Genomic DNA, 57,671 nt, shown 5'->3' with positions numbered 1-57,671 from the left:
CTGTTGCTGTGTATAACCACTATAAGCGTATCAATTCAAACAGCAAAATTGATGATGTTGAATTGTCTAAGAGTAATATTTGTATGATTGGGCCAACTGGAAGTGGTAAAACATTACTCGCTCAAACCTTGGCGCGTATTTTAAATGTGCCATTTGCCATTGCTGATGCAACCTCATTAACTGAGGCTGGATATGTTGGAGAAGATGTAGAAAACATTCTTTTAAAGCTAATCCAAGCAGCTGATTATGATGTAGAGAAAGCAGAAAAAGGCATCATTTATATCGATGAAATTGATAAAGTAGCACGTAAATCGGAAAACCCTTCTATCACAAGAGATGTTTCTGGTGAAGGTGTGCAGCAAGCTCTTTTAAAAATTCTTGAAGGAACTGTTGCAAGTGTGCCTCCACAAGGTGGAAGAAAGCATCCACATCAAGAGTTTATTCAAATTGATACGACAAACGTCTTATTTATTTGTGGTGGAGCGTTTGATGGAATTGAACAAATCATTAAGCGTCGTCTTGGTAAAAAGGTAATTGGATTTGGTTCAAATGTGGTTGAAGAAGAATTAGACCAAAAATCTTTACTTTCAAAATCATTACCAGAAGATTTATTAAAATTTGGATTAATTCCTGAATTTATTGGACGTCTTCCAGTTATCGCAAGCCTCGAGCCTCTTGATGAGGATGCGCTAGTTGAAATTTTAACAAAGCCTAAAAATGCCCTAGTGAAGCAGTATCAAAAAATGCTTGAGTTAGATGAAGTTGAGTTAGATTTCGAAGAGGATGCCCTTATAGAAATTGCGAAAAAAGCAATTGAGCGTAAAACAGGAGCACGTGGATTACGCTCCATTATCGAAGCAATCATGCTTGATGTAATGTTCGATCTTCCATCAAGAGACGATATTAAAAAATGTATCATTACAGCGGAAACAGTTTCCAAAAATACATCGCCAAAACTTCTTTTGGACGATGGAACAATTGTTGAGAATACAGAAATCTCCGCATAACACGAAAATCCCGAGGTCAGATGACCTCGGGATTTTTTATGTTTACTAACGTCGATTGAGAAGGAATAACGCCGTTAGAATCGATTTATCGTCGATAGAACTGGATTATCGACGATAGAATCAAAATAACGCCGATAGAACCAAATTATCGCCGATATACCCTATCAAGACCCAATCTGGGCCCTACAATCACCCAAATTATTCAATTCGTCCATTCAAAAATCCATCGAAAATGGTTTATTCCACCTATACTCAGGAGATAATAACTGATAGTAGTCTATCTTTGCGAGCAGGAGGAATAATATGAGTTGGACAGGTATAGTTTTATTCGTACAGCTATTCTTTGGAGTAATCATCGGGCTTTATTTTTGGAATCTCCTTAAAAACCAGCGAACTCAAAAGGTATCTATAGATAAAGAGTCTAGAAAAGAAATGGAGCAACTTCGGAAAATGAGATCCATTTCCTTAACAGAACCTCTAGCTGAGCGAGTACGACCAACTAGTTTTTCAGATATCGTTGGCCAAGAAGATGGCATTAAGTCATTAAAGGCCGCACTATGTGGACCAAATCCCCAACATGTCATCATTTATGGACCACCTGGAGTAGGGAAAACAGCAGCGGCTCGACTAGTGATGGAGGAAGCAAAACGAAATGCAAAGTCACCATTTAAGCAGTCAGCTGTTTTTGTAGAACTAGATGCAACAACTGCAAGATTTGATGAGCGTGGAATTGCCGACCCTTTAATTGGCTCTGTTCATGATCCAATTTATCAGGGTGCAGGTGCAATGGGGCAAGCAGGTATTCCGCAGCCAAAGCCTGGTGCGGTAACACATGCACATGGCGGGGTACTGTTCATTGATGAAATAGGTGAGCTTCATCCGATTCAAATGAATAAAATGCTTAAAGTGTTAGAGGATCGCAAGGTGTTTCTAGAAAGTGCTTATTACAGTGAGGAAAATACGCAAATTCCTACACATATACATGATATTTTTAAAAATGGATTACCAGCTGATTTTCGGATGATTGGTGCAACAACGAGAACACCAAATGAACTACCGCCTGCCATTCGTTCACGTTGTCTTGAGGTGTTTTTCCGTGAATTGGATCAGGATGAATTAGCAATTGTAACTAGAAAGGCGCTTGATAAAGTAGGTATGCAAGCAACGGAGAAAGGAATATCGACACTTGCATCCTATGCACGCAATGGACGTGAAGTCGTCAACATGGTTCAAATCGCAGCGGGTATCGCAATTTCAGAGGATCGTGATTTTATTAAGGATGAAGATATTGAATGGGTGCTTCATTCCAGCCAGTTAACACCACGCTATGATAAAAAGATTTATCCAAGTGCAAGAGTCGGACTTGTAAACGGCTTAGCGGTTTATGGACCGAATACCGGGGCGCTGTTAGAAATTGAGGTAACTGTCATTCCTGCCAAAGATAAAGGAACGATTAACATAACGGGTATTGTGGAAGAAGAAAGTATTGGAGACCGTGGAAAATCAGTTCGAAGAAAAAGTATGGCAAAGGGCTCGATTGAAAATGTGATTACAGTACTTCGTTCAATGGGTGTGCCAGCACATGATTATGATATTCATGTAAACTTCCCAGGCGGAATTCCAATTGATGGACCATCTGCTGGGATTGCGATGGCCACAGGTATTTATTCAGCTATTCATAAGTTCCCTGTTGATCATAAGGTTGCAATGACAGGGGAAATCAGCATTCATGGGAATGTAAAACCGATCGGTGGAGTGGTACCGAAAATAAAGGCAGCTAAACTAGCCGGAGCAGAAAAGGTCATCATTCCAGAAGAGAATATGCAATCCATCTTAATGGAAATTGAAGGGATAGAAATTATTCCAGTTACAAACCTTGAAGAGGTATTTGAAATCGCAATCGAAACACCTGAACGCCAAAAGAAGTCCAAGCAATCCATTATTCCGGCCTCAACAAACTATTCAAAAACTGAGTCAGTTTAACTTTATTCAGCCGAGTCTCTGCTGAATAAAGTTAAAGCTTCCGGCTGAGACATGCGATTTTCAAAGGAAACTTTTCGGGCTTACCCGAAAAAAATCTGGACGCAAATACGCAAATACACCAAGGCGCATTTGATAATTTAGAAAGACTTCGACATACTAATAAAGAGCGTCGAAGTCTTTTTTTGTTTCTGTTTTCTAAAAGAAAAATTCGCTAAAATAGACACTAGCTTTCAAATAAGATAAAATTTACATTTAAGAACTATATACGATTTTGAGGTGTTTTGACAATGACAAGAAAAAAAGAAATCATTGTTCCTCTTTTACCACTTCGCGGATTGCTTGTGTATCCAACAATGGTTTTGCATCTAGATGTTGGCCGTGACAAATCTGTGCAAGCATTGGAAAAAGCAATGGTAGAAGACCATATCATTTTTTTAACTACCCAAAAAGATGTGGCAATTGACGATCCGACAAAGGATGATATTTATAACATAGGAACATTAACCCAAGTAAAACAAATGCTTAAGCTTCCAAATGGCACAATACGAGTACTAGTTGAAGGACTTTACCGTGCGGAAATAAAAGAAGTCTATGACAATGACAGCTTTTATTCAGTGAAAGTAAAAACATTTGAAGAAGACGAGACAAAGGATGTCGAAGCAGAAGCACTCATGCGGATGATGCTTGAGTATTTCGAACAATACATAAAGCTTTCTAAGAAAATCTCAACCGAAACATACACTTCTGTAACGGATATTGAAGAACCAGGAAGAATGGCAGATATCATTGCCTCTCATATTCCTCTTAAACTTCAAGAAAAGCAGGAAATTCTTGAAACGATTGATGTTCGTGAGAGAATGAATAAAGTGATTACCATCATTAATAATGAAAAAGAAGTCTTAAGTCTCGAAAAGAAAATTGGCCAACGTGTTAAGCGTTCAATGGAAAGAACTCAAAAAGAATACTATCTTCGAGAACAAATGAAGGCAATCCAAAAGGAATTAGGGGATAAAGAAGGTAAAACAGGCGAAGTATCCTCACTCAAAGAAAAAATTGAAGCAGCAGGAATGCCCGAGCATATAAAGGAAGTCGCATTAAAGGAACTAGACCGTTATGAAAAAATTCCGCAAACATCTGCAGAAAGTGCAGTAATACGGAATTATATTGAATGGCTTTTAGCATTGCCATGGACAAATGCAACGGAAGATCGTCTAGATATTCATCGTGCGGAAGAAATACTAGAGAAAGACCATTTTGGACTTGATAAGGTCAAAGAAAGAGTCCTTGAATACTTAGCAGTTCAACAGCTGACAAATTCCTTGAAGGGACCTATTCTCTGTTTAGCAGGACCTCCTGGGGTCGGTAAAACATCTTTAGCTAAATCAGTAGCAAAATCACTTGGACGAAATTTCGTGCGAATTTCGCTTGGCGGAGTTCGTGATGAATCTGAAATTAGAGGACATCGTAGAACTTATGTCGGGGCAATGCCTGGTCGAATTATCCAAGGGATGAAAAAAGCAGGCACAATCAATCCGGTCTTTTTATTAGATGAAATTGATAAAATGTCAAATGACTTCAGAGGAGATCCTTCATCAGCTATGCTTGAAGTATTGGATCCTGAGCAAAACTTTAATTTCAGTGACCATTTTATTGAAGAGCCTTATGATTTATCAAAGGTTATGTTTATTGCGACAGCGAATAATTTGGCTACTATTCCTGGTCCACTTCGAGATCGCATGGAAATTATTACAATCGCAGGTTACACTGAGCTTGAAAAGGTTCATATTGCTAAGGATCATTTATTACCAAAACAGCTTGAAGAGCATGGATTAACAAAAGGAAAATTACAAATTCGTGAGGATGCCCTGCTAAACATAATTCGCTATTACACGAGGGAAGCAGGGGTTCGTGGACTTGAACGTCAAATTGCGAAAATCTGTCGTAAGGTTGCTAAAATTATTGTGTCCGGTGAAAGAAAACGCATTGTCATAACGGATAAGAATGTTGTTGAATTTTTAGGCAAGCAGGTATTTCGCTATGGTCAAGCAGAAATCGAAGATCAAGTGGGTGTAGCTACTGGGCTAGCCTATACAGTATTCGGTGGAGATACACTTTCAATCGAGGTTTCCTTAGCACCAGGGAAAGGAAAGCTTGTTCTTACTGGAAAGCTTGGGGATGTTATGAAGGAATCTGCTCAAGCAGCATTTAGTTTTATTCGATCTAAAGCAGAAGAGTTAAAGATTGATCCAGATTTTAATGAGAAAAATGATATCCATATTCACGTTCCAGAAGGTGCTGTTCCTAAGGATGGACCTTCGGCGGGTATTACAATCGCAACTGCACTTATTTCGGCTTTAACCGGAAGAGCTGTTCGCAAGGAAGTAGGAATGACTGGTGAGATTACATTAAGAGGACGTGTTCTACCAATTGGTGGATTGAAGGAAAAATCACTAAGTGCACATCGTGCTGGGTTAACGAAAATCCTATTTCCAAAGGAAAACGAAAAGGATCTAGAGGATATACCTGAAAGTGTGAGGGAAGATGTGGAATTTGTTCCGGTTTCCCATTTAGATGAAGTCCTAAAACATGCGTTAATCGAGGAGAAAAAATGAAAGTAACAAGTTCAGAAATCGTTATAAGTGCCGTTAGACCAGAACAATATCCTGAAGGAGATTTACCTGAATTTGCGATGGCAGGGCGTTCGAATGTTGGAAAATCATCGTTTATCAATAAAATGCTCAATCGTAAAGCATTAGCTCGTACATCGTCAAAGCCAGGTAAAACACAAACCTTAAACTTTTTCCTAATAAATGAATTACTGTATTTTGTGGATGTTCCAGGCTATGGATATGCTAAGGTGTCTAAAAAAGAAAGAGAAGCATGGGGGAAAATGATTGAGACGTATTTAACAACGCGTGAACCACTAAAAGCGGTTGTTCTCATCGTTGATTTACGTCACTCACCAACTAGTGATGATGTTCTCATGTATGATTTTGCAAAGCATTACGAAATACCAGTTGTTGTGATTGCGACAAAGGCAGATAAAATTCCAAAAGGAAAATGGGATAAACATCTGAAGGTGGTTCGTGAAACATTGGACCTTGACCCAAATGACCATCTCATCAAATTTTCATCAGAAACGGGTTTAGGGAAAGATGAAGCCTGGGCCGTTTTACAATCGTATATGAAATAAAAAAACAGCTAAAGCGCCTGCTTTAGCTGTTTTTTTAATGAACTACTTTGCGAATCTTTAGAGAATATGGTGAAGCAGGGTGATTTAAGGGTAATTTTACCGATTAGGTTATAAGTAAGGGTTTGGACTAATAAAGTATATAAGGAATGATAGGGTATTCTCTACTAGAAGAATTTCGTCACAATTTTTAATAGGAATAAAAAAAGGGGGGAACAGCGGTGAAAAAGGGATATGTATCTTTATTCATTTTACTTTTGGTTTTCGGTGTTTTGAGTGCTTGTGGAAGTGAAAAGTCATCTTCAGGTGGCATGGAATTAGTAGAGGACGGGAAGTTTACGTTTGCTTCATCGGGTGAGTACAATCCATTTAGCGTTACAGATGGAAGCGGGGTTATGACTGGCTTTGATATTGATGTGGCGGAGGCAATTGCGAAGGAGCTAGGACTAGAGACTAATCAAAAGAGGTTTAAATTTAACAGTATTGTAGAAGGTGTGAAGACAGGCAGGTTTGATGCTGCGGTTGCTAGCCATACGATTACAGATGAACGTGCTGAGCATGTTAATTTCTCAACACCATATTATTATTCAGGGCCGCAAATATTTGTTAGGCCTGATAGTGATGTCGGGAGCCTAGAAGATCTGAAGGATTTGGAAATTGCCGTTTCAAAAGGCTCTACATATGCAAAAATGGCACAAGAGGTAACAGGGAATGTGATTCAATATGACAGTGATGTAACTGCATTAGAGGCTTTGGCGATTGGGAAACATGATGCTGTTATTACTGACTTCTTAACAGGTAAAGAAGCGATCGGGAACGGAGTAGAAATTGAAGGCAAAGATATTCTTGGATTGAGTGAGCAAGCAATTGCAGTAGCAAAGGATAATGAAGAATTATTGAAAAAAATCAATGAAGCACTAGAAAAGCTTAGAGAAGATGGAACGTTGAAAGAAATAAGCGAAAAATACTTCAAAGAAGATATAACAACAAACCCAGAAGAATAAAAAAACATCATCGAAACGAATGTGTTTTTCCTACGCATTCGTTTCTTTTTCTAAAGGAGTTGAGTGAAAATTGCCTAAATTAAGTCATGTCCTCGAGCAGTTGATTGAATCATACCCAGTGTTTCTAAAAGGAATGCTTATCACAGTACAGGTAACGATTGTTGCTGTATTAATCGCAGTTATAATCGGATTGCTTTTCTCATTCTTCAAAATCTCGGGGAAAACCATCTTAGTGCGGATTGCAGATTTATATATATATTTAGTAAGAGGGACCCCATTAATTGTACAAATTTTCGTCTTTTATTTTGGTTTATCAGCTTTAGATATATCTATGTTTTGGTCTGTAACCTTAGGGTTGGCATTCCATAATGGGGCATATATTGCTGAAATTTTTCGTGGAGCTATTCAATCGATTGATAGTGGTCAAATGGAAGCAGGTCAATCCTTAGGGATGAGTAGGATTTTAACAATGCGAAGAATCATCCTTCCCCAAGCTTTTCGTAGAGCAATACCACCCCTTGGAAATCAATTTATTATTGCATTGAAGGACTCCTCACTTGCGGCATTTATTGGCTTAAATGAGCTCTTTAATGTATCGACAACATTAGGCTCAAATGATTTTGATTATATGACCTATTTGCTTATCGTTGCTATTTATTATTTAATCCTCGTCCTGATCTTTACTATTTTAGTTGGAATGCTCGAGAAAAAATTGGCTGCTAGCGATAAATAAGGAAGGTGAAAGATATGGCCAAGAAGGAAATGATTAAGATTGTTGAGTTAAATAAATCGTTCGGTGACTTACATGTATTAAAAAATATAAACATGACCGTAAAGGAAAGTGAAGTCGTTTGTTTGATTGGAGCTAGTGGATCTGGTAAAAGTACATTGCTTCGATGTTTGAACTTTTTAGAAATCAAGGAAAGTGGAGAAATTATCATTAAAGAGGAAAAAATAGAGTCTGATAGTCATAATTTAAATGAAATTCGTCAACGGGTAGGAATGGTATTTCAGCATTTTAATCTCTTTCCCCATATGACAGTTCTAGATAATGTCATAGAGGCTCCAACACATGTAAAAAAGATGCCAAAACAAGAAGCTACCCGACAGGCCAAGGAGCTACTTGAAAAAGTAGGATTGGCTGATAAAGTGAATGTGTATCCTTCTAAATTGTCAGGTGGGCAAAAGCAACGTGTTGCAATTGCTAGAGCATTGGCAATGAAACCTGAAATCATGTTATTCGATGAACCAACATCTGCACTCGACCCGGAATTGGTTGGGGAGGTACTCAATACTATGAAGCAATTAGCGAACGAAGGAATGACGATGGTCGTTGTTACTCATGAAATGGGGTTTGCGAAAGAGGTGGCAGACCGCGTCCTATATATGCATGATGGAAAGATAGTCGAGGAAGGACATCCAAAGGATATTTTTGAAAATCCAAAAGAACAACGAACAAAGGATTTTCTGAACTCAATACTATAAGGAAAGCAGGTATCTCAAAGGAACTGACTTTGGGATACTTTTTTGTAAATAAATACCCACGAAATTTGCTTTTCGTGGGTATTTGCGGTTTTGGTATAATTTACTTTTTCTTAATGAATAATAAATAAAAGCCTATTCCGACAAGGAGAAGGGGCCAATAGTCCAAAATGAATGAAAATCCGCCTTCTAAGAATCCCAACCAGCTTATAAATCGACCATAATTGAGAAACAATAGCGAAACAATTAACAGAACGACGCTATGGAATAGTCCATTTTTCGTCTTAAAATATGTAAACAGCATTCCTAGGCTAACTATGAACAATAAAGTACCTGGCTGTTTCGGCCAAAAGCTAAGTTGATTGATACTATGAAAATGAAATCCAAAGCCAACTAGAATGACACCAGGCAAGATACTGCTTGGATTGTTTTCAACATACGCTTGTAGAAGAAAAGCAATCCCGACAATGATAACGAGTGTTTGCCACGAATAGAAGTTAGTAAATACTGGTATGCCCAATTGTTGAAGCAGGAGATAGCAACCAATCCCGACAAGGATGATACCAGAAAAGAGATTATTTTTTTTCATATAGTCCCCCGTGCTAGTTACTTGATTTGCCAATGTTTTTTTGTTAATGTAACGGTTGAAGTCATTATTACTTATCTTTATGTATAAATCATTTATTATTTCATTTTATTATAAATTTATCTTAGCACAGGTTACCTGAAAACTGTTCACACTTTTTTCGAAAATCACTAACATCGTACATGGTATAATAGTAATAGTTTTTGTCGAATTGATATCTAGTTGATTATTTAAAAGGTTGGGGTGAGGAAATTTGCATACAATAATGGTCGGTCTTAATTATAAAACAGCCCCTGTTGAAATACGTGAGAAATTAACTTTTGATTCGGATGGCATTGTACAAGCTATGTCAGAATTGAAAGGAAAGAAAAGTATACTAGAAAATATTATTGTCTCAACATGTAATCGAACAGAAATATATGCTGTTGTCGACCAGCTCCATACAGGACGCTACTATATTAAAGATTTCCTTTCACAATGGTTTGGTATCGACAAAGAGGAAATCACACCATATTTAAGTATCGTTGAAGATGAAGGTGCTGTAGAACACCTATTTCGTGTTACAAGTGGTTTGAATTCAATGGTTGTTGGTGAAACTCAGATCCTTGGACAAGTCCGCTCAAGCTTTTTATCAGCACAGGAAGAAGGGACAACAGGAACTGTTTTTAATCACCTATTTAAACAGTCCATAACATTAGCTAAACGAGCCCATTCCGAAACTGAAATTGGTTCAAATGCCGTTTCAGTAAGTTATGCAGCTGTTGAACTTGCTAAGAAAATATTTGGTAACCTTGCTGGTAAAAATGTTCTCATTTTGGGTGCAGGTAAAATGGGCGAATTAGCTGTACAAAACCTACACGGTTCAGGCGTTGGCAAAGTGACAGTTATGAATCGTACATTCGAAAAAGCACAAATCCTAGCAGAAAAGTTTCAAGGTGAAGCAAAGGCATTTGAAGAATTACAATGTGCATTAGTAGACGCTGACATTATGATTAGTTCAACAGGTGCAAAGGGCTATGTGATTACAAAAGACATGATGCAGGATGTTGAACGGATGAGAAAAGGCCGTCCTTTATTTATGGTCGATATTGCTGTGCCAAGGGACTTAGATCCAGCACTTGCCGACCTCGAAAGTGTCTTTTTATATGATATCGATGATTTAGAGGGAATTGTGGAAGCCAATCTTCAAGAACGCAAAGTAGCAGCTGAAGAAATTGAACTCATGATTGAAGCTGAGATTGTTGAATTTAAGAATTGGCTGAATACTTTAGGAGTAGTTCCAGTCATTTCAGCTCTACGCAATAAGGCATTAGCCATCCAGGCCGAAACAATGGAAAGCATTGAACGAAAAATGCCAAATCTTACTGAGCGTGAAAGAAAAGTATTGAACAAACATACGAAGAGCATCATTAACCAACTATTAAAAGATCCTATTTTACAAGCAAAGGAACTTGCTGCACAGCCGAATGCAGATGAATCTCTAGCATTTTTTATGAAGATTTTTGATATAGAGGAAGCAGTTGTTTCTGAGTATGGGATGCAAAAGGAAAAGAGTAATGTGAACAAGGTAGTAGCCAATAGACAGCAGCCTTCTCTACAGTCATAATGAGAGGAAAATCGATATGGTAGAGATGAATGTAACGAGATTACATGAGTTTACTGTAATTCTCTATGCCTTAAGTGTCCTCCTTTATTTTATAGACTTTCTTCATAATAACCGGAAGGTAAACAAGTTTGCCTTCTGGTTACTTGCATTTGTATGGGTAATTCAGTCGATTTTTCTACTCACAAGAATGCTTCATACAGGTAGATTGCCGATATTGTCGATGTTTGAAGGGCTCTATTTTTATGCATGGGTTTTGATTACGCTCTCTTTAATTTTAAACAAGTTTTTGAGGGTGGATTTCATCGTTTTTTTTACAAATTTATTAGGGTTTTTCATTATGGCCTTACATACATTTGCTCCAGGTCAGCATGGTTCTAGTGCGGTGGAAAGTCAACTTATATCAGAGTTGCTCATGATCCACATCTCAATGGCGATTCTTTCTTATGGGGCTTTTTCAATTTCTTTTGTTTTTTCAATCCTTTATTTAATTCAATACAATTTGTTGAAAAAGAAAAAATGGGGAAAACGACTTCTTCGACTTGATGATTTATCGAAGCTTGACCATATGTCTTATGTATTGAATCTAATTGGGGTGCCCATGCTTTTATTAGCCCTTATATTAGGCGTGCTATGGGCCTATATTAAAGTTGAGAATTTTTATTTCTACGATGCAAAGGTGTTAGGTTCCTTTTTTGTATTAGTTATCTATGCTTGGTACCTTTATAAACGGGTTGTTCAGAAGCTCCAAGGAAAAACAATTGCCTACTGGAATATAGGAGCATTTTTACTTTTACTTGTTAATTTCTTTTTATTCGGAAGCTTATCGAGTTTTCATTTTTGGCATACATAGACAGGAGGAGCATATATGAGAAAAATTATTGTTGGTTCTCGAAGAAGTAAATTAGCGATTACACAAACAAACTGGGTGATTCAGCAGCTTAAGAATCTTGGTGTTCCCTATGAATTTGAGGTAAAAGAAATCGTCACAAAAGGTGATAAAATCCTTGATGTTACTTTATCAAAGGTTGGAGGTAAAGGCCTTTTCGTAAAGGAAATTGAACAAGCCTTGTTTGATAAGGAAATTGATATGGCTGTCCACAGTATGAAGGATATGCCTGCTGTGTTACCTGAAGGACTTGTTATCGGATGTGTTCCAAAGCGTGAAGACCACCGTGATGTAATCATTTCGAAGGGAGAGGTATCCTTTGAAAAGCTTCCTAGTGGGGCTATTGTAGGAACAAGCAGCTTACGAAGAAGTGCACAGCTCCTAGCAAAAAGAGATGATATCGAGATTAAATGGATTCGTGGAAACATCGATACAAGACTTGCAAAGCTAGAAAATGAAGACTACGATGCAATCGTATTGGCTGCAGCAGGCTTAAAACGATTGGGTTGGTCTGACGATGTAGTCTCGGAATTTGTGGAACCAGAGGTTTGTTTACCAGCAGTTGGGCAAGGTGCTCTTGCCATTGAATGCCGCGAAGACGATACCGAAATTTTGCTTGCATTGTCAAAATTAAATGATGAATATACGCAAAACACGGTTTCTGCCGAGCGTTCTTTCCTTCATAAAATGGAGGGTGGTTGCCAAGTACCAATTGCGGCTTATGCAACGATGTCAGATGATAAAGAAATAGCATTAACAGCGTTGGTTGGCTCACCTGATGGTAAAATCATATACAAGGAACAAGTTTATGGAAAAAATCCAATTGAAGTGGGACTTGAAGCAGCTAAAAAACTAACAGACCTTGGTGCAAAAGAGTTAATTGATCAAGTGAAAGAGGAGCTTAACAAGTAATGGAAGGCGAACAACCTCTTCTAGGGAAAACGATCTTAAATACAAGAGGTAAAGGTGCGGCTGCTGAATTTTCTAAGAAAATTTTGGCAGCCGGTGGAACTCCAATTGAAATTCCATTGCTAACGTTCCAAAAACCAAATGATATAAGTTTTATTGAAGAAACAATAGAGAATTTAGACACATATGAGTGGTTGATATTTACGAGTAAAAATGGCGTTGATTTCTTTTTTGATTTTTATGATCAAGTAATGGAAAAAGTAAGTAAAAAACTTAGTATGCCTAAAATAGCTGTTGTAGGTACAAAAACTGAAAAGGCCTTGATAGCTAAAGGCTATCATCCTGAGTTGGTTCCGGATGAATTTATCGCCGAAGGTTTGTATGAAAGTTTAAGGCCGTATGTGAAGAAAGACGTCCACTTTTTGTTAGCTCGCGGGAATTTAGGACGTTCTTATTTAGTCGATGAACTAACAAAACGCGGTGCTTTAGCTACTGATTTAATTGTCTATGAGACAGCAGGAGATTCTTGTGAAAAGGAACGTTTAATTGAGCTTTTAAAAGAAAAACAAATTGATATTATAACCTTTACAAGTCCATCTACAGTGAGGCAATTCTATAAAATGGTGGAACAAACTGAGTGGAAGGATTGGACAAAGCATGTACTATTCGCTTGCATCGGACCGGAAACAAGCAAAGCGGCAGAGCAATTACATATCCCGATTCATATTCGTCCTATAAATTACACAATTGACCATTTACTAACGGAAATCATTGATTTTTTACAAGCTCAAGGAGGAGAATAAAAGATGGAGAAATTGCAATTTGCTAGACATCGAAGATTACGCCAATCCGCAAACATGAGAGCATTAGTTCGTGAAACACATCTACATACCGATGATTTAATTTACCCATTATTCATTGTGGAAGGGGAAAATAAAAAAACAGAAGTTACCTCAATGCCAGGTGTCTACAATATTTCATTAGATTTACTACAACAAGAATTAGATGAGATTGTCGAATTAGGAATTAAGTCAGTGATTTTATTTGGTGTACCTAATGAAAAAGACGAAGTCGGTACAGGGGCTTATCATAATCATGGTATTGTTCAAGAAGCGACTCGGTTAATAAAAGAAAAACATCCAGAGCTAATCGTGATTGCAGATACTTGCCTTTGTGAATATACATCACACGGTCATTGTGGAGTGATCGAGAACGGACAAGTACTAAATGATCCTTCACTTGAATTATTAGCTAAAACAGCTGTAAGTCAGGCAAAAGCAGGTGCAGATATCATTGCACCATCTAACATGATGGATGGATTTGTGACAGCCATTCGCCACGGCCTCGACGAAGCGGGCTTTGAGAATGTGCCAATTATGTCCTATGCGGTTAAGTATTCATCTGCATTTTATGGTCCATTCCGTGATGCAGCCGGGAGTACTCCTTCGTTTGGGGATCGTAAAACCTATCAAATGGATTATGCAAACCGTTTAGAAGCATTACGTGAAGCTGAATCTGATATTGAAGAAGGAGCAGATTTCTTAATCGTCAAGCCAGCATTATCATATTTAGATATCGTACGCGATGTTAAAAATCATTTTAATGCACCAGTTGTTGCTTATAATGTTAGTGGTGAATATTCGATGATCAAAGCAGCAGCCCAAAACGGTTGGATAAATGAAAAAGAAATCGTCATGGAAATGCTAACTGGAATGAAACGAGCAGGAGCAGATCTAATTATTACATATCATTCAAAAGATGTTGCACGTTGGTTAAAGGAAAACTAATAACTTTCTTCAGCGGAAGCTGAAGGAAGTTATTAGCCTCGGCGGACACATGCGATTTTTAAAGGAAACTTTTCGAGCAAGGCTCGAAAAAAATCTGGACGCAAATACGCCTTGGCGTATTTGAATTAAGTGCCTATCCCTCATTAACGCATAGGTGTCAGGCCCGATTTAAAGAAAGGGGTTACGAAGATGAGAAGTTATGAAAAGTCAAAAGCGGCATTTTCAGAAAGCATTCACCTTATGCCAGGTGGCGTAAATAGCCCAGTTCGTGCTTTCAAATCTGTTAATATGGATCCAATCTTCATGGAGCGTGGAAAAGGATCTAAAATATATGATATCGATGGAAATGAATACATAGATTACGTACTATCATGGGGACCTCTTATTCACGGTCATGCAAATGATCAAGTGGTTGAAGCCCTTAAAAAAGCAACAGAGATGGGAACAAGCTTTGGCGCTCCATCATTATCTGAAAATAAGCTTGCTAAACTAGTAATTGAAAGAGTCCCATCAATCGAAATCGTTCGTATGGTAAACTCCGGAACAGAAGCCACTATGAGTGCATTACGTTTAGCCCGAGGTTATACAGGCCGTAATAAGATCTTGAAATTTGAAGGCTGTTATCATGGACATGGGGATTCATTATTAATTAAAGCAGGCTCTGGTGTTGCTACACTTGGCCTACCTGATAGTCCAGGAGTACCTGAGGGCATTGCCAAAAACACAATCACTGTTCCTTATAATGATTTTGAAGCAGTAAAATACGCATTTGAACAGTTTGGAGAAGATATTGCTGGAGTGATTGTTGAGCCAGTAGCAGGTAATATGGGTGTTGTTCCTCCGCAGCCCGGATTCCTTGAAGGTCTTCGTGAGATTACAACACAGTACGGAACATTGCTAATTTTTGATGAGGTTATGACAGGATTCCGTGTCGATTATAATTGTGCACAAGGCTATTTTGGTGTCACCCCTGATATCACTTGTCTTGGCAAAGTAATCGGAGGTGGTCTACCTGTAGGTGCATATGGCGGCCGTGCAGACATCATGGAACAAATCGCACCAGCTGGACCAATCTATCAAGCAGGGACACTTTCAGGTAATCCATTAGCAATGGCTGCAGGCTATGAGACTTTATCACAGCTAAAACCTGAAGACTACACAGAATTTATCAAGAAAGCTGATCGACTGGAAGAAGGATTTACTAAAGCAGCTGAAAAGTATGACATTCCACATTGTATCAACCGTGCTGGATCAATGATTGGCTTCTTCTTTACTAATGAAAAGGTAATTAACTATGATGTTGCTAAAACATCTAATTTAGAGTATTTTGCAACGTATTATCGTGAAATGGCAAATGAAGGAGTATTCCTTCCACCGTCTCAATTTGAAGGGCTTTTCCTTTCAACAGCTCATTCTGATGAAGATATCGAAAAAACAATTCAAGCAGCTGAAAAAGCATTTTCAAAACTAAAAGGTTAACTTTATCGAGACGGGTTCGAACCCAGCTCAATAAGGTTAAAGCTTCCGGCGGAGACATGCGATTTTCAATGGAAGTTTTCGAGCGTGCTCGAAAAATCTGGACGCAAATACGGTAAGCATATTTGAATATGGACAAAAGGCAGACTCAGGTAAAATCATCTGAGTCTGCCTTTTTATTTGCAGAACTTCTTTAAGAATTATCATAATTCCCTTAAAACTATCATAAAAATTGTAATGTCATAATAAATCTGTTTTGAAGGAGACTGAAAGGAGGAGTAGCTGATGTCATCTGAAAACTTACGATTTTCAGTAGAGGAATCAGTCTGGTTTCAAAAGGGACAGGAAGTCTCTGAGCTCATCTCAATATCACTTGACCCGGATATTGTCATTCAAGAGCATGACCAATATGTGTCCATTCGCGGTGCATTACAGCTAGCAGGTGAATATCGAATAGATGATAACGATGCAGAAGATGAAGAACGTAACTTTGCCTCGGTTCGACTTGTAAATGAGGTTATCACGCGTGAGGATGGGATTAGTGAACTAAACCATCGCTTCCCTGTCGATATTACAATTCCACAAGATCGTGTTCGAAGCTTAGATGATGTGTATGTATTGATTGAAACATTTGACTATGAAATCCCAAAGCGTGGCTGTCTACAAATCGTTGCTGATTTAGCCATTAGTGGTATCCAAGGCGTTACTCAAGCACCTAAAGAGGAAGTTGCCCAAGAGGATATCAAACAAGAAGAACAGACCCCTATTTTGAGTGAACAACTTGCTGAAGAAGAGCTAGAGCTTGTAAGGAGCAGTTCGTTCGTTGAGGTAGAAGATGATGATGTTCAAGTGGTTGCAGAAGCAAGAGTCATTGAGCAAGAAGAGGTAGTACTGCCAAACCAAAAGGAAGTAGTGCTACATAAAGAGGTAGAAGAACAGGAAGTAATTGCTGTAAGTGAACAGCAGGATGAAGAAGCGGATGCAGAACTTTTTGTTCCATTTGAAGTGGAAGCTAGAAAAGAGGTCTATCAGGAACAAGAGGAAGTTGAGGTTGTCGAAGCGATTAAAGAAGAAGAGGTTCAAGCCGTTTTAACACCTTCAATCGAAGTAAAAGCAAGACATGATAATGAATTAACCTTTGGTTCAGATCAACAAAATAAGAAAAGCTCTACTGCCTTACAGGAAAAAGAAGTGGATAAAGAGCAAAGGGAAGAACAATCAGAGAAGTCAGCAAAACGAAATGAAAATGATTTATTATTAACCAAAATTTTTGGCAGGGATGAAGTGGATGACCATGCGCCGATGAAAATCTGTATTGTTCAACATGGAGATTCATTGGAAAAGATTGCACAGCGTTATGAAATAAGCGTGCAACATTTAATACGTGTTAATTCACTAAATACCGATTCCGTCTCTGAAGGACAGCTATTATATATCCCTGTCCAAGCGAATACGTAAGATCATTTGATAGGGTGGGGAGGAAAACCTCGCCCTGTTTTCTTTATAAAAATTGTCAGGAAAGTGAGTGATTGGCCCAATGAATAAAAACGATGTTAGTAGTATCGGGCCCATCTTAAAAAAATATAACTTACAGAACTCATCGTTTGAACAGCTCGGCAAAATCACAAAAGTCGTCACGAACAGAGGTATTTATGCTCTAAAATCCATTTCACACAAAATCAATCCGTCCTTCCCCACTTTCCTTCAACAATTATTTCAACAGGGTTACACAAGAGCAGTACCCATTTACCCAACCGTCGAAGGGAAATACCTTGTCTATCATAATCAAAAGTATTATTATCTGATGCCATGGTTAAAAAGCGGCACCCTCGAGCACCGTGGAGATCATTACGATGCTGTATTTAAAGAAATCGCAAGGGTTCATCTTACAACGGTAAGAAAACAACAAATTAACGATAAAAATGAAATCACAGGACATTATGAAACAATCATCCAAAAATGGGAAGAACGAAACCAGTTTTTAGAAAGATTTGTTGAAGAAGCAGAGACAAAATGGTATATGTCTCCCTTTGAACTTCAGTTCTGTACGTATTTTTACGAAATCAGTCTAGCCTCATCATTTGCAAGGACTCAGCTTGATAAATGGCATGAATTAATGGTAGAGAGGAAGTCTCTCCGTACCGCCTTAACACTTAATAATTTATCAGATACTCATTTTTTATATGATGAAAGTGGAAAAGGATATCTTTCGAATTTTGAGAGGGCTGGCTATGCTAGTCCTACAAATGATTTAGTAAGTCTCTATTTTCGGATATTAAAAACCTATCCGACCCTATGTACGGATTGTCTAGAATGGTTTGAATCCTATCAAAGCCGTTTTCCGTTAAGGGAAGAAGAATTTTATCTTTTATTAAGTCATTTAACCTTTCCAGAGCCCATTTATAAGTGTGTGCGCAGTTATACTGAACATAAACAAAGGAAATCTGAGCGGGAGCATGTCCAAGTTTTACAACGTGCTTATTGGCTGACGAAAAACATTGAATTTGTTTCCGTTAAACTTCTTGAGGCGGAACGAAAAAGAAAAGAGCAGGAAGAAGAAGAATCCCATACGGAGTGAAGTATGGGATTTTTTATCAAATACGCCTTGGCGCATTTGCTCCCAGATTTTATCGAGCTTGCTCGATAAATTTCCTTTGAAAATCGCATGTCTATGCCGGAGGTTATAACTTTATTCACCTTGGTTTACCTCCTTAAAAATGTATAAATTATGACATTTATTCTACTGCTAATTAAGTAGGTGACTCTAATGAATAAAGTTATATCATATCAAGGTGAAACGCAACGGCAAGTAATATTAAGATGGCTAAAAAAAGCACATCAAACGATGTTGGCAGAAAAATGGTTCGAACAGCTTGAACAATAGTGATGGGGATGATAAATTGGTGACATACATCTCGACATTGTCGCAGCCAATGAGGATAAGAGTATTTTCTAAAACGTCGTCCTCTCATGCTGATCTCTCCCTTCAAGGAATCCTATAAGTGTTTGTTCAAAAAGGTGGAAAAACTTCCTATAACTAAAATATGCTTGGAAAAGAAGAATAGTTCCTTTCAATTTTGTTATAAAAATTTTGTAACTAAATGCATGAAAGAGAATAAAGTATAAAAAACTTGGCTACCCTTATTGACAATACCTATTGAAATTTATAAACATTAGTAGTAGAATTCTAAAGTAAATATATAAATGCTTACATACGATGAGAGGGAAGAGTACATCGAATACCCCTTCAGAGAGAGAAATCATTAGCTGTGAGATTTCTTAGGAACGTTACGATGGAAGGTCGCCCTTAAGTAGCTTTTATGAAAAATGAGTAGTAAAAGCCGGTGAAAAGCCGTTATCTTTTCTTGAGAGCATAGATATCTTTTTTATCTATGAAAAAAGGTGGTACCGCGAATACACTCCATTCGTCCTTTTATTAGGATGAGTGGAGTTTTTTATTTTTTAAGGAGGTAAACTCATGGAAGGAAATGAAAAGACGTTATCAACAAAGTATGACCCGCAAGCAATTGAAGCGGGCCGCTATCAATATTGGTTGGATGGTAAATTTTTTGAAGCAAAAGACGATGCAGAGAAAAAACCATATACAATTGTCATTCCACCGCCGAACGTAACAGGAAAGCTTCACTTAGGGCATGCGTGGGATACAACCTTGCAGGATATCCTTACACGCATAAAAAGGATGCAAGGCTATGATGTTCTATGGTTACCAGGAATGGACCATGCTGGTATCGCAACTCAAGCCAAAGTAGAGGCAAAGCTACGTGAGGAAGGGAAATCACGTTATGACTTAGGGCGTGAAAAATTTGTAGAGGAAACGTGGAAGTGGAAGGAAGAGTATGCTAGCCACATTCGTGAACAATGGTCTAAGCTTGGTCTTGGCTTAGATTACTCAAGAGAACGATTCACACTTGATGAAGGACTTTCAAAAGCAGTTCGTGAAGTGTTCGTTACCCTATATAAAAAAGGTCTTATTTATCGTGGTGAATACATTATTAACTGGGACCCAGCAACAAAAACAGCCCTTTCTGACATCGAGGTAATCTATAAAGATGTTCAAGGTGCATTTTACCATATGCGTTATCCATTAGCAGATGGTAGCGGGTCTATTGAAATTGCAACAACTCGACCAGAAACAATGCTTGGGGATACTGCTATTGCCGTTCACCCAGAGGATGAGCGCTTCAAACACCTAATTGGTAAAACAGTCATTCTCCCAATCGTAGGAAGAGAAATTCCGATTGTTGGAGATGATTATGTTGATATGGAATTTGGTTCTGGTGCTGTTAAAATCACACCAGCACATGACCCTAATGACTTTGAGGTAGGAAATCGCCACAATCTTGAACGCGTTCTAGTGATGAATGAAGATGGGACGATGAATGCGAATGCTGGTAAATACCAAGGTATGGACCGCTTTGAATGCAGAAAACAAATTGTCAAGGATCTTCAAGAAGAAGGCGTCCTTTTTAATATTGAAGACCACCTTCATTCAGTAGGTCACAGTGAGCGAAGCGGAGCAGTTGTTGAACCATATTTATCCACACAATGGTTTGTAAAAATGCAGCCATTAGCGGATGAAGCGATTAAGCTTCAAACTCAGGAAGAAAAGGTACATTTCGTTCCAGAACGTTTTGAAAAAACATATCTACATTGGATGGAAAACATTCGTGACTGGTGTATTTCTCGTCAATTATGGTGGGGTCACAGAATCCCGGCCTGGTACCATAAAGAAACTGGTGAGGTTTATGTTGATCATGAACCACCAACAGACATTGAAAACTGGGAGCAGGACAAAGATGTATTAGATACATGGTTTAGTTCTGCATTATGGCCATTTTCAACAATGGGCTGGCCTGATAAGGATGCTGTGGATTTTAAACGATACTACCCAACTGGAGCTCTTGTAACAGGCTATGATATCATCTTCTTCTGGGTATCAAGAATGATTTTCCAAGGACTAGAATTTACAGGAAAACGTCCATTTAAAGATGTTCTCATTCACGGTCTAGTACGTGATGCAGAAGGTCGTAAAATGAGTAAGTCACTTGGTAATGGTGTTGACCCAATGGATGTCATCGCCCAATATGGTGCCGATTCCTTACGATACTTCTTATCAACTGGAAGTTCACCAGGCCAAGACTTGCGATTTAGTATGGAGAAGGTTGAAGCAACTTGGAACTTTGCGAATAAGATTTGGAATGCATCACGTTTTGCATTAATGAATATGGGTGATCTCAAGTTTGAAGACATCGACTTTAGTGGTGAAAAATCTGTTGCGGATAAATGGATTTTAACACGCCTAAACGAAACAATCGAATCAGTAACAAAGCTTGCTGATAAATATGAATTCGGTGAAGTAGGAAGAATATTATATAACTTCATTTGGGATGACTTCTGTGATTGGTATATTGAAATGGCGAAGCTTCCTTTATACGGTGAAGACGAACAAGCAAAGAAAACAACAAGATCAATTCTTGCATATGTTTTAGACAACACAATGAGACTGCTACATCCATTCATGCCGTTTATTACCGAGGAAATATGGCAAAACCTGCCACATTATGGCGAATCGATTACTGTTGCAAAATGGCCAGAAGTAAATCCTGAGCAATCCGATAATCAAGCAGCTGGGGAAATGCGACTATTAGTTGATATTATTCGCTCTGTTCGAAATATCCGTGCAGAGGTTAATACACCGATGAGTAAGCAAATCAAGTTGCACATTAAAGCAAAGGATGAAACAGTTCTATCACAATTAGAAAAGAATCGTTCTTATCTAGAAAGATTCTGTAATCCAAGCGAGCTTGTGATTGCAACAGAAATTACTTCACCTGATAAGGCAATGACTTCTGTTGTAACAGGGGCAGAATTATTCCTTCCACTTGAAGGCCTTATCAACATTGATGAAGAAATCAAGCGACTTGAAAAAGAACTAGATAAGCTTAATAAAGAGGTTGAACGCGTACAAAAGAAACTAGGCAACGAAGGTTTCGTGAAGAAAGCACCTCAAAAAGTAATTGATGAAGAACGCGCAAAAGAACAAGACTATCTTGATAAACGAGAAACAGTTCGTGAACGCATTACAGAATTAAGAGGCTAAATGAATAAAAGGCGAATCTATCATAGATTCGTCTTTCCTTCATTTTTATACGATTTATGGAGGAACGCAAATGATACAGACCTATGAAGAGGCACTTACTTGGATTCACGGGAGATTAAGACTTGGAATGAAGCCGGGGTTAGCCCGAATGGAATGGATGATGGAACGTCTTGATCATCCACAAGAAAAATTGAGGGCAATTCATGTAGCTGGGACAAATGGAAAAGGATCAACTGTTAGCTACATACGAAACATTTTACAAGAAGCAGGTTATAAAATTGGAACCTTCACTTCTCCATATATTGAGACCTTTAATGAAAGGATCAGTGTAGATGGAAAACCTATTTCAAATGATGAAATTGTCTCCCTTTTACAGGTGATAAAACCATTAGCAGAAGAGGTGGAGGAAACAGAACTTGGCGGTCCAACTGAATTTGAAGTGATCACTGCAATGGCACTTTATTATTTCGGGCAAAGTTCCGATATCGACTTTGTGATTATGGAGGTAGGATTAGGAGGAAAACTTGATTCAACAAATGTCATCAATCCTCTTGTATCTATTATCACGAGCATTGGCTTTGATCACATGAACATTCTTGGTGAGACAATCGAAGAAATTGCGGGAGAAAAAGCTGGAATTATCAAACCGAATGTCCCTGTTATAACAGCAGTTGAGCAGCAGGAAGCGATTGAAGTGATAAGTGCCAAGGCAAAAGAAGAAAGTAGCCCGTTTCATCAATTAGGTCAAGATTTCTTTATCCTTGATCATCAATCAGATGATGGAGAAGCTTTTACTGTAAAAACTCAGAATAAAACCTTTCAGAATCTACACATCTCAATGAAAGGTGCTCATCAGGTGAGAAACGCAAGCTTAGCAGTAATGGCAGTTCATATGTTACAAAATAGTGGTGCTGTACAACTAAAAGGCAATGAGCTTGCGGGAGGATTGGAGAAAACAAAATGGATTGGTCGATTTGAAGAGATTTCGAAGGAGCCACTTGTCATTCTAGATGGTGCCCATAATCCGGAAGGCATTAACAGCCTTGTTGATACAATAGAGACTCACTTGAATGGGAAAGATATCCACATTATTTTTAGTGCATTAAGCGACAAAAAATTAGACACGATGATTGAACAGCTTGAAAAAGCAGCTAACTCATTAACATTTACTAGCTTTAACTACCCAAGAGCAGCTAGCACCGGGGAACTTTACGAAAATTCTTCTGCCGGTGAGTTTATACTTACTGTGGATCATTGGCAGGAAGCAGTGAAAGCGGGATTAGAGCGAGTATCATCAGAAGAAAATGTTGCATTAGTAATAACGGGATCACTCTATTTTATTTCGGAAGTTAGGGAATTCTTAATGTCCAAATAATAATATATGAAAAATGAAGGGGCATCCTGCCCTTTTTTTTATGCAATTTTTCTATTGATAAGTAAAGTGACAAACTTTAACATGATTTTTGGTTTTATTACAAATAGCGATTAAATTCTCTTTAGTATTTTCCTATTTTCATATAAAATGATACATAAAGAATAGGTATATTTTACTATCTATTTTTAAGTGTTTACATAGTGTTTAATAAAATCATGTGTTTGAATCTGGGGACACTACAAACTAATCACTTTTTAAATAAAGAAGTCACATAAGAGTTGAGAGGGGGACAACCGTGCAGAAGTTACATTTAGTTAAAATTTTTAGCTTACTCTTACTTTGTGTTTTACTCCTATCTCTTTTTTCGACTATCGGAACAAGAACGTACCATGCGTTTTTTGCTGACAAAGAAGGAACAATGATTGGGCCTGTGGATGAACAGCTCGAAGAAATTGAGAATAACACTGATCAAATTGTCAAAAAGGATGATGACAACGTCGTATCCCAATCAGCAATTCGCGATCTAAATGACGAAAGTGAATTAATAAAATGGGTGAAAGAGTTTGGTATTGTCACTCTACCTGCAAACAAGCCATTTTCTCTGCTCTCGTTTTTAGTGGAAAGCGGTACGTCAACTAAATATTCAAATGAAGTATTAAGCGTAATTGCTACAGGTATATATTCGACTGTTTTATCTTCCAATTTTGAAATTATCGAGAGACATATTAGTGATCAGTTACCTTATTATGCCGATTTCGGTTATGAGGCTATGATTGAAAAAGAAATAAAGGATTTAATTATTCATAATGTAAATCCTCTCGAATATAAACTTATGTTTTCATTTAAGGATCATGAATTTAGTGTACAGCTTATTGGTCCTGAGCTCCAACAATCGATAAATGTGGTTATAGAAGATGAAGAATCCTTTAAACCTAAGATAATCAAGCAGTTTGATAGTACTTTACCTAGGGGAGAAATGGTTGTCAAACAGGAAGGGATATCGGGTCAAGTTGGTAAAATCTATCGCATCATTAAAGAGGTTGGTGTGGTAGATGAGAAAGTGAAGATAGCTGAGGATTATTATCCACCAATAAACACAATCGAAGCCCATAGTATATTGGTTCCGAAACCCCCTCAAAATCCGATCGATACTGAACTAGACGGAAATATTTCGAATCCAGATGCTGGTACTCCTGGAACTAATAATGAAACAAATGAAGAAGAAAATAATCAGGAATCTGGTAATGAAACAGACGAAGAGGAAAATACCGATTTATGGGAAGATCCTGATCCATTGCATTTACAAAAATCTTAGGGAGGGGACATTCCATGAGAAGAGCTCGCAAACGATTAGGAGATTTGCTTGTCGATGCTGGTCTTCTAACAGAGCAGCAACTAAAACAAGCTCTTGAAGATCAATCGGAATCACAAAAACTAGGGGATATTCTTCTTCAAAAAGGGTTTATTACAGAGCAACAATTAATTGAAGTTCTAGAATTTCAATTAGGAATACCACATGTGAGTCTATTTCGATATCCGATAGACACGTCGTTGACGTCATTGGTACCGAAAGAAATGGCAAGAAGACATATATTAATTGCCATTAGGAAAGAAGGAGACAAGCTTTTTGTCGCTATGGCAGACCCCATGGATTATTATGCTATAGAAGATTTACGTCTAACGACAGGATTTTATATCGAACCCGTCATAGCTTCTAAGGACGAGATCTTACGGGCAATTAATAAGTTTTATGATTTAGACGAGGGGGTAAGGGAGCTTTTTGCTGAAGCCACAGCGGAAATTGAAGAAGAGAAAATTACAAATGAGGATTCACCTGTTGTTAAATTAGTAAACCAAATCCTGCAAAATGCTGTTCAACAGCGAGCGAGTGATATACATGTGGACCCCCATGAAACAAAGGTTTTGCTCCGTTATCGTGTGGATGGTGTGCTCCGTACTGAACGGTCGCTACCAAAGAGTATGCAAGGCGTACTGACAGCACGTATTAAGATTATGGCAAACCTAGATATTACAGAAAACCGCATCCCGCAGGATGGTCGAATAAAAATAAATCTTGAAGCACATCATATTGACTTACGTGTTTCCACATTGCCAACGGTATATGGTGAAAAAATTGTAATGAGGGTTCTCGATTTAGGTAGCTCTCTAAATAATCTTTCTCAATTAGGATTTAATAATGTGAACCTAAAAAAATTTAAAAAACTAATTCAAAACCCGACTGGTATTGTATTAATAACAGGTCCAACCGGGTCAGGAAAATCTTCAACCCTTTACGCAGCTTTAAACCAGCTTAATTCTGAAGATGTAAATATCATTACAATTGAGGATCCTGTTGAATACCAGTTAGAAGGGATCAATCAAATTCAGGTAAATACTAATGTAGGAATGACATTTGCCAAAGGGCTTCGCGCCATTTTGCGGCAAGATCCTAATATCATTATGGTCGGAGAAATTCGTGACCAAGAAACAGCCGATGTAGCTGTTAGAGCATCATTAACGGGCCATTTAGTCTTAAGTACTCTCCATACGAACGATTCACTTGGTACGATTACACGCTTAATTGATATGGGTGTTGAACCATTTCTTGTTGCCTCATCGCTTTCCGGTGTAGTCGCTCAGAGATTGGTACGTCGTGTTTGTCGTGATTGTGGGCAACTGCAGGAACCAACTGTACGTGAACTAGAAATCTTCGCAAAGCGCGGTATTACTATTGAAAAAGTAAACCGAGGAAAAGGTTGTGGAACCTGTAATATGACGGGTTATAAAGGTAGAGTTGCGATTCACGAGCTGTTGGTGATTAATGATGACATGAGAAGGGCAATTATGAATCGAGAATCGTACACAACTCTTCGTGAACTAGCTATCAAAAATGAAACCATCTTTTTAATTGATGATGGAGTATTAAAAGTAAAACAAGGATTAACAACTACTGAGGAAATATTAAGAGTGACAACTGCTGAATAGGTGGGAAGTAAATGAAGGATAAAATTAATCAAATATTACATTCAGCACATGAGCATAAAGCTTCTGATATTCATATAACAGCTGGTGTTCCACCGATTTTTCGTATAAACGGTGATCTAAAAAGATACGGAAAAGAAATATTAAAACCACCTGTAATTGAGGAAATCGCAAAAGAAATTGTACATGAAGAAGTGTGGGTCCGCTTTAAAGAAAAAGGGGAGCTCGATTTTTCCTATGGTATTTCAGGTATTTCACGATTTCGTGTCAATATCTATATGCAACGGGGATGTCCAGCAATCGCATTTCGTGTGATCCCTACTTCAATCCCGACAATCGAAGATCTTGCGCTGCCTGACGTGCTAAAACGAATCAGTCAAAAGCCACAGGGCTTAGTGCTTGTTACAGGTCCAACCGGTAGCGGGAAGTCTACAACCCTTGCTGCTATGATTCAATATATTAATCAAACGATGAGTAAGCATGTTGTTACATTAGAGGATCCTATCGAATACCTCCACAAGCATGGGATGAGTATTATCGAACAGCGGGAGGTTGGCAGTGATACTCATAATTTTGCAAATGGTCTTAGAGCAGCACTACGTCAAGACCCTGACGTAATCCTTGTTGGTGAGATGCGCGACTTAGAAACGACTCAAACGGCAATAACAGCAGCAGAAACTGGTCACCTTGTGTTAGGAACCTTACATACAGTAAATGCTCCTTCTACCATTGACCGGATAATCGATATGTTTCCATTTGCACAGCAACCACAAATCAGGATTCAGCTTGCAAATGTATTAGTTAGTGTTATTTCACAGAGGTTATTCCCAACGATTGATAAAAAAGGTCGAAAGGCTGCTACCGAGATTTTATTAAATAATTCTGCAGTCGCAAATTTAATTCGGAATGAAAAAACTCATCAGATAAAAAATGTAATGCAAACAAGCCGTGCAGAAGGAATGCACACATTGGAATCTAATCTTTTAGACTTAGTCCGTGCCGGAGTGATTTCAAAGGATATTGCTCAACCATATTTACAGGAGTTAAATACAAATGCCTAGATTTAAATATGAGGGTAGAGATAAATTCGGTAGAAAATCCGGCACAATTTCAGGAACTTCTAAAAAGGACGCGATTGTTTCTCTTCGTGATAAAGGAATCCGAGTCATTTCGATTAATGAAGTACCGGAAACCTTATTGACGAAAGACATTGCGATTGGTAATCCAGTTAAACTAAGAGATTTTGTCATTTTTTTAAGACAGTTTGCAACCCTTATTAAAGCTGGTGTGACAATTGTTGATTCGATGCATATTTTGGCAAGCCAAACAAGCAGTAAACCTCTTCAGAAAGCTTTATTTGAGGTAGAAGTGGACTTAAGGGAGGGGATTCCCTTATCGGCTGCAACAGCCAAACATAAACGAATTTTTACAACCTTGTTTACGAATATGGTTCGCGTAGGAGAAGTAGGCGGAAATCTCGACGATACATTAGAAAACTTGGCCGTTTATTATGAAAAACAGAACAAAACAAGACAAAAGGTAAAGTCGGCGATGGCTTACCCAGCAGTAATCGGAATTGTTGCAGTAGCTGTCGTCATATTCTTACTAGTTTCAGTTGTTCCTACTTTTGTAGACATGTTTGCAGATTTTGGTGCGGAGCTACCAGGTATTACGAAATTTGTTTTAAATGCCAGTGTGTTTATGCAAAAATTTTGGTGGCTTGTAATTCTTTTAGGTCTTATTATTTATTTGTTTTTTATCTTTCTTAAGCAAAAACAAGAAACAAGATATTATCTAGATTATGCCACATTGAAAATGCCGATTTTTGGGAAGCTAATACAGAAGGCCGTTCTTGCGCGTATGACAAGAACATTAAGCTCGATGTTGAAAAGTTCAGTTCCCATCTTACAGGCGCTAACAGTAGTCGAATCTATTGTTGAAAATGAAGTAATTGCTAAAGTTATAAAACAATCAAGGCAAGCTCTTGAACAAGGAAAATCAATGACAGAGCCGATGAAAAAGCATTGGGCATTTCCTCCACTGATTACCCACATGATTGCTATTGGAGAAAGCACAGGTTCTTTAGATGAAATGCTCGGTAAGGTAGCTAACTTTTATGAAGATGAAGTAGACAATGCAACAGATCAATTAAAATCATTAATTGAACCTCTGATGATTGTATTTTTAAGTAGTATAGTAGGGACTATAGTCACAGCAATTCTAGTGCCAATGTTTGATATTTTTAACCAAATCCAGTAAAAAGGTAAAAATATCCATGGTTTTGTAAAGAAATGTTTAAAACTTTGTCATATCAAACAAAATTCTAGTGTTTTCAACAGCATTTGCTATTATAATAAATAGTAGATATAGACTAGTTCTTAAGGAGGAGATGGGGATATGCTTAATAAATATGTAAAAAATCAAAAAGGATTAACATTAATTGAGTTATTAGCGGTAATTGTAATTTTGGGGATTATTGCGGCAATTGCGGTTCCGGCGATTGGGAATGTGATTGAAAAGTCCCGTAATGATGCTGTTCATGCTGATGCAACTCAAGTATTAAATGCTGCCAAACTTTATGTTGCTTCAGAAGCACCAACATCCACTGTAACTTTCGATAATGATACATCAACTACTGCAATCGATAATGGATTAGAAGACTATTTAGAAAATATTGAATCATACTCAATAACAATTACTGTTGAAAACGGAGAATACAGATATACTGATATCCATGTTGAAAAAGATGAGCGCGAAGTAACTTATCCTACGGAACAAAACCTATTGAATCGAGATGTAGATGTAACTCCAGTAACTCCGGCAACTTAAATTTTGAATTTTATATAACTATATAAGAAGTCTCATTTATGGGACTTCTTTACATAAGGAATTGATTGTTGTGATTTTACTTTATATTTACTTTTTTGTTGTAGGGTTAATTTTAGGCTCCTTCTTCAACGTAGTCGGCCTTCGTACCCCAATTGGCGAATCAATCGTACGACCACGATCTGCGTGTCCAACTTGTAAGCACCAGCTTACCGCAATTGAATTAGTACCTGTCTTTTCATACATATTGCAAGGAGGCAAGTGCAGAAATTGTAAAACACGTATATCACCGATTTATGCTTCAATCGAATTTGCTACTGCAATTCTTTTCACGATTTCACCAATGCTGGTGGGATGGTCAAAAGAATTGATCATCGCTTGGACCTTGATATCTTTATTAGTGATTATTTTTGTTTCAGATATTACATACATGATTATCCCAGATAAGGTGTTACTATTCTTTGCCCCATTACTTCTCATTGAACGGATTTTTATTCCACTCGACCAGTGGTGGGACATGATTGCAGGAAGTGTCGTTGGGTTTCTTCTGCTATATCTTATTGCAATCGTTAGCAAAGGTGGAATGGGTGGGGGAGATATCAAGCTATATGCCGTAATCGGAATTGCATTAGGTTGGAAGCTAGTCCTACTTTCATTTTTCCTTGCCACCCTTATTGGAACAATTCTTGGATTAATTGGGATTGCATTTGGCAAAGTAAAAAAGGGAAAACCAATGCCCTTTGGTCCTTCCATTGTCATTGGCACGCTTATCGCTTATTTTTTTGGCCATGAGCTGATCGCTTTGTATATAGATTTACTAGGATAAGGGGATACATAATGGCTTTTTCATTGTTTTCATCAAGTAAAATTGCAAACATTATTTTAAAAGATCATGCTATTCGCTATGTGGGTGTGAAACGGTCCAACCCTATTACTGTTCAAAAGTTTCGTGAAAAATACTTACCCCCTGGTATTATTCAAGACGGAAGAATTATGGAAAGAGACACATTACACTTAATATTAGAAGAATGTGTAACAGATTGGGGGATAAAAAATACTCAAGTTCAGTTCGTCATCCCAGATCCATTTGTTGTGATTCGGAGGATTTCAATTCCTATTGAAGTTAAGGATGATGAGATTATCGGATATATATATTTGGAGCTTGGGGCAACCATTCATCTACCTTTTGATGAGCCTGTTCTTGATTTCAAAGTACTATCAGAAGATGAAAAGAAAAAAGAGGTTCTAATATTTGCAGCTCCTGAAGATGTTGCATTTGAATACTCTTCTATATTGGAAGATGTCTCATTAAAACCAATTGCTGCTGATATTTCACCACTTTGTATGTATCGACTCTTTCATTTTTGTCAAAAAACAAATGAAGAGGAGCATTCCTTATTGCTTCAATTTGATTTACAATCCGCTAACTTAAGCATTTTTCACCAGGATATTCCTTTGTTCATGAGACATCTGACATTGGAAACATCGATTAATGATTGGGATATTCAACAAAATTCTACTAATACCCTAGCGGATATAACATGGAATAGTCATCGTAGTAAATTAGAGGTTCTCATTGATGAAATGATTAAAGAAATCGAACATGTGATGAATTTTTATAGTTTTAATATGACGCAGGGTAAAGAACGAATTACAAAGATTCTTGTTAGTGGGGATCATCCAAATCTTCCGGACATCAGTTCTACACTCATGGACAGATATGAAATTCCGGTAAATAATATTGATAAATTTGATAAACTGCCTAGTCATTATTTTCTACCATTAGGATTAGCTCTTAAAGAGGTGTAAGGATGCTTGTAGATATTAATTTACTGCCAAGAAAAGAATTTAAAAACCGAGCTAAATTACTACCCCTCATTCTTATTATCAGTGTAGCTTTAATTGGCTTCCTGTTTATTTTTATTCAATATAAAAATGCAACTTCACTAGAAGAAAAGCTAACAAAACAAATTACAACTATACAAGAAACTCGGGCTGCAATAGAACAAAAAGATGCCTCAGACAATCAGTCAAATAATGTGATTAATCTAGATAAAGCAGTGGTATGGGCAGATGGTTATTTTGTAGAAACTGTGCCGATTTTAAATCATTTAACAGAATTATTACCTGAACGAGGCTTTGTTCAAAACTTTTTATATGCAGAGAATGGAGTCGTTTCGTTAGAAGTTCAGTTTGACACTAACACTGAGAATGCCCATTATTTAGCGTTACTTACAGATTCTCCAGTTATCGAATCTGCACGACTGTTAACCGTTTCAACTACCCCAATTATCGAGGAAGATGAAGGGGCAATTAATACGAACGAGACAAAAGCTGAGACGAATAATGACATTAAAGAAACTGAGGCTATAACCGATAATAATATAGAATCAGATCAAAATACTAATATTTTACCTAGGTATTTTGCTCAATATGAAATCACTTTTGATAAGAGTGCCATTAAGTCATTGCAGGAGGGGAAATAATTATGACTCTCCATTTTTCACGTAAACAAATAATTTATTTGGTACTAGCGATGGTCTTTTTATTCGGTGTTTTTTATTTGACATATTTCCTTCTAGTAAAACCCGTAAAGCTGAAAATAGCCCAATTAGAGAACAGTGTCAAAACAGAACAAAGACTATTAGAGGTCATTTCTGATCAACGTACGAATGAAGGGCCGGTTATTAGCTCAACAGAAATTCAAAAGAGAATACCGGTTATTCCTTTAGTGGAGCAAATCGTTTTGGATGTCGGTCGTGCTGAAACTTTATCAGAAAGCCGAGTTATCAATATGTCCTATAGTGAGAGTGAATTTACTATAATTGATGAAATACAACCCGATGAACTTCAAGAGGCAACGAATCCTGACAATGCGACGGAAAACAATCAAGGAAACAATGATAACGGAACAGATCAACAGACTGAGGAAGAGGAGGTAGTTGATCCAGAACTAATAAATGGGCTCAACCAAATAACCGTTACCTTACAAGTCCAATCACCAAGTTATGTTGAATTGGAGAAGTTCTTATCAGCTCTTGAACATCAAACGAGAATAACTAGGGTTAATTCATTGAGTTTTACAGGTACTCCAGAGCTTGTGTCAGTGGATCAAGTAGCTGAACAACTCGTTTATGATGTAACTATTTCAACATTTTATATGCCTAAGTATACGGAGCTTGCTGATGAGGCGCCAAAACTAACCGTTCCACCTCCTAGCAATAAGAAGAATCCATTAGCTCCAGGTTTGGAAATAAAAGACGAGAAAGATCAGTAATTTCAATAGAAAGAGGTGATAACAGCTTGGAATCTCTTGTAATTGCATTAATATCTCTTTTACTTGTTCTACCTATTATTTATTTTTTACCACTTGGGTTTACTAGGAAGGGAAAATTACTTATTCTTTTTTGTGCATTTATCGTATTTATCATTGGAATTGCTGCGCGAACTGTGATGGGCGTATGGCAAATAGGCTTAGTGTTAATACTGCTAGCTATAGGGTTTTCATATTTAATAAGTAAAAGATTTGGAACACAGCTCTTTCTTCGTACCGAAAATACATCAGGTATTGAAGATAAAGTGATCAAATTTGAAATTGAAGATGACCTTGAAGAAGAAATTCGTAGTCAAAAAAAGCATGAAAAAGACGAGGATCTAGTTTCAGAGCAAGAATTATCCTCTCCTCAAACGCAAGAAGTGGAAGATGAAATTGAAGAGGAAATTGAAACAATGGATAATCAAAACGAAGATGACTTCGAGTTGGAAAATGTGTATGTAGAAAATGAAGAACCTGAAAATACATATGAGATTGTTACAAATGATGAGAATCCAAATACTGATTTTGATGACTTGCTTAAAGAAATCGAAATGGAATTAAATGATAGCAATAATGAAATCCAAGATAACATTGAAATAGTTGAAGCATCAGAAGAAACGGAAGAAATACAACCGATTGAATTAGCTGAAAGTGAAGATGAGGTTTTACATAGCATCCCACCAGCACTTGAAGAAATTCAATTTGATAGTTTACAAGTGAGCAGTGACGAACCACCAAATGAAGAAAGTGAAATAGAGGAAATCTTAAATTTTGAGACAATTAATCATGAAATAGAAGAGATCGAGGTTTATTCAGCGGAAGAGGATGACATTATTATAGAAAATGAACCTGAAATTAAGGAACAACTACATAATCAAATTGAAGGAATCAACGAAATAGAAGAGATAGAAGACCTTGAAGTAGTCGAACTAGAATCTCAGCAAAACAACGAAACAGAGATTGACCATTCTAGTTCCGAATTTGTGGATGTTATTGATAGAGAAAACCATATTCAGGAACAACAAGAAAATCATAATGAACTAAGCCATCAACTTTTTACAACTATGATCTCTCAAATAAAACTTACTCGGAATAAATTATCAAATACTCAATACGAAAATTTGATAGTGGATCACCTTCATCCGGAATTTAACGATCACGATTATTATACCTTTGTCAGTTTATTAATTGATCATTATATAAAAACGAAGCAATACGATGAACTTTACTCATTAATTTCTCAAAATAAGGGCAGATTTGAAAAATACCCTGTTATTTTACAGGAAATTAACTTTTTGTTAAAAGAATATTGCAATATATGACGAAAAATAGCGAAAAGCATGGTAAAATGAATGGAAAAAGCCGATGTTTAAAAATAAATAGGTGTGGTGAATGATTTATGAAAAAAAGTGTTGAAATAGTTGGGTTACCAATCATTAGTATTATAGATGGAATAGAAATAGGAAAAGTAAAATCTTTAGTTATTAACCCTGAAAAAGGTTCAGTCGATTTCCTTACAATTGAACACGAAGATTGGCAGGTAAGTGTAAAAGCCATCCCATTCAAAAGAGTAATCGGAATCGGGGAGTACGCAGTTACAATTGAAAGTGAAAGCTCAGTCATTGATCTTAATGAAATTCCAATTGCGAATTCACTTGTAAATAAAAAAATTAAAATTACAAATACAAAAGTAATGACTCGAAAAGGTCAGTTATTAGGAGAAGTCCTTGAATATTATGTTGATGATGAAACCGGAAATCTTTTAGGAACATTATTAAAAGTTTCCGGCAATGAAGTTGTCTTAGCATCAGATTCTGTTCTTACATATGGTAGAGACATTATCATTGTTGAAGAGGATGCTTCTTCTAAATTCTTTGATTCAGTCGAATCTTTAGAAAATCCACAACTAGAATCTACTGAAAATCAGAAAGATGTAGATATAGAAGAACTACTACCTGCAGCAACAGAAGCACAAAGTCCGTTTGATGAAATTAATGCTTCAATTGATCAGCACGAAGAATCTGAGTCAAAGGCACTGCGCTTAAAACAAGTTGATCTTCTTTACGGTAAAATTGTCAAAAAAGATATTCTGGACAATGAAGGAAATGTTTTAATTCCATCAGGAACTCATCTATCAGTTGATGATATTATTAAGGCTCAAGATCAAGGTCCAAGCGTGTTTGTTGAATTGTCAATGAATGTTGAAGAATAGACCCACATTTAGTGGGTTTTTTACGTTTATAGCTGTCCCAAAAAACCACCAAATGTTTTTACTTGTAAGAATTTGACGAAAACCTCTAGTAACAAGACGACAAATGTCTTGTTCTTTTTTTTTTTATGTATGGTAGGATTGACAAAAAGTAGAGCGTTTCCCTTAATAGGTGGTGAAAATATGGACAAGCACAATCGGATTTCGATTAAAATTAATGGTAAGGATTCAAAGGTTAAAAAAGAAAAGAAAGAAACAACTGATTTTGTCGAAACGGAAAAACCTCATATTTTTGTAGAGAATGAAGAGGTTGCCGCGGCACAAGAGGAAGAAGAGGACAAGTTTAGCTGGGTTCTACCAGATGAAAGCTTGAAAAATCATTCCCATAAGGAAAAAGAGATTCCGGTGATCCCGATTGAAGATTTACGACATTCAAAAGGCACTAGTAGCATTCCGTATTTACCGAAAAAGAAAAAAGGATTTACACTATTCACTATTAAGCAATTGGCTATTTCTATTGTTTTAGCAATTGTCCTTGGAAGTGGATTTGGGATCATGATTTTAAAAGTAGTTGAGGATGTAAATGCTGGACCTGTGGAAAACGAGGCACCTCCAGTACAGGTTGCTGATGATAGCCCACCTCCTGTTGGGAAACAGGATGATGCGCCAGTGAGTGGCCAGACTGCGATTGATTTAGAAAACTTAACCACAGGGGTAGTCCAGGGAGGAAAATTTTCAACTGCTGAATCTGCAAATACAACTGTAAGTGAAATAAAAGGAAAGGGCTTTGCGGCGACTACTGTTAACATGGATGGTGCTTTCTTTGTAATTGCCGGAATAGGAGCTGAACAAGGAGTAGTAAGTGAGATTAAGTCGAAATACAAAGAAGCCTTTCCGGAATTTTTTACAAAAACATACGAAATTCCTGGTGGCTCCTATACAAATGCAGGAAAAGCTGATTCAGAGGCAATCAAAGTAGACCTGCCAGTATTTAAGGAATTAGCAGCACTTTCTTCCCAGGCTTTCGGAACAGGGGAAATCGATAATGGACAATGGGAGAATCTATCGAAACAAATAGCAACGGTAAAAGATATCAAGACGGACAGCCTACATGCACAGCTTAAGGAATTCCATACAAACATCCAGTCTGCTTTTACACAACTAGAGGAATACAAGAATGGCGGCGACCAAAAAGCTTTATGGCAATCACAGCAATCATTATTAAATGCTTATCAAGCCTATACTGTTTGGATTTCGGAATTAAGCTAGACAAAATTCAATTTTTTAGTGAAAATGGAAAGGGGATATCTACTCCTTTCCTTTTTTATTGCCTGATTTTCTTGGCTTTTACATAAAGGGATCAATTTTCTCAAACAATAAATCATCTAGAAAATTACATTTTACATAATTGTAGAGTGATGATTTGTTTGTTACGATAAACAGGTATCTTCCAATCTGAAAAAAATGAAAAAGGGTGAATTTAACATGCAACACCTCGTTTTAGCCTCAGGTTCTCCACGACGAAAAGAACTTCTTAGAAATGTGAAACTTTCCTTCGATGTTTCCGTCAGTAATATTGATGAATCCATTGACGAAACTCTCACTCCTGAAGAAAAAGTCATGACAATTGCCTTAAAAAAAGCAAAGGCAATTGAAAAACAATTCCCAGATTCCTATATCCTTGCAGCAGATACAGCTGTTGTGTTTCAAAACCAATTTTTAGGTAAACCTAAAACTGAACAGGAATCAATACAAGTATTAAAAAATTTATCAAATCAAACACATGAAGTCGTAACAGGAGTTGCGATTCTTTTTAAGGACACGCAAAAATTGTTCTTTGAAAGAACAGAAGTGACGTTCTGGGATCTAACAGATGAGGAAATTCAAGCATATGTTGCTTCAGGCGAACCAACGGATAAAGCAGGTTCATATGGAATTCAAGGACTTGGATCTGCACTTGTTAAACAGATTAAAGGCGACTATTTTTCTGTAGTGGGATTGCCTGTATCACGAACCCTTCGTGAGCTAAGAGACCTAGGGTTTTACAGCTAATGATTATCAATTTACGAAGAAAGAATGCGACTATTTCAATATGCTAAAAAAGCAGGCTAGATTCCATAGGAGTCTAAAACTTTAATACGAAAGTGGGATCCAAGTATCTAGGACAATGGATAGGAGGAACCTTTTTTGAAATCTTCAGCACTCATGATTCGAGATTATCCTCAAGAGGAAAGGCCGCGGGAACGGTTGGTTTCTGACGGTGCCGACAGTCTTTCAAACCAAGAACTTTTAGCCATTCTTTTACGAACAGGATCAAAGGAAGAATCGGTCATTCAACTTTCAAACCGCTTACTACATCATTTTGAAGGTCTTCGTTTATTAAAGGACGCATCTGTCGAAGAAATAACCTCCATTAAAGGCATCGGAACGGCAAAAGCCGTACTAATAATGGCGGCGATTGAGCTTGGCCGCAGAATTGGCAAACTTCAATATGAAGATCGGTATGTCATTAGGTCCCCAGAGGATGGAGCTAAGTATGTGATGGAGGATATGCGTTTTTTAACACAAGAACATTTTGTTTGTCTTTACCTGAATACGAAAAATCAGGTGATTCATCGACAAACAATTTTTATCGGAAGTCTTAATGCTTCGATTGTGCATCCGAGAGAAGTATATAAGGAGGCCTTTCGAAGATCTGCAGCATCCATCATTTGTATTCATAATCATCCTTCCGGAGACCCGGCACCGAGTCGGGAAGACATAGAAGTCACGAAGAGGCTTGTTGAGTGTGGTAGGATAATCGGCATTGAGCTATTGGACCATTTAATCATTGGTGAACACAAATATGTCAGTCTCAAAGAAAAAGGCTATGTGTGACTATTAATTTTTAATTTTGTACGATATAATTATGGTTATGAGTTTTTCGCATGTTAACCCATTTTATTCGCGTATCAGAAAGGAAGATACATATTATGTTTGGAATAGGTACAAGAGACCTTGGTATAGATTTAGGAACGGCAAATACACTTGTTTTTATTAAAGGAAAAGGCATTGCAGTAAGAGAGCCATCTGTCGTCGCAATGCAAACAGACACAAAGCAGATTGTAGCTGTAGGGAATGACGCTAAAAACATGATTGGACGTACACCAGGCAATGTTGTTGCACTTCGTCCGATGAAGGATGGTGTTATTGCTGACTACGAAACAACAGCAACAATGATGAAATATTACATTAATTCAGCAGTTAAAACGAAAAACTTTTTCTCAAGAAAGCCATATATTATGGTTTGTGTACCATCGGGTATTACAGCGGTTGAACAACGTGCGGTGATTGATGCAACCAGGCAGGCTGGTGCAAGAGATGCATACCCTATCGAAGAGCCTTTTGCAGCTGCCATTGGAGCAAATCTTCCAGTATGGGAACCTACAGGTAGCATGATTGTCGATATCGGTGGAGGAACGACAGAAGTTGCGATTATCTCTTTAGGTGGAATTGTTACGAGCCAGTCAATTCGTATAGCTGGTGATGAAATGGACGATGCAATAATTCAATATATTCGTAAAACCTATAACCTCATGATTGGGGATCGCACAGCTGAAGCAATAAAGGTTGAGATAGGCTCAGCCGGTGCTCCCGAGGGTGTTGAAAACATGGAAATTCGCGGAAGAGATTTATTAACAGGACTACCAAAAACAATTGAAATCACGGCCGAAGAAATTGCTAATGCCCTTCATGACACTGTGTATGCGATTGTCGATGCGGTTAAAAATACACTTGAAAAGACGCCACCTGAGTTAGCAGCAGATATTATGGATCGTGGAATTGTTTTAGCGGGTGGGGGAGCCCTGTTACGCAATTTGGATAAGGTTATCAGTGAGGAAACAAGTATGCCAGTTCTCATTGCTGAAAATCCATTAGATTGTGTAGCAATTGGTACTGGTAAGGCGCTTGATCATATTCATTTATTTAAAGGGAAATCAAGGATTTAAGATAATGAACCTAATATAGTGGGGAGTATTTTCCCCACTATATGTGTTGAAATCTAAAGTTTAGTAAGAGGGTGTAACACATGCCACAATTTTTTCTCAATAAGCGATTAATTATTTTACTTGTTTGTATCATCGTTCTAGTGGCATTGATTGGATTTTCATTAAAAGAGCGTGACAAATTAACTTGGCCAGAACAGTTTTTAAAGGATTCAGTTGGTTGGGTTCAAAGTATATTTCATCAACCCTCTCAAGCCATTGCTGGATTTTTTGATAATGTCAATCATATTCAACATACATTTGAAGAGAATAAACTCTTAAAAGAAAAACTTGATTCCTACGGTAAATTAGAAGCAAAAGTACAGGAATTAGAGAAAGATAATCTAAAATTACGTGATGTTCTGGAAAAAACGGATTCACTTGATCACTTTAATAAAATACAGGCTACTGTAATAGGTCGGAATCCTGAACAGTGGCATGAAATTATTACGGTTAATAGAGGCACGCGGCATGGAGTAAAAGTTGACATGGCTGTTATCACCTCAAAAGGTCTAGTTGGTAAAGTAAAACACGCAAATAAATTTACATCGACCATCCAATTATTGAGCTCTCCAAATCGTATCAATCGCATCTCCGCTTATATTCAAGGGGAAACAAAGATTATGGGGTTAATCGAGGGGTATGACGAAGAAAAAGAAGCTCTTCTATTTAAAATCAATACGCCAGACGAAAAGATTGAAAAGGATCAAAAGGTACTTACCTCGGGCCTCGGTGGAATCTTCCCTAGTGAGCTGTATATTGGTGAGGTCATGGACGTAGTTCCTGATGATTATGGATTAACAAAGACAGCATATATTAAGCCGGCCGCTGACTTTTATGAAATTGATCATGTTATTATTGTTGAAAGAACGATGATTGTTCCAAATGAAGAGGAGGAAGAATCGTGAGGCGTTTCGTTCTTCCCTTTATTTTGTCTTTCGTTTTTTTATTCGAGAGCAGCTTTGTAGATTTAGTCCCAGCAGACATCTTTCATAAGGAAAATGTCTATGTACCTCGGTTTTTATTTGTCTTGATTGCTTTTATTACAGTCTATTTAAATAAACCAATGGGGCTTATTTATGGGGTCATTTTTGGTCTTCTTTACGATATTGTTTATACTGAAATACTTGGAGTTTATTTGTTTCTATACACACTTATGGCCTATCTTATTTCCTGGGCAAGTAGGATTCTACAAACTAATATTTTAGTCATCTCCTTTTTAAGTCTGATTGGGATAGTAGCTTTGGAATTTTGTGTATACGGTATAAACAAGGCAATCGGCACAGCTTCCCTATCAGTTGAACAATTTTTACAAATCCGTATTTTGCCGACTATCCTATTAAATAGTATATTTATACTAGTAATTGCTTATCCATTTAAGAAATTACTAGGAAAGCTACATATAGAAGAGTGATTTGATTCTTTCAAAAAAAACTTTGAGATTTAACAGGAAAATGGGAGTCTTTTGTTGAAGTATATTATCGTTGAGGTGAACGTCGTGAAAGGACAAAAACAGCAGTATGTTACTATAAAAGGGACAAAAGACGGACTAACGTTGCATCTCGATGATTCTTGTTCATTTAAAGAACTGATCTCAGACCTTGAGATTAAGCTTTCCTTGAATCGCAAAACGAATGATGATGTTCCGTTTGTTCCTGTTAAAGTAAGAATTGGCAATCGTTTTTTAACACAAGATCAAGAAGAAGAAATACGGTCTATCATTCGAAATAAAAAACATTTAGTTGTGGATGTTATCGATAGTAATGTCATAACAAAACAAGAAGCTGAAGAGATGAAAAAAAAGCATGAGATCGTTTCAGTTGCAAAGGTAATTCGTTCTGGACAAGTACTTAAAGTAGATGGAGACCTTATGCTTGTCGGCGATGTAAATCCTGGAGCAACTGTTATCGCAGGCGGTAATATTTTTATCTTAGGTTCATTACGCGGAATTGCACATGCTGGTTTCTTTGGTAGAAAAGATGCAGTCATTGCAGCGTCAGTTATGAAACCAACACAGCTACGAATTGGTGATATAATGAATCGAGCACCAGACTCTGTTCAAACAGATACGAATATAATGGAATGTGCATATGTGGACGATAATGAGACAATTGTAGTAGATAGATTGCAACAGTTAACTCATTTAAGACCTAATTTAACAAGGTTAGAAGGGGGAATCTAGCTGTGGGAGAGGCTATAGTTATAACATCAGGAAAAGGTGGAGTCGGTAAGACGACTACGTCTGCTAATGTAGGCACTTCCTTGGCTGTGCTAGGGAAACGGGTGTGTTTAATAGATACAGATATTGGCCTGCGAAATCTAGATGTTGTCATGGGTTTAGAGAACCGCATCATATATGATTTAGTTGACGTTGTTCAAGGTCGTTGTAAGCTTAAACAAGCTTTAGTAAAGGATAAAAGATTCGATGACCATCTATATTTACTGCCAGCTGCCCAAACAAGTGATAAAACAGCAGTAGAACCTAGCCAAATGAAGAAATTGGTCGAAGAGTTAAAACAAGATTTTGATTATATTATTATCGACTGTCCTGCTGGTATTGAACAAGGCTTTCAAAATGCTGTTGCTGGAGCAGACAAGGCAATTGTTGTAACAACACCTGAAATTTCAGCAGTTCGGGATGCTGACCGTATTATTGGGTTACTAGAAAAAGAGGAAATTGAGCCACCACGCCTTATCGTAAATCGTATTCGAAATCATATGATGAAGACAGGCGAAATGCTTGATCTCGATGAAATTGTTACACATCTTTCAATTGATCTAATTGGAATTGTTTCAGATGATGATGAGGTCATCAAAGCTTCAAATAGCGGTGAACCAATCGCATTAAATACTAGCAGTAAGACAGCAATCGCCTATCGAAATATAGCACGAAGAATTTTAGGAGAATCAATACCACTCCAGTCTCTTGAAAATGACCAATTGGGTATGTTCTCAAAGATTAAGAAATTCTTTGGTGTCCGTTAAACCACCTTTGTGATAAGGTGGTTTTTTATCTTTGATAGAAAATTATAATAAGAGATTTTAGAAAAACTAACATTATTCATAAGAATTAGGTCCTGATTTTCCTCTCAAAATGCTTGTTGACTAGGGGGCATTACCTAGTATGGAAACAAAACTAGGAGGAATAAATTACCAACTTGAGCCCGTTCCTAGGATTCTTAAAAATACAGTAAGGAAAAAATAATCATTTTTTAATAATAAATAATGAACTTGTAACAAATATGCCATTCTTCCTAGCGTGTGTGTTACAAGTATTACATTTGTAAAGATATAGTAATATCCCCATTTTATTTGAAAACCCCCATAAAAATACCTTTCTAACGAATATATATTTCTTCGTTCTAAACTCCTAAATTATCTATGGTAAAATAAGTAAAAATTACCAAATTCTCAATATTCAAAATATTATCTCATTATTCGACACTTTTTCCTCTTTGAAAAGGCTACAGTTAATGTGTACCTGTACTTCTACATAATGCGGTTTCTACTGGAAAATCCGCGATTTCTATCTAGAGAAAAAATGGGGGGAACTACCCGAAGCATTTGGAGTATAGGAATTCGAGAGAAGGAGGTAACTTACTTATTCACTAAAAATTTTAAAAGGGGGAAGCCTGATGAGGAGGAACGGGAAACGTAGGTTAACGAAGGTTGCAAGTGTGTTAATGTGTGCACTTCTACTTGTACCAAGTGTAGCGTCACAGGCATTTGCACAATCAAAAGATCCTTCAATATCCTATCTAGGAAGTAAAAATGAAGTAGCCTCAAGTAAAATTTCGGAAAGCTTAAAAGACCAGTTTGCTAACGACAATATGGTTACATTCCTTGTTAAATTCAAGGAACAGGTGGATTCAAAAGAAGTAGCAAATGAAGCAACTAAAAAGGCAAGTTTACAAAAAGCTACTGTAGCTCAAACGAAATCCATAAAGAGAAATGCTATCGTTTCGGAACTTCGAACAACTGCAATAGAAACACAAGGTAATGTAAAGGCGTACCTTGAAAAGGAAGAGGCTGCTGGTAATGCAAAGGATATTAAATCCTTCTTCATTGTAAACGGAATGGGACTAACTGCTACTAAGGAAGTTATGGAAAAAATCGCTTCATTCCCTGAGGTTGAAAAGGTGTTACCAAATGAAACACGTCAATTACATGCTCCAGCTAAAGTGGAGACATCGGTTGCAGTTGAATCAAAAGCAAGCCCTCAAAACATTGAATGGAATATTGATCGTGTAGGTGCTCCGCAAGTTTGGGAAATGGGAATTGATGGATCAGGTACAGTTGTAGCTAGTATTGATACTGGTGTTCAATGGAACCATCCGGCACTAATGGAAAAATACCGTGGCTATGATCCTGCCAATCCAAACAATCCGAATCATCAATATAGCTGGTTTGATTCAACTTCGGCTGGCCGGTCTGCTCCATATGATGATATCGGGCATGGAACTCACGTTACAGGAACAATGGTTGGAGCTGAGCCGAATGGTGCGAATCAAATTGGGGTTGCTCCAGGTGCGAAGTGGATTGCTGTAAAGGCCTTTACATCTGCAGGCGGAACAGATTTTGACCTAATTGAAGCTGGAGAGTGGATTATTGCTCCAGGTGGAAATCCAGATATGGCTCCAGATGTTGTGAACAACTCATGGAGTGGAGGACGAGGATTAGATGAATGGTATCGTCCAATGGTTCAAAACTGGAAAGAAGCGGAAATTTTCCCGGAATTCTCTGCAGGTAATACAACATTATCGAATCCGGGTGGACCAGGATCGATTGCAAATCCTGCAAACTACCCAGAATCATTTGCCACAGGAGCTACAGATATCAATAATCGTTTAGCTAGCTTCTCGTTACAAGGTCCATCACCATATCCAGGAGATATGAAACCTGATATTTCAGCACCGGGAGTGAACATTCGATCTTCAGTACCTGGGAGTAGTTATGAGGGTGGATGGAACGGAACATCAATGGCTGGACCTCATATTTCTGCCGTAGTAGCCTTATTAAAACAAGCAAATGCATCATTAACAGTTGATCAAATCGAAGAAATTATCACAACAACTGCAACACCTTTAACTGATAGTACTTTCTCAAGCTCTCCAAACTTTGGTTACGGATATGGATTGGCTAACGCTTATCTAGCTGTATCCTCCGTTGCTTCTGGGCTAGGGAAAATTAAGGGTCAGGTTGCAAAAGACGGTGCGGATGAAGCAGCACCAACTTATGAGCATACAGCGCCGAGCGAAACATATGCAGGTATGGATTTACCACTTTCTATTTCTGTCCAAGACAATGTAAGCATCACTTCTGTTGTTCTTCAATACGAAAATCAAGCTGGTGAATGGGTGAATGTAGCAGCTACTCAAACATCCGGTACTTACAAAGAAGGAACTTACGAGGCAGTTATTCCAGGGGAAGAAATTTCAGTGCCTTCTGTTTCTTATCGTTGGCAGGTTGTTGATTTTGGCCAAAATGATGTAACAACAGATGTTTATGAAGTTTCTGTTCAACCAGGAATTTCAGTAGGATATTTCCAAGACTTTGAATCTACTCCTGTAGGTTGGTTCTCCTATGGTGCTGAAAATTCTTGGCAATGGGGTGTTCCAACAAGTGGTCCAAATGGTGCTTTTTCAGGCGAGAAAGTTTATGCTACAAATCTATCAGGAACATATGCTAGTCGAGCTAATATGACTCTAGTAATGCCTCCAATAGATATACCGGCTGAAGGTCCTGCATATTTACAATACATGAACTGGTACAATCTTGAACGTAACTGGGATTTCGGTCATGTATTCGTTTCAACAGATATGGAAAACTGGACACAGCTACGTCGTATTACAGATATATCTTCAGGCTGGCAGTCTGCAGAAGTTGATTTATCTACGTATGCAGGCCAAAGAATTTATATTGGATTTAACGTTACAACAGATGGAAGTGTAGTTCGTGATGGATGGTACATTGATGATGTGCGTCTATCCAATGAGCCACTTACAGTAGGAAGTACAGATCAATCAGGAGAAGTGCCAACTAAAGGTGAAGCTTTAGTTGATCTTAAAGAAGGGGAAAAAGTGGACCCAGCAAAAATTAAGCCTGAAGGTTCTCACATTAACATGAAGGAAGTCAATGTTGATAAAGTTAACCCACAGGCATTACCATTGAATGCTCAGGTAAGTATTGTTGAATCAGGTAGATCTGTTACAACTAACCCTGCAACTGGAGCATATGAATTAATTCATGGAACAGGAGACTTTACAGTAGTTGCGGAAAGCTATGGATATCATTCATCACAACAAACTGTGACAGTTGAGGCAGATGGTGAGGCAGTAGCCAATTTTGTGCTAGAGGAAAAAGCTCAAGGAACTGTATCTGGTACTATTACAAATGCAGCAACAGGTCAACCAGTTTCAGGTGCAACCTTGTTACTTGTTGAAGATGCAAATATAACTCCTGTTGAGACTGATGAAAATGGTCAATATTCACTTACAGCTTATGAGGGTACTTATACTGTTCGAGTAATGGCACCTTCTTATTACAGTGAATCATTTGAAGTAGTCCTTGAAGGAGATGGAGCTTTAGAACAAAACGTAGAGTTAAGACCGTTCATCGGATATCCTGGTGAAATCGGCTACGATGATGGTACTGCAGAGAATGCTCGTGCATTTTATGATGCTGGTAATGGCTGGGCTGTAAAAATGTCATTGGCTGAAGGTCAAAATAAAGCTCTTGTAACAGGAGGACTGTTCCGTTTCTGGGATACATCATGGCCAAGTCCAGGTGGCACTGAATTCAAGGTAGAAGTGTGGGATGCAACTGGAACAGATGGTGCTCCTGGTAAAAAACTTGCTGGACCAATTGATGCAACTGCACTTCGAACTGGCGCATGGACAAATGTTGACCTATCAGGTGAAGGTATCATTGTAGAAGGAGACTTCTATATGGTTTATATCCAAACAAAACCGAACCCTAATGCACCTGGACTTGCAACAGATGAAGATGGTCAATATTCAGGACGTAGCTGGCAATTTGTAGGTGGGGCATGGTCATTAGCTCCAGAAGCCGAAGGTAACTATATGATTCGTGCTACTGTTAATCATGAAGTAACAGCACCTACTATTACTTCTCCAGTAACAGGTTCATTTACAAATGAATCTACTGTTACAGTTGCAGGTAAGGCTGCTCCAACGACAACTGTTCATGTATTTAATAATGGTGAAGAAATAGCAACAACTGATACTACTGCTGAAGGTACGTATTCTGTAGCTGTTGAATTACAAGTTGGTGAAAATACATTAACTGCTAAGGCATCAACTGCTACAGGTATTACAGACGAGTCGGAAGCTGTTGTTATTGTACTAGATCAAACATCTCCTGAACTAGCTATTACTAGTCCAGAAAATGGTGTAAAGACAAATCAAGAGGCAATAACTGTAACGGGTACTGTTCAAGATGAGAATATTGATTCCGTAACAGTAAATGGCGAAAGTGCTACTATTAAAGATGGATCCTTTACAAAGCGTGTTCTAGTTGAAAATGGTGAAAATACCATTGAAGTCGTAGCGAATGATAAAGCTGGCAATTCAACTAGAGACCAAGTTACTGTTTTTGCTAAATTTGGTGAAATAACGGTATCTAATCTAAAACCTACAGAGGATGTGCATTTGAAATCAGGTGAAAGTGTGAAAATTGAATTTACAAGTGAGCCAGGATTGAATGCTTCTTACTCTATTCGTATACCGTTAACTAATGCGGGGCTTAGCAATGTAAATGAACTTCCATTACAAGAGGTCTCTCCAGGCGTCTATGAAGGATACTGGACAGCCGTTTCTAGTGTAGTTGCAAATGGTGCTGAAATTGAGGTAATTGTAAGAGATGAGTTTGGTAACGAAGCACGACAAATAGCACCTGGTAAGCTTATAATCAATGTGCAAGAAGATGATGGAAAACCAGGAAAAGGTAAACCTGGCAAACCAGGGAAACCTGAGAAACCAGGAAAGCCTGATAAGCCTGGAAAGAATTAATAAAAAAATGTAGTAGAAAGAAGGATGTGGGAAACCTCATCCTTCTTTTTATTGATAACTTATTCAGCAGAAAACCCCCAATTTCAGGTTTACCGTTTAGGGTTAACAATACTCAAAATTAATAGATAAAAAGCTTCATACAGTCATAAGTAAAGTCCTTCAGTCATAAACTTGTACAAATAATATGGACAAGGAATGATGTGAAAATATGAGTAATCGAGCCAAAGAAATTAGAAGGCGGATTGAAAAGCGAAAGCGTGAGAGATACCCCACCCCAGCAAACTCCCGAAAAGCAGCTCCTTCCTTTTTAGCAAGTGATGAGGAACGATACGGGGGCAGTACATACACATCTATCGATGGTGGTGGTCCAGGAGAAGGTGGGCATCCCCTGTTTCGAAAGGAAGTTTTTCTTTTTAAAATATTACTCTCTGCAATTCTTGTATTATCGATAGGCATTGTATTTAAAAATCAGTCTCCGACATTTGAGAATGTCCGGCATTTTGTATCAAGTACGATGGAAACTGAATTTCAATTTGCGGCCGTTACAGAATGGTATAAAGATACGTTTGGCAGTCCACTTGCCTTAATTCCAATTAATCAAAATAAAGAAAAGAGCGATACCCGGACTCCTGGTAAATATGCACTTCCTGCAGCTGGTAAAGTGACAGAAACCTTTGAAGCGAATGGCCAAGGAATTATGGTTGAAACAGATAGCAAGGTTGTAGAAGCAATGAATGCAGGAAATGTTACCGAAGTAGCGGTTAAAGGCGATCTCGGCAAAACAGTTGTTATTCAGCATAGTGATGGCTCTGAAACTTGGTATGGAAATCTAGGGTCGGTTGATGTAAAGCTCTATGATTACGTAGAAACAGGCCAAGAGGTTGGTAAAGTACAAGATCCAGAAGGCGAAAACAAAGGAACATATTATTTTGCAATAAAGCAAGGTGAAACATTTATTGATCCGATACAGGTGATAAAATTTGAATAAATACTTAAAACTCCTCAGAAAAATTGAAATACATCCATTACTTTGGCTCATTGTTGGAGTGGCAGTCGTTACTGCACACTTTAGAGAGCTATTGATGCTATTTTTTATCATACTGGTCCATGAAATGGGACATGCTGCATGTGCCCATTTTTTTTCATGGAGAATAAAAAAAATTCAGCTCCTTCCATTTGGTGGTGTGGCTGAGATGGATGAACACGGAAATCGTCCTTTGAAGGAGGAGCTCTTTGTTATTTTAGCAGGACCTTTTCAGCATATTTGGATGGTGGCAGTTGCGTATTTTTTAACAGTTGGTTCTGTCATATCTGAAAAAACCTTCGATCTATTTCTTTATCATAATGCAGTCATCTTTTTCTTTAATCTTCTACCGATATGGCCGTTAGATGGAGGGAAACTTCTATATTTGTTTTTCTCTTATAGGCATTCCTTTTTTGAAGCGCATAAACGAATGCTTTTGGTATCAAGCTTAGTCGCGGTGATCATTTTAATTGGAATGTTAATCTATAGTCCTAATAATCTTAATCTCTGGGTCATCCTCACCTTCCTAATATTCTCGATTATTATGGAATGGAGGAAGCGTCATTTCGTGTTTATGAGGTTCTTGCTAGAGCGCTACTATGGAAAGCAAGATACCTTTACGAAACTAAAGCCATTGGTAGTAGATGAAGCAGTGATGGTTTATACCGTTCTATCGATGTTTCAACGGGGATGTAAGCATCCAATTGTGATTCAAAAGGATGGAGAAAACCAGCAGCCTCTTGATGAAAACGAGCTTTTATACGCCTATTTTAATGATAAAAAGATTACGCAACCGGTTGGCGAGCTTCTCTACTTGTATTGACGTTGCCAGATAGGTTACATTAAAAAAAGAAAGCGTAACGTAAAAGCGAGGATTATGAGTTTGAAAACAATTATAATAAATGTAAAAACTAGTGAAAAGCGTGTAGCAGTGGTAGAGGGAAATAAGATTCTTGAATTAAATATCCAACAACCAAAGCATAAAGAAATCGTCGGAAATATATATAAGGGACGTGTGATTGATGTCCTTCCAGGTATGCAGGCAGCTTTTGTCGATATTGGCTTAGGCAGGAACGGTTATATCGGACGAGAACAGCTTGCGGCTTATCATCAATCATCCCCTAATGAAAAAGAAAAAAGCATATCTCAATTTGTTAGACAAGGTGAGGAAATCATTGTCCAGGTCACGAAAGAGGGGGCAGAGCGAAAAGGCCCTAAATTAACTGGCATAATTGAATTTCCTGGTGCTTCCCTTGTCTATTTGCCCTTTGGAAATTATGTGGCGGTATCTAGGAAAATGAAAGAGGAAGAAGAAAGGGATAGATGGCGAAAGTTTGGACAAACATATCTTCAAAATCAAGAGGGACTAATTATTCGAACCGCTTGTGAACATCAAGAAGAAGCAAAAATTTTGAAGGAGCTTGAATTTGGACGAAGAAGATATAAATCATTACAAGACCAATACAAAAAGCTCAAGCCACCTAGCCTGTTATTTGATGCAAATAATCTAGTGGATAAAATTCTACTTGAACATCGGCTTGAAAATATTAAAGAAATTGTGATTGATGATGTAGAAGGTTTTCGACAGTTAAAGGAACAATTAGGTGAAGAAAAGGTCTCCTTTTATCGAGGGAAAGAAGATATTTTTTCTTTTTATGGGATTGAGAAGGAAATTGAACGAGGTCTCAAATCTGTTGTGTGGCTTAACAACGGTGCCTATTTGTTAATTGAACAAACGGAAGCTTTAACGATTATTGACGTAAATACTGGTAAATTTCAAGGAAAAGATAATTTACGAGATACTGTGTTTAAAACAAATATAACTGCGGCAAAGGAAATTGCTTATCAGTTAATGATGCGTGATATTAGTGGCATTATCTTGATTGATTTTATCGATATGAAGCTAAATGATGAACAACAAAAAGTAATTCAAGCTTTGCGATCTGTAGCTAAGGAAGATAGAAATCGGGTGACAATTCATGGTTTTACTTCACTTGGTATTTTAGAAATTACTCGTAAAAAAACAAGAAAAAATTTGTCCGCTATTTTGCAGACGAACTGTCCAACCTGTTCAGGTACTGGTCGGATTGATTCTGCAGAAACTGTTGTCTTTAAGCTTGAACGTGAGCTTTGGGAGCATCAAGGGAAGGACCATGAGGCTGTCTGGATAGAAGCAACTGAAGAAGTGGCACATGTTTTTCAGGGAGATCATAACGAGCACAAGAAAAGATTAGAAGATGTCTTGTCCTTTAAAATCTACATAACCAAATTAACTTCACTACGACATAATTATACTATTAGACAAATGGGTAGTGACGATGAAATTAAAGCAAGACTAAATAATCTTTCCTAGTTTGACCATTCATAATTCATGTTGACTCCGCATTGTCTTTGTGATAATATTTTCATGTTATTGTTTGTAGCACCCACTGCTACAACCGCACATTCCAGGTCTTTAAGTTTCCATTAATGGAGCGCCTGTGTATTGGCGAGTCTTAGTCCAAATTATTAGGAGGTGCAAGTATGTACGCAATTATTGAAACTGGCGGTAAGCAAATCAAAGTTCAAGAAGGCCAAGAAATCTATGTTGAAAAGCTTGACGTAGAACAAGGTGGAACAGTTACATTTGACAAGGTTTTATTCGTAGGTGGCGAAAACGTAAAAGTTGGTAGCCCAACTGTCGAAGGTGCAACTGTTACAGCTAAAATTGAAAAACAAGGTCGCGCTAAGAAGATCACTGTTTTCAAATACAAGGCTAAAAAGAACTACCGTAAAAAGCAAGGTCACCGTCAACCTTACACTAAAGTTACAATCGAAAAAATCAACGCATAAGGCTTACTATCATGATAAAAGTAACTATTAACCGTAATAGTTTTGGTAGAATCGATTCATTCACAATGAGTGGACATGCCGAGTATGATGTTCCTGGTAAGGATATCGTTTGTGCAGGTGCCTCAGCTGTTGCTTTTGGTACCATTAATTCCATATATGCTTTATGTAAAGTAGAGCCGATATTGGAGCAAGAGAAAAATGGTTTCCTCCGCTGTCAAATTCCTCCTCTTGAGGATGAGGCAAATGAGGAAAAGGTACAGCTTCTTCTAGAAGGAATGCTTGTATCCTTACAAACGATTGAACTTGATTATGGACAATATATGAAAATTCAATCATAAAACATTCAAATATAGGAGGTGGACAACAATGTTCGTAAGATTAGACCTTCAATTCTTCGCTTCTAAAAAAGGGGTAGGTAGTACAAAGAACGGTCGTGATTCAATCGCGAAACGTCTTGGTGCAAAACGTGCTGATGGTCAATTCGTTACTGGTGGATCCATTTTATACCGTCAACGCGGTACTAAAATCTATCCAGGAGTAAACGTTGGCCGTGGTGGTGACGACACTCTATTCGCAAAAGTTGACGGAGTCGTTAAATTTGAGCGTTTAGGCCGTGACCGCAAACAAGTAAGTGTATATCCAGCTGCGCAAGAAGCGTAATCGTACATGAAACTCTAACCACATGGTTAGAGTTTTATTTTTTATCAAAAATCGTACGTTTAGAATGTAGTGTTATTTTTCAAGGTTTGATATAATTTTTAGACAAGATTTGAATTTTAGGGGAAATGACATGAATAAAAATTGGAGTACGATTGATGTATTAAAACATACACGTCATGATTGGCTAAATAAAATACAATTAATCAAAGGTAATATCACATTAAATAAGCTAGATCGGGTTAAGACCATTATCGAAGAAATTGTAATAGACGCTCAAAATGAAACACATTTCACAAATTTACAAATTCCAACCTTTGCTGCACTTATCATGACTTTTAATTGGGATTCACATAAATTTCAATTAGACTATGATCTTGTCGGTGATATTCGAAACTTATCTAACCAAGATATGAATTTAACAGAATGGACCACGCAATTTTTTGCCATACTTGAAGAAGCAGTAGATGATTTGGGAGAAAATCATTTATCTCTCACGATAGACTGTTCAACAGAGGAAACTCGTTTCTTTTTTGATTTTAGTGGAATACTAAAAAATAGGGAAAACCTAACAAATTGGCTAACTACGATGAGCCAAACAGAACAATTCCCGAAACTAACAGAATACAAAGTACATAGTGAAGAAGTAAGTATAACATTACATATTGCATGAACGTTTTAAGTGCATAGATAACCGGAGGTAAGACATGTTTGTTGATCAAGTCAAAGTGTATGTAAAAGGTGGTGACGGTGGTAACGGAATGGTTGCATACCGTCGTGAAAAGTATGTTCCAATGGGCGGACCAGCAGGTGGAGATGGCGGGAAAGGTGCTGACGTCATATTTGAGGTAGAAGAAGGACTAAGAACCCTGATGGATTTCCGTTATCAACGTCATTTCAAGGCAAAGCGTGGAGAACACGGAATGTCTAAAAATCAGCATGGTAAAAATGCGGAGCCGATGATTGTAAAGGTTCCACCTGGAACCGTCGTAACAGATGATGATACAGGTGTGGTCATTGCGGATTTAACACAGCATGGTCAAAGAGCAGTCATTGCTAAAGGTGGCCGTGGAGGAAGAGGGAACTCCCGATTTGCGACACCTGCCAATCCTGCTCCGGAAATCGCTGAAAATGGTGAGCCTGGACTGGAGCGTTATGTAAGACTTGAATTAAAAGTATTAGCTGACGTTGGTCTAGTTGGATTTCCAAGCGTAGGAAAATCAACCCTTTTATCCGTTGTTTCAGCCGCAAAACCAAAGATTGCAGAATATCATTTTACTACGATTGTACCAAACCTTGGAGTTGTGGAAACTGAAGATGGACGCAGCTTTGTGATGGCCGATCTTCCAGGTCTAATTGAAGGAGCACACCAAGGTGTTGGCCTCGGACATCAATTTTTACGGCATATTGAAAGAACAAGAGTCATTGTTCATGTCATTGATATGTCTGCAATGGAAGGGCGCGATCCTTACGAAGATTATTGCACGATAAATCAGGAATTAAAAGAGTACAATCTTCGCTTAACTGAACGTCCGCAAATTATTGTTGCCAATAAAATGGATATTCCTGAGGCAGAAGAAAATTTAAAAGTATTTAAAGAGAAGCTTCAGGATGATGTGAAAATTTTTCCGATTTCGGCAATAACGAGACAAGGCCTTCGTGACTTGTTATTTACCATTGCCGACTTACTTGAAACAACTCCAGAATTTCCACTTGAGGTGGAGGAAGATACAAGTACTCATCGCGTAATGTACCGTCACGAAAAAGAAGAAGTGGATTTTGTGATTTCACGTGAAAGTGATGGCTCATTTGTAATTTCTGGGGAACGAGTTGAAAAACTCTTTAAAATGACGGACTTTTCAAGGGATGAGTCTGTAAAACGATTTGCCCGCCAGCTAAGGGGAATGGGAATCGATGACGCCCTTCGTGAAAAAGGTGCAAAACACGGGGACATCGTAAAATTACTCGAATATGAATTTGAATTTATAGAATAAAGAGAAGTATGTGGGGGGAGTAGCTTTCATGGATGGCAAATTCTATCTTGTTCGTGAGGATGTACTTCCAGAAGCGGTCCGTAAAACCTTAGACGCCAAGGAATTATTAGACAGTGGGCAAGCACAGTCAATTGCAGAAGCTACACAAAAAGTAGACTTGAGCAGAAGTGCTTATTACAAATACAAAGACACTGTCTTTCCTTTTCACACAACGGTTAAAGAAAAAATTATTTCATTGTTTTTTCATCTGGAGGACCGATCTGGTACACTTTCACAATTATTAAGAACTGTTGCAGACACCGGTTGTAATGTGTTAACAATCCACCAAACAATTCCACTTAGGGGAAAAGCGAACGTAACACTCTCATTAAATACATCAGGCATGCATGGTGAAGTAACTGACCTCCTTGCTAAACTTCGAAAACTCGAATTCGTAGATAAAGTTGAAATACTTGGAACAGGAGCTTAGGGGAGAAGCAGATGAATATTAAAAACGTAGGATTTTTAGGACCAAACGCAACATTCACAGCTCAAGCAGTAGCGGCAATTTTTCCTAGTATGGAAAACAAACCATATCGTACAATTCCTGCATGTATTGATGCAGTGGAAAACGGGGAAGTCGATGTAGCTGTTGTACCAATTGAAAATACAATTGAAGGAACTGTAAATTTAACGATTGACTATCTAATTCATGAAAAGCAATTGAAAATTGTCGGTGAAGTGATTATTCCGATTAAACAACATTTAATGGTGCACCCGGAGAATACAAACGATTGGGAAAGAGTCGAAGGAATTTATTCACATCCCCATGCGATTGCACAGTGTCATAAATTTTTATACAATAGCTATCCGAATATACAGCCGATTGAAGCTAGTTCAACTGGTGCTGCAGCTAAATTTGTTAGTGAGCATCCTCATCAAAAGCTAGCAGCGATTGCAAACTCATTTGCTGCAGAGGAATATGGTTTAACGGTTGTTAGAAATGATATCCACGATTTTGATAACAATCATACTCGATTTGTTGTCCTTCATAAAGAGATGCTGGATTTAGATATCACGAAAGACAGTACAGGTAATAAAACAACTTTAATGGTTACATTGCCGTCAGACCAAGCCGGAGCATTACATCAGGTATTATCAGTATTTGCATGGCGAAAATTAAATTTATCAAGAATCGAATCAAGACCTATGAAAACCGGTCTTGGTAATTACTTCTTTTTAATTGATATTGAACAAAAAATGGATGAAATTCTAATCCCAAGTAGCATTGCTGAATTAGAGGCACTAGGAAGTGGGGTTACTGTGTTAGGAAGCTATCCATATTATCGAATGTAAGACTTGACCTATGGTTGAGTCTTTATTTTTTTCATCCCTTGCAAGTATCATTGCTGCACATAATTTGTGAAGCCTACGCATAAGTTGTGATGAGAAATAGTGGCAATTTGCCTATTTTGTCATAGTATGTATTGACTTATGTATAGGAGGGGAAAATCGCGTGAAGATCCATATCGTTCAAAAAGGCGACACCTTATGGAAAATTGCAAAAAAATACGGAGTCGACTTTCAAGAACTAAAAGATGTCAATACTCAGTTAAGCAACCCGGATATGATTATGCCTGGTATGAAAATTAAAGTACCAACTGGGACTGTTCATGTAAAAAAAGAAGCACAAATTGGTGGAGCTAAAAAAGAAGCACAAATTCATTACCTAGCACCTAAAAAGGAGGAGCAAATTCAGCATCCGTTAGCAAATATTGCTCCACAGCCATTTCCGCAATTTGCGGAAGAGGTACCAGAGGTTGAAGAGGAAGTAAAGGGAGTAGAAACCGGACCATTTATTCCTCAAATGCCACAGATGCCTGTAATGCCACAGATGCCAGTAGCGCCGCCACAGATGCCTGTAATGCCGCAGATGCCAGCAGCGCCACCACAGATGCCAGCAGCGCCACCACAGATGCCGCAATTTCAACCACTAGAAATTGATATCAATAATTTTAATGTGATGGGTGTGGGTATGCCACAAATCCCAACAGCACCACAGAATGTTTTACCAGGGATGATGGCACCGGAAGAAGAGGAGTTTGAACCAGAGGAGGAGTATGAAGGAGAAATGCCATATATGCCACATGCACAACAGATGCCACTAATGCCGTTTCAGCAGCCTGCAATGTTCAATAATTGCGTGCCAATAACTCCGGTAATGCCAGGTTATGGCTTTAATTTTGTTCCAGGGTTTCAGGGAGGTTTTCCGCCACAGGGTCCATTTAACCAAATGGGTGGATTCCCACGAACAGAAGGTGTAAAAGAAGAAGTTAAAGAAAAAATGGTGCCTCTCCCACCAGCACCTGTACAGATGGCACCAATTCAAATGCCGCAGCCACATCCATTTGAAATTGATATTAACAATTTCAACATTATGCAGACACAAATGCCTCAACTGGTTGCGGGTGTGGAAGAAGAAATGGAAGAGTTTCCTGAAATGCCACCAATGCCACCAATGCCACAAATGGCACCAATGCAAGCGCCGTTTCCGATGGGTCCGTGTGTACCAGTTTCCCCGGTAATGCCAGGTTCTGGATTTCATGGTGGTTTCCCTGGCGTAGGACCAGGACCAATGCCGTTCGGTCCTGGTTTTGGAGGCCCAATGGGTTCACAAATGATGCCAACGCAATTCTATAATCAAAGAGATTGTGGATGTGGTGGACCGAAGCAGCCATTTATAGGGCAATTTCCACAACAAGGCTTCCCAATGGGGCAACCAGGATTTCAAGGACAATTTCCACAACAAGGCTTTCCGATGGGGCAGCCAGGATTTCAAGGACAATTTCCACAACAAGGCTTTCCAATGGGGCAACCAGGATTTCAAGGACAATTTCCACAACAAGGTTTTCCGATTGGGCAACCAGGATTTCCAGGGCAATTCCAAGGTAGCGATCCAGGATTTGGTATGAATCCAAATCAACAAATGGCGTTTAACCCAATGTTTAACATGCCTGATTTCGATGATGACCTAGACGATTAAAAAAAGTTAAAATAAATTTCCAAGGGCGAATAAGAAATTCGTCCTTTTATTTAGTTTGTGTTCTACAAAAAAATAATGTTTGTCCAAAATTTTAATAACTTGCAAATAACTAACAGAAATAATCCCCCTTTGATTAGCCAACCTAAAGAAGAACATATATTAAATGTTCAAAAGGTCAAAGGGGGGTTATTGTATTGAGGAAAATACTCTATTCAGTTTCAACTGCAGCATTATTGCTAGGTGGTTTAACGGCATGTAATACGAATGAAGGGGCAGGTCCCAATACGTATTATAATGATAATGCCAGACCAATTGGATATTACTCAAACGAAAATGATCGTGACCGGTATGACCGTAACGGAAATGGATACCGTCTTCGCGACAACGATGGTCCATTAACAGAGATTATGGATCGTACTGGGAACAATTTTAACAGGAACGGTCGAACCGGCGTTATGAACAATAGGAATGACAGAAATAACAGAACCGGTATCATGAATAATCGGAATGACAGAAATAACAGAACCGGTATCATGAACAATCGGTATGACAGAGATTACAACACCGGTGTTTTTGACAACGATAGAACAAGATATAATCGTCCTGGAATTATGAACTATCGCGATGGCCAACGTCGAAATGGCATAATGAATAATCGCGATGGTCGTACAATAAACCCTTTTAATGATGGTAACCCAAACACAGTTGGGTATAATACACATGGTTATACCGACCGTAACTATAGCAGCCATCTTAACGACAATAACCATAAGGTGCACACATATGGATATTATAAAGATAATGGCAATTTAGTTCGTAAAATTGCCGAACGTGCCGCAACGGTTAAAAATGTCGAAGATGCTCGTGTCATAGTGACAAACGATAATGTCTTGGTTGCTGTTGATACAAATGACAATAACAACCGTAATAACGTTCAAAATGCAGTTGAAAAAGCAGTTGCACCACTAGCTGGTAATCGAAATGTAAATGTTGTTACTGATGAAGGTACTTTTACCCGTGTTCGTGACATCGACAATGATATTCGCAATGGAAACCGACGCGAAACAATCGATGCTGACATAAAAGACCTTTTTAACAACATGGGCAATACGATTAAAGCACCATTTAGAAATGAAAATAGAGGTTAAGTAAATGGGATGTCCTTATGGGGCATCCTTTTCTAATGAAAAAGAAAGTGTGAAACAAAAGGATAAACTTGTTAATTTTGGTCACACTAATAGGTGTAGGGCGGTCATTGCAATTCTAAATTTTAACTTTATTCGTTGAATAAAGTTAAAGCCTCCGGCGGATGCCACGATTTTTTAAAGGGAATTTTTCGAGC

General features: G+C 37.9%; 51 protein-coding genes and 2 other annotated features (1 of these 53 only partly in view). Of the genes, 49 read left to right on the top strand and 2 right to left on the bottom strand.

The window, feature by feature from the left end:
* The 7 genes from clpX to V7097_RS08515 form a co-directional block, all read left to right on the top strand.
* Positions 1-1,007, top strand: the 3' portion of a protein-coding gene (gene clpX / locus V7097_RS08545) for an ATP-dependent protease ATP-binding subunit ClpX (RefSeq protein WP_335703179.1). Its footprint begins 256 nt before the window's first position; the window shows 1,007 of its 1,263 coding nt (coding positions 257-1,263); its start codon lies beyond the left edge, outside the window; the stop codon is at positions 1,005-1,007.
* 303 nt (positions 1,008-1,310) lie between these two features.
* A complete protein-coding gene (lonB, locus tag V7097_RS08540) occupies positions 1,311-2,990 on the top strand; it encodes an ATP-dependent protease LonB (RefSeq protein WP_335703178.1) in 1,680 nt (559 codons plus the stop codon).
* 287 nt (positions 2,991-3,277) lie between these two features.
* Positions 3,278-5,602: an endopeptidase La gene (lon, locus tag V7097_RS08535; RefSeq protein ID WP_335703177.1), complete on the top strand. Its 2,325-nt coding sequence runs from the start codon at positions 3,278-3,280 to the stop codon at positions 5,600-5,602.
* Positions 5,599-6,183, top strand: coding sequence for a ribosome biogenesis GTP-binding protein YihA/YsxC (gene yihA / locus V7097_RS08530; RefSeq protein WP_335703176.1), 585 nt, complete (start codon positions 5,599-5,601; stop codon positions 6,181-6,183). Before lon ends, yihA begins: the two co-directional genes overlap by 4 nt.
* A gap of 218 nt (positions 6,184-6,401) precedes the next feature.
* On the top strand, positions 6,402-7,184 hold the full coding sequence (locus V7097_RS08525; RefSeq protein ID WP_335703175.1) for a transporter substrate-binding domain-containing protein: 783 nt from the start codon (positions 6,402-6,404) through the stop codon (positions 7,182-7,184).
* A gap of 70 nt (positions 7,185-7,254) precedes the next feature.
* Positions 7,255-7,917 (top strand): amino acid ABC transporter permease, encoded by a 663-nt coding sequence (locus V7097_RS08520; protein ID WP_335703174.1) that lies wholly within the window; start codon positions 7,255-7,257, stop codon positions 7,915-7,917.
* A gap of 14 nt (positions 7,918-7,931) precedes the next feature.
* Positions 7,932-8,669 carry an amino acid ABC transporter ATP-binding protein gene (locus V7097_RS08515; RefSeq protein WP_335703173.1) on the top strand — a complete coding sequence of 246 codons (738 nt, stop codon included), beginning with the start codon at positions 7,932-7,934 and terminating at the stop codon, positions 8,667-8,669.
* Positions 8,670-8,769: 100 nt separating this feature from the next.
* Here the strand turns inward: V7097_RS08515 and V7097_RS08510 are convergent, their stop codons facing one another.
* Complete coding sequence (locus tag V7097_RS08510; protein ID WP_335703172.1) at positions 8,770-9,255, bottom strand: LiaI-LiaF-like domain-containing protein; 486 nt, start codon at positions 9,253-9,255, stop codon at positions 8,770-8,772.
* 250 nt (positions 9,256-9,505) lie between these two features.
* On the opposite strand from V7097_RS08510, the gene hemA reads away from it, so the two are divergent.
* The 8 genes from hemA to ysxE all read left to right on the top strand — a co-directional run bounded on the left by hemA (position 9,506) and on the right by ysxE (position 18,494).
* Positions 9,506-10,858, top strand: coding sequence for a glutamyl-tRNA reductase (gene hemA, locus V7097_RS08505; protein ID WP_335703171.1), 1,353 nt, complete (start codon positions 9,506-9,508; stop codon positions 10,856-10,858).
* A gap of 16 nt (positions 10,859-10,874) precedes the next feature.
* Complete coding sequence (locus V7097_RS08500) at positions 10,875-11,708, top strand: cytochrome C assembly family protein (protein ID WP_335703170.1); 834 nt, start codon at positions 10,875-10,877, stop codon at positions 11,706-11,708.
* Between the two features lie 15 nt (positions 11,709-11,723).
* Positions 11,724-12,656 carry a hydroxymethylbilane synthase gene (hemC, locus tag V7097_RS08495; protein ID WP_335703169.1) on the top strand — a complete coding sequence of 311 codons (933 nt, stop codon included), beginning with the start codon at positions 11,724-11,726 and terminating at the stop codon, positions 12,654-12,656.
* The gene (locus tag V7097_RS08490; protein ID WP_335703168.1) at positions 12,656-13,456 is read left to right on the top strand and encodes a uroporphyrinogen-III synthase; all 801 of its coding nucleotides are present in this window, start codon (positions 12,656-12,658) and stop codon (positions 13,454-13,456) included. The genes hemC and V7097_RS08490 overlap by 1 nt, the downstream gene beginning before the upstream one ends.
* 3 nt (positions 13,457-13,459) lie before the next feature.
* The gene (gene hemB / locus V7097_RS08485; RefSeq protein ID WP_335703167.1) at positions 13,460-14,440 is read left to right on the top strand and encodes a porphobilinogen synthase; all 981 of its coding nucleotides are present in this window, start codon (positions 13,460-13,462) and stop codon (positions 14,438-14,440) included.
* Positions 14,441-14,629: 189 nt separating this feature from the next.
* Positions 14,630-15,919 carry a glutamate-1-semialdehyde 2,1-aminomutase gene (hemL, locus tag V7097_RS08480; RefSeq protein WP_335703166.1) on the top strand — a complete coding sequence of 430 codons (1,290 nt, stop codon included), beginning with the start codon at positions 14,630-14,632 and terminating at the stop codon, positions 15,917-15,919.
* Between the two features lie 282 nt (positions 15,920-16,201).
* Complete coding sequence (gene spoVID / locus V7097_RS08475; RefSeq protein ID WP_335703165.1) at positions 16,202-17,374, top strand: stage VI sporulation protein D; 1,173 nt, start codon at positions 16,202-16,204, stop codon at positions 17,372-17,374.
* Between the two features lie 79 nt (positions 17,375-17,453).
* Positions 17,454-18,494 (top strand): spore coat protein YsxE, encoded by a 1,041-nt coding sequence (ysxE, locus tag V7097_RS08470; RefSeq protein ID WP_335703164.1) that lies wholly within the window; start codon positions 17,454-17,456, stop codon positions 18,492-18,494.
* A gap of 199 nt (positions 18,495-18,693) precedes the next feature.
* Here the strand turns inward: ysxE and V7097_RS08465 are convergent, their stop codons facing one another.
* A complete protein-coding gene (locus V7097_RS08465) occupies positions 18,694-18,888 on the bottom strand; it encodes a hypothetical protein (protein WP_335703163.1) in 195 nt (64 codons plus the stop codon).
* 236 nt (positions 18,889-19,124) lie between these two features.
* Positions 19,125-19,352, top strand: a binding site (T-box leader).
* A gap of 42 nt (positions 19,353-19,394) precedes the next feature.
* On the opposite strand from V7097_RS08465, the gene V7097_RS08460 reads away from it, so the two are divergent.
* The 34 genes from V7097_RS08460 (at position 19,395) to V7097_RS08295 (ending at position 57,477) form a co-directional block, all read left to right on the top strand.
* A complete protein-coding gene (locus V7097_RS08460; RefSeq protein WP_335703162.1) occupies positions 19,395-22,037 on the top strand; it encodes a valine--tRNA ligase in 2,643 nt (880 codons plus the stop codon).
* A gap of 70 nt (positions 22,038-22,107) precedes the next feature.
* Positions 22,108-23,412 carry a bifunctional folylpolyglutamate synthase/dihydrofolate synthase gene (locus V7097_RS08455; protein WP_335703161.1) on the top strand — a complete coding sequence of 435 codons (1,305 nt, stop codon included), beginning with the start codon at positions 22,108-22,110 and terminating at the stop codon, positions 23,410-23,412.
* Between the two features lie 295 nt (positions 23,413-23,707).
* Positions 23,708-24,727, top strand: coding sequence for a G5 domain-containing protein (locus tag V7097_RS08450; RefSeq protein WP_335703160.1), 1,020 nt, complete (start codon positions 23,708-23,710; stop codon positions 24,725-24,727).
* A gap of 14 nt (positions 24,728-24,741) precedes the next feature.
* Complete coding sequence (locus V7097_RS08445; protein WP_335703159.1) at positions 24,742-26,397, top strand: GspE/PulE family protein; 1,656 nt, start codon at positions 24,742-24,744, stop codon at positions 26,395-26,397.
* An 11-nt stretch (positions 26,398-26,408) separates the two neighbouring features.
* Positions 26,409-27,455, top strand: a complete 1,047-nt coding sequence (locus V7097_RS08440; protein WP_335703158.1) for a type IV pilus twitching motility protein PilT — start codon at positions 26,409-26,411, stop codon at positions 27,453-27,455.
* On the top strand, positions 27,448-28,653 hold the full coding sequence (locus V7097_RS08435; protein WP_335703157.1) for a type II secretion system F family protein: 1,206 nt from the start codon (positions 27,448-27,450) through the stop codon (positions 28,651-28,653). The genes V7097_RS08440 and V7097_RS08435 overlap by 8 nt, the downstream gene beginning before the upstream one ends.
* A 138-nt stretch (positions 28,654-28,791) precedes the next feature.
* Positions 28,792-29,223 (top strand): type II secretion system protein, encoded by a 432-nt coding sequence (locus V7097_RS08430; protein WP_335703156.1) that lies wholly within the window; start codon positions 28,792-28,794, stop codon positions 29,221-29,223.
* 70 nt (positions 29,224-29,293) lie between these two features.
* On the top strand, positions 29,294-30,046 hold the full coding sequence (locus V7097_RS08425; RefSeq protein WP_438824215.1) for a prepilin peptidase: 753 nt from the start codon (positions 29,294-29,296) through the stop codon (positions 30,044-30,046).
* 11 nt (positions 30,047-30,057) lie between these two features.
* Positions 30,058-31,029: a type IV pilus biogenesis protein PilM gene (pilM, locus tag V7097_RS08420; protein ID WP_335703154.1), complete on the top strand. Its 972-nt coding sequence runs from the start codon at positions 30,058-30,060 to the stop codon at positions 31,027-31,029.
* Positions 31,030-31,031: 2 nt separating this feature from the next.
* Positions 31,032-31,706 (top strand): hypothetical protein, encoded by a 675-nt coding sequence (locus V7097_RS08415; RefSeq protein ID WP_335703153.1) that lies wholly within the window; start codon positions 31,032-31,034, stop codon positions 31,704-31,706.
* Between the two features lie 2 nt (positions 31,707-31,708).
* Positions 31,709-32,497 (top strand): hypothetical protein, encoded by a 789-nt coding sequence (locus V7097_RS08410; protein ID WP_335703152.1) that lies wholly within the window; start codon positions 31,709-31,711, stop codon positions 32,495-32,497.
* Positions 32,498-32,523: 26 nt separating this feature from the next.
* On the top strand, positions 32,524-33,858 hold the full coding sequence (locus tag V7097_RS08405; RefSeq protein WP_335703151.1) for a hypothetical protein: 1,335 nt from the start codon (positions 32,524-32,526) through the stop codon (positions 33,856-33,858).
* Between the two features lie 77 nt (positions 33,859-33,935).
* The gene (locus V7097_RS08400) at positions 33,936-34,748 is read left to right on the top strand and encodes a PRC-barrel domain-containing protein (protein ID WP_335703150.1); all 813 of its coding nucleotides are present in this window, start codon (positions 33,936-33,938) and stop codon (positions 34,746-34,748) included.
* 180 nt (positions 34,749-34,928) lie between these two features.
* Entirely contained in the window at positions 34,929-36,014 is a 1,086-nt protein-coding gene (locus V7097_RS08395; RefSeq protein ID WP_335703149.1) for a hypothetical protein, read from the top strand.
* A 216-nt stretch (positions 36,015-36,230) separates the two neighbouring features.
* A complete protein-coding gene (locus V7097_RS08390; protein WP_335703148.1) occupies positions 36,231-36,797 on the top strand; it encodes a Maf family protein in 567 nt (188 codons plus the stop codon).
* 153 nt (positions 36,798-36,950) lie between these two features.
* Positions 36,951-37,622, top strand: coding sequence for a RadC family protein (gene radC, locus V7097_RS08385; protein WP_438824217.1), 672 nt, complete (start codon positions 36,951-36,953; stop codon positions 37,620-37,622).
* A 95-nt stretch (positions 37,623-37,717) separates the two neighbouring features.
* Positions 37,718-38,734: a rod shape-determining protein gene (locus tag V7097_RS08380; protein WP_335703146.1), complete on the top strand. Its 1,017-nt coding sequence runs from the start codon at positions 37,718-37,720 to the stop codon at positions 38,732-38,734.
* Positions 38,735-38,814: 80 nt separating this feature from the next.
* Complete coding sequence (gene mreC, locus V7097_RS08375; protein WP_335703145.1) at positions 38,815-39,678, top strand: rod shape-determining protein MreC; 864 nt, start codon at positions 38,815-38,817, stop codon at positions 39,676-39,678.
* On the top strand, positions 39,675-40,184 hold the full coding sequence (mreD, locus tag V7097_RS08370; RefSeq protein WP_335703144.1) for a rod shape-determining protein MreD: 510 nt from the start codon (positions 39,675-39,677) through the stop codon (positions 40,182-40,184). The genes mreC and mreD overlap by 4 nt, the downstream gene beginning before the upstream one ends.
* A 75-nt stretch (positions 40,185-40,259) precedes the next feature.
* Complete coding sequence (gene minC / locus V7097_RS08365) at positions 40,260-40,952, top strand: septum site-determining protein MinC (protein ID WP_438824216.1); 693 nt, start codon at positions 40,260-40,262, stop codon at positions 40,950-40,952.
* 2 nt (positions 40,953-40,954) lie between these two features.
* The gene (gene minD / locus V7097_RS08360; RefSeq protein ID WP_335703143.1) at positions 40,955-41,755 is read left to right on the top strand and encodes a septum site-determining protein MinD; all 801 of its coding nucleotides are present in this window, start codon (positions 40,955-40,957) and stop codon (positions 41,753-41,755) included.
* Positions 41,756-42,405: 650 nt separating this feature from the next.
* Positions 42,406-46,800 (top strand): S8 family serine peptidase, encoded by a 4,395-nt coding sequence (locus V7097_RS08355; RefSeq protein WP_335703142.1) that lies wholly within the window; start codon positions 42,406-42,408, stop codon positions 46,798-46,800.
* A 208-nt stretch (positions 46,801-47,008) separates the two neighbouring features.
* On the top strand, positions 47,009-47,788 hold the full coding sequence (locus tag V7097_RS08350; protein ID WP_335703141.1) for a M23 family metallopeptidase: 780 nt from the start codon (positions 47,009-47,011) through the stop codon (positions 47,786-47,788).
* Positions 47,781-48,647, top strand: a complete 867-nt coding sequence (locus V7097_RS08345) for a M50 family metallopeptidase (RefSeq protein WP_335703140.1) — start codon at positions 47,781-47,783, stop codon at positions 48,645-48,647. Before V7097_RS08350 ends, V7097_RS08345 begins: the two co-directional genes overlap by 8 nt.
* Positions 48,648-48,707: 60 nt before the next feature.
* A complete protein-coding gene (locus tag V7097_RS08340) occupies positions 48,708-50,177 on the top strand; it encodes an Rne/Rng family ribonuclease (RefSeq protein WP_335703139.1) in 1,470 nt (489 codons plus the stop codon).
* A 73-nt stretch (positions 50,178-50,250) separates the two neighbouring features.
* Positions 50,251-50,330 (top strand) — a sequence feature (ribosomal protein L21 leader region).
* Between the two features lie 17 nt (positions 50,331-50,347).
* A complete protein-coding gene (gene rplU / locus V7097_RS08335; RefSeq protein ID WP_335703138.1) occupies positions 50,348-50,656 on the top strand; it encodes a 50S ribosomal protein L21 in 309 nt (102 codons plus the stop codon).
* An 11-nt stretch (positions 50,657-50,667) separates the two neighbouring features.
* Positions 50,668-50,994 (top strand): ribosomal-processing cysteine protease Prp, encoded by a 327-nt coding sequence (locus tag V7097_RS08330; protein ID WP_335703137.1) that lies wholly within the window; start codon positions 50,668-50,670, stop codon positions 50,992-50,994.
* 28 nt (positions 50,995-51,022) lie between these two features.
* Positions 51,023-51,316: a 50S ribosomal protein L27 gene (rpmA, locus tag V7097_RS08325; protein ID WP_010678277.1), complete on the top strand. Its 294-nt coding sequence runs from the start codon at positions 51,023-51,025 to the stop codon at positions 51,314-51,316.
* Positions 51,317-51,446: 130 nt separating this feature from the next.
* A complete protein-coding gene (locus V7097_RS08320) occupies positions 51,447-51,986 on the top strand; it encodes a sporulation initiation phosphotransferase B (RefSeq protein WP_335703136.1) in 540 nt (179 codons plus the stop codon).
* Positions 51,987-52,020: 34 nt separating this feature from the next.
* A complete protein-coding gene (gene obgE, locus V7097_RS08315) occupies positions 52,021-53,307 on the top strand; it encodes a GTPase ObgE (RefSeq protein WP_335703135.1) in 1,287 nt (428 codons plus the stop codon).
* Between the two features lie 28 nt (positions 53,308-53,335).
* On the top strand, positions 53,336-53,776 hold the full coding sequence (locus tag V7097_RS08310) for an ACT domain-containing protein (protein ID WP_116351623.1): 441 nt from the start codon (positions 53,336-53,338) through the stop codon (positions 53,774-53,776).
* 11 nt (positions 53,777-53,787) lie between these two features.
* The gene (gene pheA, locus V7097_RS08305; RefSeq protein ID WP_335703134.1) at positions 53,788-54,642 is read left to right on the top strand and encodes a prephenate dehydratase; all 855 of its coding nucleotides are present in this window, start codon (positions 53,788-53,790) and stop codon (positions 54,640-54,642) included.
* 160 nt (positions 54,643-54,802) lie between these two features.
* The gene (safA, locus tag V7097_RS08300) at positions 54,803-56,329 is read left to right on the top strand and encodes a SafA/ExsA family spore coat assembly protein (RefSeq protein ID WP_335703133.1); all 1,527 of its coding nucleotides are present in this window, start codon (positions 54,803-54,805) and stop codon (positions 56,327-56,329) included.
* 194 nt (positions 56,330-56,523) lie between these two features.
* Positions 56,524-57,477 carry a YhcN/YlaJ family sporulation lipoprotein gene (locus V7097_RS08295; RefSeq protein ID WP_335703132.1) on the top strand — a complete coding sequence of 318 codons (954 nt, stop codon included), beginning with the start codon at positions 56,524-56,526 and terminating at the stop codon, positions 57,475-57,477.
* Positions 57,478-57,671: the final 194 nt, after the last annotated feature.

The organism is Bacillus sp. JJ1562 (assembly GCF_036962705.1).
In the GTDB taxonomy this organism is placed as follows: Bacteria; Bacillota; Bacilli; order Bacillales; family Bacillaceae_L; genus Ferdinandcohnia.
The sequence above is the reverse complement of the archived record's forward strand: the minus strand, read 5'-3'. Positions and strand labels throughout refer to the sequence as shown.

What these genes read in the sequence shown, in the direction of transcription:
- V7097_RS08355 (WP_335703142.1), top strand. Translation starts at nt 42,406, where the DNA reads ATGAGGAGGAACGGGAAACGTAGGTTAACGAAGGTTGCAAGTGTGTTA.
- V7097_RS08390 (WP_335703148.1), top strand. Translation starts at nt 36,231, where the DNA reads ATGCAACACCTCGTTTTAGCCTCAGGTTCTCCACGACGAAAAGAACTT.
- lonB (WP_335703178.1), top strand. Translation starts at nt 1,311, where the DNA reads ATGAGTTGGACAGGTATAGTTTTATTCGTACAGCTATTCTTTGGAGTA.
- V7097_RS08330 (WP_335703137.1), top strand. Translation starts at nt 50,668, where the DNA reads ATGATAAAAGTAACTATTAACCGTAATAGTTTTGGTAGAATCGATTCA.
- pheA (WP_335703134.1), top strand. Translation starts at nt 53,788, where the DNA reads ATGAATATTAAAAACGTAGGATTTTTAGGACCAAACGCAACATTCACA.
- V7097_RS08435 (WP_335703157.1), top strand. Translation starts at nt 27,448, where the DNA reads ATGCCTAGATTTAAATATGAGGGTAGAGATAAATTCGGTAGAAAATCC.
- V7097_RS08440 (WP_335703158.1), top strand. Translation starts at nt 26,409, where the DNA reads ATGAAGGATAAAATTAATCAAATATTACATTCAGCACATGAGCATAAA.
- V7097_RS08455 (WP_335703161.1), top strand. Translation starts at nt 22,108, where the DNA reads ATGATACAGACCTATGAAGAGGCACTTACTTGGATTCACGGGAGATTA.
- yihA (WP_335703176.1), top strand. Translation starts at nt 5,599, where the DNA reads ATGAAAGTAACAAGTTCAGAAATCGTTATAAGTGCCGTTAGACCAGAA.
- V7097_RS08350 (WP_335703141.1), top strand. Translation starts at nt 47,009, where the DNA reads ATGAGTAATCGAGCCAAAGAAATTAGAAGGCGGATTGAAAAGCGAAAG.
- ysxE (WP_335703164.1), top strand. Translation starts at nt 17,454, where the DNA reads ATGAATAAAAACGATGTTAGTAGTATCGGGCCCATCTTAAAAAAATAT.
- V7097_RS08515 (WP_335703173.1), top strand. Translation starts at nt 7,932, where the DNA reads ATGGCCAAGAAGGAAATGATTAAGATTGTTGAGTTAAATAAATCGTTC.
- V7097_RS08395 (WP_335703149.1), top strand. Translation starts at nt 34,929, where the DNA reads ATGGACAAGCACAATCGGATTTCGATTAAAATTAATGGTAAGGATTCA.
- V7097_RS08415 (WP_335703153.1), top strand. Translation starts at nt 31,032, where the DNA reads ATGCTTGTAGATATTAATTTACTGCCAAGAAAAGAATTTAAAAACCGA.
- spoVID (WP_335703165.1), top strand. Translation starts at nt 16,202, where the DNA reads ATGTCATCTGAAAACTTACGATTTTCAGTAGAGGAATCAGTCTGGTTT.
- V7097_RS08400 (WP_335703150.1), top strand. Translation starts at nt 33,936, where the DNA reads ATGAAAAAAAGTGTTGAAATAGTTGGGTTACCAATCATTAGTATTATA.
- rplU (WP_335703138.1), top strand. Translation starts at nt 50,348, where the DNA reads ATGTACGCAATTATTGAAACTGGCGGTAAGCAAATCAAAGTTCAAGAA.
- V7097_RS08430 (WP_335703156.1), top strand. Translation starts at nt 28,792, where the DNA reads ATGCTTAATAAATATGTAAAAAATCAAAAAGGATTAACATTAATTGAG.
- lon (WP_335703177.1), top strand. Translation starts at nt 3,278, where the DNA reads ATGACAAGAAAAAAAGAAATCATTGTTCCTCTTTTACCACTTCGCGGA.
- V7097_RS08310 (WP_116351623.1), top strand. Translation starts at nt 53,336, where the DNA reads ATGGATGGCAAATTCTATCTTGTTCGTGAGGATGTACTTCCAGAAGCG.
- radC (WP_438824217.1), top strand. Translation starts at nt 36,951, where the DNA reads ATGATTCGAGATTATCCTCAAGAGGAAAGGCCGCGGGAACGGTTGGTT.
- obgE (WP_335703135.1), top strand. Translation starts at nt 52,021, where the DNA reads ATGTTTGTTGATCAAGTCAAAGTGTATGTAAAAGGTGGTGACGGTGGT.
- V7097_RS08320 (WP_335703136.1), top strand. Translation starts at nt 51,447, where the DNA reads ATGAATAAAAATTGGAGTACGATTGATGTATTAAAACATACACGTCAT.
- V7097_RS08445 (WP_335703159.1), top strand. Translation starts at nt 24,742, where the DNA reads ATGAGAAGAGCTCGCAAACGATTAGGAGATTTGCTTGTCGATGCTGGT.
- V7097_RS08410 (WP_335703152.1), top strand. Translation starts at nt 31,709, where the DNA reads ATGACTCTCCATTTTTCACGTAAACAAATAATTTATTTGGTACTAGCG.
- V7097_RS08490 (WP_335703168.1), top strand. Translation starts at nt 12,656, where the DNA reads ATGGAAGGCGAACAACCTCTTCTAGGGAAAACGATCTTAAATACAAGA.
- V7097_RS08500 (WP_335703170.1), top strand. Translation starts at nt 10,875, where the DNA reads ATGGTAGAGATGAATGTAACGAGATTACATGAGTTTACTGTAATTCTC.
- pilM (WP_335703154.1), top strand. Translation starts at nt 30,058, where the DNA reads ATGGCTTTTTCATTGTTTTCATCAAGTAAAATTGCAAACATTATTTTA.
- hemL (WP_335703166.1), top strand. Translation starts at nt 14,630, where the DNA reads ATGAGAAGTTATGAAAAGTCAAAAGCGGCATTTTCAGAAAGCATTCAC.
- rpmA (WP_010678277.1), top strand. Translation starts at nt 51,023, where the DNA reads ATGTTCGTAAGATTAGACCTTCAATTCTTCGCTTCTAAAAAAGGGGTA.
- V7097_RS08460 (WP_335703162.1), top strand. Translation starts at nt 19,395, where the DNA reads ATGGAAGGAAATGAAAAGACGTTATCAACAAAGTATGACCCGCAAGCA.
- V7097_RS08465 (WP_335703163.1), bottom strand. Translation starts at nt 18,888, where the DNA reads ATGAGAGGACGACGTTTTAGAAAATACTCTTATCCTCATTGGCTGCGA.
- V7097_RS08380 (WP_335703146.1), top strand. Translation starts at nt 37,718, where the DNA reads ATGTTTGGAATAGGTACAAGAGACCTTGGTATAGATTTAGGAACGGCA.
- mreC (WP_335703145.1), top strand. Translation starts at nt 38,815, where the DNA reads ATGCCACAATTTTTTCTCAATAAGCGATTAATTATTTTACTTGTTTGT.
- hemC (WP_335703169.1), top strand. Translation starts at nt 11,724, where the DNA reads ATGAGAAAAATTATTGTTGGTTCTCGAAGAAGTAAATTAGCGATTACA.
- V7097_RS08510 (WP_335703172.1), bottom strand. Translation starts at nt 9,255, where the DNA reads ATGAAAAAAAATAATCTCTTTTCTGGTATCATCCTTGTCGGGATTGGT.
- hemB (WP_335703167.1), top strand. Translation starts at nt 13,460, where the DNA reads ATGGAGAAATTGCAATTTGCTAGACATCGAAGATTACGCCAATCCGCA.